Annotated in this window: 51 protein-coding genes (1 of these 51 running past the window's edge); 23 read left to right on the top strand and 28 right to left on the bottom strand. The window is 63.3% G+C overall.

Going from position 1 to position 57,671, the window contains the following annotated elements; translation table 11 throughout:
* The first annotated feature begins 595 nt into the window (after window positions 1-595).
* From ACXJ7R_RS00005 to ACXJ7R_RS00040, 8 genes are all read left to right on the top strand, one after another.
* The gene (locus ACXJ7R_RS00005; protein WP_457150009.1) at window positions 596-1,726 is read left to right on the top strand and encodes a nucleotidyltransferase family protein; all 1,131 of its coding nucleotides are present in this window, start codon (window positions 596-598) and stop codon (window positions 1,724-1,726) included.
* 90 nt (window positions 1,727-1,816) lie between these two features.
* Window positions 1,817-2,839, top strand: coding sequence for a glycosyltransferase family 2 protein (locus ACXJ7R_RS00010; protein WP_457150010.1), 1,023 nt, complete (start codon window positions 1,817-1,819; stop codon window positions 2,837-2,839).
* A 290-nt stretch (window positions 2,840-3,129) separates the two neighbouring features.
* Window positions 3,130-3,534: a hypothetical protein gene (locus tag ACXJ7R_RS00015; RefSeq protein WP_457150011.1), complete on the top strand. Its 405-nt coding sequence runs from the start codon at window positions 3,130-3,132 to the stop codon at window positions 3,532-3,534.
* Window positions 3,535-3,685: 151 nt separating this feature from the next.
* Window positions 3,686-4,549 (top strand): endo-1,3-1,4-beta-glycanase ExoK, encoded by an 864-nt coding sequence (gene exoK, locus ACXJ7R_RS00020; protein WP_457150012.1) that lies wholly within the window; start codon window positions 3,686-3,688, stop codon window positions 4,547-4,549.
* Between the two features lie 67 nt (window positions 4,550-4,616).
* The gene (locus ACXJ7R_RS00025) at window positions 4,617-5,948 is read left to right on the top strand and encodes a UDP-glucose dehydrogenase family protein (protein ID WP_457150013.1); all 1,332 of its coding nucleotides are present in this window, start codon (window positions 4,617-4,619) and stop codon (window positions 5,946-5,948) included.
* A gap of 67 nt (window positions 5,949-6,015) precedes the next feature.
* Complete coding sequence (locus ACXJ7R_RS00030; protein ID WP_457150014.1) at window positions 6,016-7,458, top strand: GMC oxidoreductase; 1,443 nt, start codon at window positions 6,016-6,018, stop codon at window positions 7,456-7,458.
* 14 nt (window positions 7,459-7,472) lie between these two features.
* A complete protein-coding gene (locus ACXJ7R_RS00035; RefSeq protein ID WP_095082836.1) occupies window positions 7,473-7,922 on the top strand; it encodes a hypothetical protein in 450 nt (149 codons plus the stop codon).
* 66 nt (window positions 7,923-7,988) lie between these two features.
* Window positions 7,989-9,068: a glycosyltransferase gene (locus ACXJ7R_RS00040; RefSeq protein WP_457150015.1), complete on the top strand. Its 1,080-nt coding sequence runs from the start codon at window positions 7,989-7,991 to the stop codon at window positions 9,066-9,068.
* Between the two features lie 64 nt (window positions 9,069-9,132).
* Here ACXJ7R_RS00040 and ACXJ7R_RS00045 read toward each other — a convergent pair whose 3' ends face one another.
* A complete protein-coding gene (locus ACXJ7R_RS00045; protein ID WP_457150016.1) occupies window positions 9,133-10,155 on the bottom strand; it encodes a phosphoribosyltransferase in 1,023 nt (340 codons plus the stop codon).
* A gap of 53 nt (window positions 10,156-10,208) precedes the next feature.
* Window positions 10,209-11,705 (bottom strand): lipopolysaccharide biosynthesis protein, encoded by a 1,497-nt coding sequence (locus tag ACXJ7R_RS00050; protein ID WP_457150017.1) that lies wholly within the window; start codon window positions 11,703-11,705, stop codon window positions 10,209-10,211.
* A gap of 185 nt (window positions 11,706-11,890) precedes the next feature.
* Between ACXJ7R_RS00050 and ACXJ7R_RS00055 the strand changes: the two genes are divergently transcribed.
* The 6 genes from ACXJ7R_RS00055 to ACXJ7R_RS00080 all read left to right on the top strand — a co-directional run bounded on the left by ACXJ7R_RS00055 (window position 11,891) and on the right by ACXJ7R_RS00080 (window position 19,583).
* Complete coding sequence (locus ACXJ7R_RS00055) at window positions 11,891-13,081, top strand: glycosyltransferase (protein ID WP_457150018.1); 1,191 nt, start codon at window positions 11,891-11,893, stop codon at window positions 13,079-13,081.
* Between the two features lie 25 nt (window positions 13,082-13,106).
* Window positions 13,107-14,102, top strand: coding sequence for a glycosyltransferase family 2 protein (locus ACXJ7R_RS00060; protein ID WP_457150019.1), 996 nt, complete (start codon window positions 13,107-13,109; stop codon window positions 14,100-14,102).
* Window positions 14,102-15,043, top strand: a complete 942-nt coding sequence (locus ACXJ7R_RS00065; RefSeq protein ID WP_457150020.1) for a glycosyltransferase — start codon at window positions 14,102-14,104, stop codon at window positions 15,041-15,043. The genes ACXJ7R_RS00060 and ACXJ7R_RS00065 overlap by 1 nt, the downstream gene beginning before the upstream one ends.
* Window positions 15,033-15,983 carry a glycosyltransferase family 2 protein gene (locus ACXJ7R_RS00070; RefSeq protein ID WP_457150021.1) on the top strand — a complete coding sequence of 317 codons (951 nt, stop codon included), beginning with the start codon at window positions 15,033-15,035 and terminating at the stop codon, window positions 15,981-15,983. The genes ACXJ7R_RS00065 and ACXJ7R_RS00070 overlap by 11 nt, the downstream gene beginning before the upstream one ends.
* 74 nt (window positions 15,984-16,057) lie before the next feature.
* Complete coding sequence (locus tag ACXJ7R_RS00075; protein ID WP_457150022.1) at window positions 16,058-16,954, top strand: UTP--glucose-1-phosphate uridylyltransferase; 897 nt, start codon at window positions 16,058-16,060, stop codon at window positions 16,952-16,954.
* 235 nt (window positions 16,955-17,189) lie between these two features.
* Entirely contained in the window at window positions 17,190-19,583 is a 2,394-nt protein-coding gene (locus tag ACXJ7R_RS00080; protein WP_457150023.1) for a polysaccharide biosynthesis tyrosine autokinase, read from the top strand.
* Window positions 19,584-19,812: 229 nt separating this feature from the next.
* Here the strand turns inward: ACXJ7R_RS00080 and ACXJ7R_RS00085 are convergent, their stop codons facing one another.
* Both ACXJ7R_RS00085 and ACXJ7R_RS00090 read right to left on the bottom strand, forming a co-directional pair.
* Window positions 19,813-20,898 (bottom strand): acyltransferase family protein, encoded by a 1,086-nt coding sequence (locus tag ACXJ7R_RS00085; RefSeq protein WP_457150024.1) that lies wholly within the window; start codon window positions 20,896-20,898, stop codon window positions 19,813-19,815.
* Between the two features lie 92 nt (window positions 20,899-20,990).
* Window positions 20,991-22,898, bottom strand: a complete 1,908-nt coding sequence (locus ACXJ7R_RS00090; RefSeq protein ID WP_457150025.1) for a propionyl-CoA synthetase — start codon at window positions 22,896-22,898, stop codon at window positions 20,991-20,993.
* Window positions 22,899-23,012: 114 nt separating this feature from the next.
* Between ACXJ7R_RS00090 and ACXJ7R_RS00095 the strand changes: the two genes are divergently transcribed.
* Window positions 23,013-23,810: a DUF2259 domain-containing protein gene (locus ACXJ7R_RS00095; RefSeq protein WP_457150026.1), complete on the top strand. Its 798-nt coding sequence runs from the start codon at window positions 23,013-23,015 to the stop codon at window positions 23,808-23,810.
* A gap of 299 nt (window positions 23,811-24,109) precedes the next feature.
* Here the strand turns inward: ACXJ7R_RS00095 and dhaK are convergent, their stop codons facing one another.
* The 14 genes from dhaK to ACXJ7R_RS00165 all read right to left on the bottom strand — a co-directional run bounded on the left by dhaK (window position 24,110) and on the right by ACXJ7R_RS00165 (window position 36,895).
* Window positions 24,110-25,096 carry a dihydroxyacetone kinase subunit DhaK gene (gene dhaK / locus ACXJ7R_RS00100; protein WP_457150027.1) on the bottom strand — a complete coding sequence of 329 codons (987 nt, stop codon included), beginning with the start codon at window positions 25,094-25,096 and terminating at the stop codon, window positions 24,110-24,112.
* Window positions 25,097-25,141: 45 nt separating this feature from the next.
* Window positions 25,142-25,564 (bottom strand): hypothetical protein, encoded by a 423-nt coding sequence (locus ACXJ7R_RS00105; protein WP_457150028.1) that lies wholly within the window; start codon window positions 25,562-25,564, stop codon window positions 25,142-25,144.
* A complete protein-coding gene (gene ptsP, locus ACXJ7R_RS00110; RefSeq protein ID WP_457150029.1) occupies window positions 25,561-27,177 on the bottom strand; it encodes a phosphoenolpyruvate--protein phosphotransferase in 1,617 nt (538 codons plus the stop codon). The genes ACXJ7R_RS00105 and ptsP overlap by 4 nt, the downstream gene beginning before the upstream one ends.
* Window positions 27,161-27,463: an HPr family phosphocarrier protein gene (locus ACXJ7R_RS00115; RefSeq protein WP_184873274.1), complete on the bottom strand. Its 303-nt coding sequence runs from the start codon at window positions 27,461-27,463 to the stop codon at window positions 27,161-27,163. Before ACXJ7R_RS00115 ends, ptsP begins: the two co-directional genes overlap by 17 nt.
* Window positions 27,464-27,484: 21 nt before the next feature.
* The gene (gene dhaM, locus ACXJ7R_RS00120; RefSeq protein WP_184873275.1) at window positions 27,485-27,874 is read right to left on the bottom strand and encodes a dihydroxyacetone kinase phosphoryl donor subunit DhaM; all 390 of its coding nucleotides are present in this window, start codon (window positions 27,872-27,874) and stop codon (window positions 27,485-27,487) included.
* The gene (gene dhaL / locus ACXJ7R_RS00125) at window positions 27,871-28,473 is read right to left on the bottom strand and encodes a dihydroxyacetone kinase subunit DhaL (protein ID WP_457150030.1); all 603 of its coding nucleotides are present in this window, start codon (window positions 28,471-28,473) and stop codon (window positions 27,871-27,873) included. Before dhaL ends, dhaM begins: the two co-directional genes overlap by 4 nt.
* Before the next feature lie 72 nt (window positions 28,474-28,545).
* Window positions 28,546-30,189, bottom strand: coding sequence for a dihydroxyacetone kinase subunit DhaK (locus tag ACXJ7R_RS00130; protein WP_457150031.1), 1,644 nt, complete (start codon window positions 30,187-30,189; stop codon window positions 28,546-28,548).
* 80 nt (window positions 30,190-30,269) lie between these two features.
* Window positions 30,270-31,283 (bottom strand): ABC transporter ATP-binding protein, encoded by a 1,014-nt coding sequence (locus ACXJ7R_RS00135; protein WP_457150032.1) that lies wholly within the window; start codon window positions 31,281-31,283, stop codon window positions 30,270-30,272.
* Window positions 31,276-32,388 carry an ABC transporter ATP-binding protein gene (locus ACXJ7R_RS00140; RefSeq protein ID WP_457150033.1) on the bottom strand — a complete coding sequence of 371 codons (1,113 nt, stop codon included), beginning with the start codon at window positions 32,386-32,388 and terminating at the stop codon, window positions 31,276-31,278. The genes ACXJ7R_RS00135 and ACXJ7R_RS00140 overlap by 8 nt, the downstream gene beginning before the upstream one ends.
* Window positions 32,389-32,390: 2 nt before the next feature.
* Entirely contained in the window at window positions 32,391-32,597 is a 207-nt protein-coding gene (locus ACXJ7R_RS00145) for a hypothetical protein (RefSeq protein ID WP_457150034.1), read from the bottom strand.
* On the bottom strand, window positions 32,594-33,544 hold the full coding sequence (locus ACXJ7R_RS00150) for a carbohydrate ABC transporter permease (RefSeq protein ID WP_095082780.1): 951 nt from the start codon (window positions 33,542-33,544) through the stop codon (window positions 32,594-32,596). Before ACXJ7R_RS00150 ends, ACXJ7R_RS00145 begins: the two co-directional genes overlap by 4 nt.
* Entirely contained in the window at window positions 33,541-34,488 is a 948-nt protein-coding gene (locus ACXJ7R_RS00155) for a carbohydrate ABC transporter permease (protein WP_184873362.1), read from the bottom strand. Before ACXJ7R_RS00155 ends, ACXJ7R_RS00150 begins: the two co-directional genes overlap by 4 nt.
* A gap of 109 nt (window positions 34,489-34,597) precedes the next feature.
* Entirely contained in the window at window positions 34,598-35,929 is a 1,332-nt protein-coding gene (locus ACXJ7R_RS00160) for an ABC transporter substrate-binding protein (protein ID WP_457150035.1), read from the bottom strand.
* A 276-nt stretch (window positions 35,930-36,205) separates the two neighbouring features.
* Window positions 36,206-36,895 (bottom strand): PIG-L deacetylase family protein, encoded by a 690-nt coding sequence (locus ACXJ7R_RS00165; RefSeq protein ID WP_457150036.1) that lies wholly within the window; start codon window positions 36,893-36,895, stop codon window positions 36,206-36,208.
* Window positions 36,896-36,923: 28 nt separating this feature from the next.
* On the opposite strand from ACXJ7R_RS00165, the gene ACXJ7R_RS00170 reads away from it, so the two are divergent.
* From ACXJ7R_RS00170 to nhaA, 5 genes are all read left to right on the top strand, one after another.
* Complete coding sequence (locus ACXJ7R_RS00170; protein WP_457150037.1) at window positions 36,924-37,814, top strand: DMT family transporter; 891 nt, start codon at window positions 36,924-36,926, stop codon at window positions 37,812-37,814.
* Between the two features lie 47 nt (window positions 37,815-37,861).
* A complete protein-coding gene (gene hrpB, locus ACXJ7R_RS00175) occupies window positions 37,862-40,435 on the top strand; it encodes an ATP-dependent helicase HrpB (RefSeq protein ID WP_457150038.1) in 2,574 nt (857 codons plus the stop codon).
* Window positions 40,436-40,559: 124 nt separating this feature from the next.
* On the top strand, window positions 40,560-41,885 hold the full coding sequence (locus ACXJ7R_RS00180) for an ActS/PrrB/RegB family redox-sensitive histidine kinase (protein WP_457150039.1): 1,326 nt from the start codon (window positions 40,560-40,562) through the stop codon (window positions 41,883-41,885).
* An 85-nt stretch (window positions 41,886-41,970) separates the two neighbouring features.
* The gene (locus ACXJ7R_RS00185; protein WP_095082767.1) at window positions 41,971-42,534 is read left to right on the top strand and encodes an ActR/PrrA/RegA family redox response regulator transcription factor; all 564 of its coding nucleotides are present in this window, start codon (window positions 41,971-41,973) and stop codon (window positions 42,532-42,534) included.
* Window positions 42,535-42,848: 314 nt separating this feature from the next.
* Window positions 42,849-44,045 carry a Na+/H+ antiporter NhaA gene (gene nhaA, locus ACXJ7R_RS00190; protein ID WP_457150040.1) on the top strand — a complete coding sequence of 399 codons (1,197 nt, stop codon included), beginning with the start codon at window positions 42,849-42,851 and terminating at the stop codon, window positions 44,043-44,045.
* A 31-nt stretch (window positions 44,046-44,076) separates the two neighbouring features.
* Here the strand turns inward: nhaA and ACXJ7R_RS00195 are convergent, their stop codons facing one another.
* Window positions 44,077-44,577, bottom strand: a complete 501-nt coding sequence (locus ACXJ7R_RS00195; RefSeq protein WP_457150041.1) for an MmcB family DNA repair protein — start codon at window positions 44,575-44,577, stop codon at window positions 44,077-44,079.
* Window positions 44,578-45,477: 900 nt separating this feature from the next.
* Between ACXJ7R_RS00195 and ACXJ7R_RS00200 the strand changes: the two genes are divergently transcribed.
* Entirely contained in the window at window positions 45,478-46,044 is a 567-nt protein-coding gene (locus ACXJ7R_RS00200) for an NADPH-dependent FMN reductase (RefSeq protein WP_095082764.1), read from the top strand.
* Window positions 46,045-46,257: 213 nt separating this feature from the next.
* On the opposite strand, the gene ACXJ7R_RS00205 is transcribed toward ACXJ7R_RS00200, so the two are convergent.
* The 3 genes from ACXJ7R_RS00205 to cueR form a co-directional block, all read right to left on the bottom strand.
* Entirely contained in the window at window positions 46,258-46,578 is a 321-nt protein-coding gene (locus tag ACXJ7R_RS00205; RefSeq protein WP_457150042.1) for a hypothetical protein, read from the bottom strand.
* Between the two features lie 54 nt (window positions 46,579-46,632).
* Entirely contained in the window at window positions 46,633-47,010 is a 378-nt protein-coding gene (locus ACXJ7R_RS00210; RefSeq protein ID WP_457150043.1) for a hypothetical protein, read from the bottom strand.
* 99 nt (window positions 47,011-47,109) lie between these two features.
* Window positions 47,110-47,532, bottom strand: a complete 423-nt coding sequence (cueR, locus tag ACXJ7R_RS00215) for a Cu(I)-responsive transcriptional regulator (protein ID WP_457150044.1) — start codon at window positions 47,530-47,532, stop codon at window positions 47,110-47,112.
* Between the two features lie 224 nt (window positions 47,533-47,756).
* Here cueR and ACXJ7R_RS00220 point away from each other — a divergent pair, with 224 nt between their 5' ends.
* Window positions 47,757-48,374, top strand: coding sequence for a L,D-transpeptidase (locus ACXJ7R_RS00220; protein ID WP_095082750.1), 618 nt, complete (start codon window positions 47,757-47,759; stop codon window positions 48,372-48,374).
* A 196-nt stretch (window positions 48,375-48,570) separates the two neighbouring features.
* On the opposite strand, the gene ACXJ7R_RS00225 is transcribed toward ACXJ7R_RS00220, so the two are convergent.
* From ACXJ7R_RS00225 to ACXJ7R_RS00250, 6 genes are all read right to left on the bottom strand, one after another.
* The gene (locus ACXJ7R_RS00225) at window positions 48,571-49,140 is read right to left on the bottom strand and encodes a NifU family protein (protein ID WP_095084295.1); all 570 of its coding nucleotides are present in this window, start codon (window positions 49,138-49,140) and stop codon (window positions 48,571-48,573) included.
* A 192-nt stretch (window positions 49,141-49,332) separates the two neighbouring features.
* Entirely contained in the window at window positions 49,333-49,824 is a 492-nt protein-coding gene (locus tag ACXJ7R_RS00230) for a universal stress protein (RefSeq protein ID WP_457150045.1), read from the bottom strand.
* A gap of 104 nt (window positions 49,825-49,928) precedes the next feature.
* Window positions 49,929-50,996 carry a tryptophan--tRNA ligase gene (gene trpS / locus ACXJ7R_RS00235; RefSeq protein WP_457150046.1) on the bottom strand — a complete coding sequence of 356 codons (1,068 nt, stop codon included), beginning with the start codon at window positions 50,994-50,996 and terminating at the stop codon, window positions 49,929-49,931.
* Between the two features lie 119 nt (window positions 50,997-51,115).
* Window positions 51,116-52,723: a murein biosynthesis integral membrane protein MurJ gene (gene murJ / locus ACXJ7R_RS00240; protein WP_457150047.1), complete on the bottom strand. Its 1,608-nt coding sequence runs from the start codon at window positions 52,721-52,723 to the stop codon at window positions 51,116-51,118.
* 46 nt (window positions 52,724-52,769) lie between these two features.
* Entirely contained in the window at window positions 52,770-55,571 is a 2,802-nt protein-coding gene (locus ACXJ7R_RS00245; protein ID WP_457150048.1) for a [protein-PII] uridylyltransferase, read from the bottom strand.
* 33 nt (window positions 55,572-55,604) lie between these two features.
* Window positions 55,605-56,456: a glycosyltransferase family 25 protein gene (locus tag ACXJ7R_RS00250; protein ID WP_457150049.1), complete on the bottom strand. Its 852-nt coding sequence runs from the start codon at window positions 56,454-56,456 to the stop codon at window positions 55,605-55,607.
* A 201-nt stretch (window positions 56,457-56,657) separates the two neighbouring features.
* Here ACXJ7R_RS00250 and ACXJ7R_RS00255 point away from each other — a divergent pair, with 201 nt between their 5' ends.
* On the top strand, window positions 56,658-57,671 hold the start of the coding sequence (locus ACXJ7R_RS00255) for a heavy metal translocating P-type ATPase (RefSeq protein ID WP_457150050.1). It continues 1,350 nt past the right edge of the window; the window shows 1,014 of its 2,364 coding nt (coding positions 1-1,014); the start codon lies at window positions 56,658-56,660; its stop codon lies beyond the right edge, outside the window.

The following is a 57,671-nucleotide window of genomic DNA, read 5'->3' on the forward strand; positions in this document are numbered from 1 at the left end:
CTGGGTGATGGTTTCGATCGAACCATGCACCGTCAGGCTTGGCGTCTCGTATTCTTGCTTTTCAACATTCTGTTCCATTTTACTCTCCAATATGGACTGGAAACGGCTTGTCGAGTGCCGTCAGCACTTGCATGCTGCAGCGCAATAGCTGCATGGCAGCATTTATGAGTCAAGCCTGATTTACCAGGCATTAATCAATTACGGGTTGCGCGACCACCTTATGTGTGGGTCATGCCCAAAATATGACATCTTCTAGACCGATTCCCTATGTTTGGCGACCATGTCAATGCCGATTCTTTAAGCATTTGATTTTGCTTGAATAAAACATTTGCCAAGTGCCTTTATTTTAGGCATCCCTAATAGGGTGAACTGAGCCGGCAAATCCATGGTGAGGCAAGCTGAAAACGCCTTGTTAGGGGCGGTATTTCAACAGCGGTTTTGACCGGCTTTTCAGCAGTGCCGGTAAACGCCAAGGTTGCAAAATTCTGCGATGCAAAAGGAAAGGCTTTACGCCATCAAGGTTTTTGGTGATGCTTGCTTCGCAGTTGCAGCATACGCGCCGCGCAAATCGCTTTTTGGGGAGACTGTGCGCTAGATGGCCTTGCCGGATGGTTCCTATGAACGACTGCGCGCCGCCGATTGTGCCGACGAGGTTGCCTATGTGCGGGCCTGCCTGCGGTTGTATTTCGCCGGGGCAGGAGCCACTACTGGCGACGTATCGATGCCTGGCCCTGGCGGTGCCAATGTTGCCGACATCGCTAGGCTGAACAAGGTCGCGACCTTTGTCCTCAAGGCCTTGTCACGCGCGCCTGTCAGTGACAGACAGCCCGAGCTTTTCCATTGGCTGGACAGCTACCGCAGGAGGACGGTCTCGATGAACGCGTCCTGCATCATGGATTCCATGGCGATCCATGACGTGCTGCGCGAAAGCCGGATCGATTTCGTCTTTCTGAAGGGTCCGTTCCAGCAGCAGCTTCTCTACGACGACCACTTCATGAAGCCCTCGGGCGATGTCGACATTCTGGTCTCGCCGGTCGGCTATTTCAAGGCGCGGGATGCGCTGCGCTCGATCGGCTATGAGGTCGCCGGCAAGTCGCGCTCCGTCTGGTGGGTTCGCTTCCTCGGCGAACAGCATATGACGCGCGGCGACGGACCGAGGCCTTCCACCGTCGATCTCCACTACCGCCTCCAGCAGCCCGGCTCGCCCAGCCCGCGCGACGCGGACGGGTTTCTGCGGCGAAAGCGACAGGTCGAAATCGCCGGCTCGACGGTGCCGTTCACCTCGCCCGCCGACACGCTGCTTTTGTCCTGCATCAGCGTCGCCAAGGCACTGTTCAACCGGGAACCCTGCGCGGGCTATGTCTGTGACGTGCGCGCCAGCGCCGGCCGCCTCGACGAGGCTGACCAACGGCTTGTGCTCGATGCCGCGGTAGCGCAGGGGCTGGACGATACGCTGCTGCTTGGTATACGCGCAGCCGATGTACTGCTCGGCGGTGCCGGCACGCTGCTGTCGGAGCGTGCGACGCGCATCCTGTCACGCATCGGCAACGAGGACCTGCTCAACATGGTCATGGCGCCGTGGCTGTCGTCGCTTCGGTGGCCGCAGCGGCGAACGGTGCTGTGGGAACTGTGCGGTCGCGCGCCGGTCCGCTATCTGGCGGAAGCTGGTTGGGCGGCGTCCGCCGACATCAGCCGCCGCATCTTTGAACGGCCGGGCGGTCGTTGAATGAACACAGATTTGGCGCTGGTGGCAATCGGGCATCGAACGGGTACGGGGCGAACACAAATCGATATCACCTGTACGAGAGGCTAATCCATGTCGATGACGAAATCCCAGGTCTGCGTGATCATCGCGGCCAAGAACGCGGCGGCGACAATCGCCGTCGCCATCGCGTCCGCGTTGCGCGAACCGGAAGTGGCGGAGGTCGTCGTCGTCGACGACGCCTCCACGGACGACACCGCGGCAGTCGCGCGATCCGCCGACGACGGCAGCGGCCGGCTTGCGGTGATGCGCCTCGATGTCAATCGCGGCCCCTCCTACGCTCGCAACGCCGCGATCGCCAGTTCGAGATCGCCGTTCATCAGCATTCTCGACGCCGACGATTTTTTCCTCGAAGGCCGGTTTCGCAACCTGTTTGCCGTCGCCGACTGGGATTTCGCGGCGGACAACATCATGCTCATCAGGGATGATGCGACCGGCGACGCGACGAAAATCGTCGCCCCGCAATTTGCAGCGGACCCGGAATTCCTCGATCTCGAACGCTTCGTCGAAGGAAATATTTCCAGGCGCCGCGTGCAAAGGGGCGAACTGGGCTTCCTCAAGCCGGTGATCAGCCGCGCCTTCCTCGATCGCCATGGGTTGCGTTATGACGAGAGCCTGCGGCTCGGCGAGGACTATGAACTCTATGCCCGCGCGGTCGCCTGCGGGGCGCGCTTCAAGGTCATCCGCTCGTGTGGCTACGGCGCCATCGTCCGCGCCGATTCGCTCAGCGGCCGCCACAAGACGCAGGACCTGAAGCGTCTGGCCGATGCCGATCTGGCGCTGCTGGCGATCGACAGTCTGCCGGAAGGCTCGAAAGCGGTGCTGAGGCGGCACGAGCGGCACGTGCGCGACAAGTACCGGCTGCGCAATTTCCTCGACGTCAAGGCCGAGCACGGGCTGGCATCGGCAGCGGCCTACGCATTTGCCAGCCAATCCAACCTCGTCCCCATCGTCCAGGGCGTGGCGTCCGACAAGCTCGAGGCGCTGTTTCGCCGCGTCGGCCTCGTGTCCAGGCACAAGCACGTGCCGCCATTGCGTTTTTTGATGGCCGGCACCAGCACCGGCAAGGAGCGGTGAAACTGTCCGTTTCGTCCGGGTTGACCCGCCGGCGACAAGCTCATCGCGCAAACCATTTCGGTCGGATTTATGAGTTTACGAACTGGGTGGTTGCCTCGCGGCCCAGACGATGGCAGTCTATGTTGCGGTGCAGCAAATTGGACGACCAGCCGAACTGGCCCCCGATCGGATTGGTCTGATGTCTCTCCCTCGCAGGAGCAGGACAGAGCAGAATGAGTTTTTTGAGCCCCGGCTGCGGGGATCGGCCAGAAGCCCGGCCYGTAGGCCGGCGATGACAGGAATCTGAGTTCATGGCTTCGATATTCGGTTTCAGATCCAGGGATCCGGCCCGTGACCGGCAGACCGATGGTTCACGCCTTGATCGCCTGGCAAAGCTGTTTGAGCAGATCGCGGTCGAGATCGAGGCTGAGAGAGCCGGGTTGGAGAATCGCTATCGGACGAAGGCGACCAACGCCGCTTTCCTGGTCGAAGCGATGGAGAACGGCTCCACCTCAGACCGCCGGTCGTCCGAAGTCAGCGCACTGACGAAGTCGATCCTGAATTGCGAACGCCGCATCGCGGAGCTGTCGCGCCAGAACGGCATGATGAAAGAACTCCGTCATTCGCTGGATGCGGTCTTCGACGAGAATGCGGCGTCCGATTCGGCCACCGCAGCCGCCGAGTACACCAGGCCGGCGGGCGCTGGCAGAGGTTGAAAGTGAAGGTTCGCAATTGCTGCAACAGATTTGATGCGAGGCAGGACAAGGTCAGGGGAGGGTCAAGCAGGAGGTCAAGGTTGGCCCGTTCAGGAAGTGGTTCGAACGTCGACTTTGGGTTGGGGATGCACAGCACAAAGGTGAGTTTGGTATGAATTCGAATCCGAAGACTACGTCCACCATCGCAACCGGCGGAACGCCGTTCACAAGCCAGGCCAGGCAAGCCGGCCTCAAGCGGCTGAGTGCGATCAGCGCGTTGCTGCTCGTCGCTCTTGGGAGTTTGGTGACGGCTCCTGCCCACGCCCAGGACATTCAGTCGTCGCCTTCATTCGTCGATGATTTCACCAGCTTCGATCGTGCACGCTGGTATGTTTCCGACGGTTGGTCGAACGGCAGTCATCAAAACTGCACCTGGTCGAAAGGCCTGGTCGCGCTGTCCGACGGCGTGCTGTCGCTCGGCTTCGAAAAGCAGAAGCTGAAGGACCGCGACTACGCTTGCGGCGAGATCCAGACCAAGCAGCGCTTCGGCTACGGCACCTATGAGGCGCGGATAAAGACCGACACCGGCTCCGGTCTCAATGCGGCTTTCTTCTCCTATATCGGTCCGTCCGACAAGCAGCCCTGGGATGAGATCGACTTCGAGGTCCTGACCAAGGACACCTCCAAGGTGCAGGTCAACGCCTACATCGCCGGCAAGGGCAACAATGAGAAGCTGGTCGACGTGGCGGGCGGCACCGACAAGGCCTTCAACGACTATGCCTTCGTCTGGCAGAAAGATAGCTTGCGCTGGTATGTCAACGGCCAGCTGGTCAACACGATCACCGATCCGGCGAAATTGCCGACGCATGCCCAGAAGATATTCTTCAGCCTTTGGGGCAGCGACAAGATGACCGGTTGGATGGGAGCGTTCGCCGATCCAGGCCGCAAGCTCAYGCTGCAGATCGATCGCGTGGCGTTCACGGCCTTGGGCGAGCCCTGTCAGTTTCCAGAATCGCTGGCATGCAGCATAAAGTAGTTGGGAAAGTCGATTTGAACTGGCCGGGCCGAGAGCGGTCCGCTGCCTTGCATGGGAATGAAATCGAATGAATTTGACGGTCTTTGGAATTGGCTATGTCGGTCTCGTGCAGGCAGCGGTGCTTGCCGAAGTCGGGCACCAGGTGGTGTGCGTCGACATCGACGCCAACAAGGTCGAGCGGCTCAACCAGGGGTTCGTTCCGATTTTCGAGCCGGGGCTCGAAAGCCTCGTCAAGGAGAACCATGCCGCTGGCCGCATCAAGTTCACCACCGACGCAGCGGCCGCGGTCAGGCACGGCGAAATCCAGATGATCGCGGTCGGCACGCCGCCAGGCGAGKACGGTTCGGCCGATCTCAAATATGTGCTGGCGGTCGCCGAGACCATCGGCCGTGAGATGGACACCCCCAAGATCATCGTTGGCAAGTCGACCGTGCCGGTCGGCACCTGCGAAAAGGTGAAGGCCAGGGTCGCCGAGACGCTGAAGAAAAGAGGGCGCGAGGACCTGTCCTTCGACGTCGCTTCGAATCCGGAATTCCTCAAGGAAGGTTCCGCGGTTGCCGATTGCATGAAGCCCGACCGCATCATCGTCGGCACCGACAGCGAGGGCACCGAAGCGGTGATGCGCGAGCTCTACGCTCCCTTCAACCGCAACCACGAGAAGATGATCGTGATGGACGTGCGCAGCGCCGAATTCACCAAATACGCCGCCAATTGCATGCTGGCGACCAAGATCAGCTTCATGAACGAGATGGCCAACCTGGCCGAGCAGCTCGGCGCCGACATCGAGGAGGTCCGCAAGGGCATCGGCAGCGACCCGCGCATCGGCTATCACTTCATCTATCCGGGGCTTGGTTATGGCGGCTCGTGCTTCCCCAAGGATGTGCGCGCGCTGATCAAGACCGCCGAAGGCGTCAAGTTCGACGCCAAGCTGCTGCGCGCTGTCGAGGAACGCAACAACGAGCAGAAATCCGTCCTGTTCGACAAGGTGAATCGTTATTTCAAGGGCAATCTCAAGGGCAAGACCTTTGCGCTGTGGGGGCTGGCCTTCAAGCCCAACACCGACGACATGCGCGAGGCGCCCGCCCGCACGCTGATGGAGGCGCTGTGGAACGCCGGCGCCAAAGTGCAGGCCTATGACCCCGAGGCGATGCAGGAATGCCAGCACATCTACGGGCTGCGCGACGACCTGTTGTTGTGCGGCACCAAGGAAGCCGCGCTGCGCGGCGCCGATGCGCTTCTGATCGCCACCGAATGGAAGAGTTTCCGCGCGCCGTCCTTCGACGCGATGAAGGATGCGCTGACCACGCCGATCATTTTCGATGGTCGCAACCTGTATGACCCCAAGGTCATCGCCCGCCACGGCATCGAATACCACTCGATCGGCAGAATGGCGGCATGAGGCCGGGAGCGAACAGCCGGAAGCGGTATTCGGCGGGTGCGCCCGGCGCGGCAAGGAGTTGTGGCTGATGGTGCTGGACGTAAAGCCCGAGCAAATCACCAGCGATCATTTCGATCTCGTCGCGATCGGTTCCGGCTTCGGCTCGGCCTTCTTCCTGCATGAGTTCGCCAAGCGCCGAAAGGCACGCGTCCTGGTGCTCGAATGGGGCCGGCACAACACCCATGAATGGCAGCTCCAGCAGAATGCCAACACCGACATCGACGACGAGACGACCTACAAGACCAATTCCGACAAGCCGTGGAATTACACCATCGGACTGGGGGGTGGAACGAACTGCTGGTTCGCGCAGACGCCAAGGTTCCATCCCAATGACTTCAGGCTGAAAAGCACCTACGGCATCGGCAATGACTGGCCGATCAGCTATGACCACGTCGAACCGTTCTACTGCGACGCCGAAGACATCATGTCGATCTCCGGCGATCCCGACATGGCGGCGATGCTGCCGCGCTCGAAGCCGTTCCCGCAACCGCCGCATCGCATGTCGACGCCGGACCGGATGATGAAGGCGGCGCAGCCCGGCCAGCATTTCGTCATGCCGACGGCGCGGGCGCGGGTGCCGACCGCGCAGCGCACCTCGTGCTGTGCCAACCTGCGCTGCTGGCTGTGTCCGGTCGACGCCAAATTCACCGTCAACAACGGCTTGATGCATGTCTTCGAGCATCCCGACATTTCGGTTTGCCTCGGTGCGGAGGTACGGCGGCTCGATCATGTCGGCGGCACGGTCCGCTCGGTCACGTTCATGCATGACGGCAAGGAATACCAGGTCAGCGGCGACCTTTTCATTCTCGGCGCCAATGCCATCCAGAGCGCGGCGATCATGTTGCGCTCCGGCCTGGGCGGCGAATTCGTCGGCCGCGGCCTGCACGAATCCTACGGCTGGAATTTCGAGGTCTATCTCGACGGTGTCGACAATTTCGACGGCAGCACCATCACCACCGGTCTGAACTTCGGCCTCTATGACGGTCCGCACAGATCGGAGCATGCGGCGGCACTTGTCTATTTCGAGAACCGCTGGCAGCACGGAATGCGTGCCGAAAAGGGGCGGCTGCGCCAGGCGCTGCCGCTCGTCGTGGTCACCGAAAACCTGCTCGACCACGAAAATTTCGTCACCCTCGACGAAGACGACAACGCCTTCGTCAACTTCAAGGCGCCGTCGGACTACGCGGTCAAGGGCATGGCCCGCGCGCTGGAGAAATTGCCTGACCTTCTGGCTCCGCTGCCGGTCGAAAAGCTATTCGATCGCGGCATCCGGCCAACCGAATCGCACGTCCAGGGCACGCTGAGGATGGGAACCGGCCCGGCCGATTCGGTCATCGACAGCGACATGATCCATCACCAGCTGAGAAACCTGGTTGTCGTCGGCACCAGCACCTATCCGAGCTGTTCCTGCGCCAACCCGAGCCTGACCGCCGCGGCCCTCTCCCTGAGGGCGGCGAGCCGCATGGCGTGAGAGGAGGGCATCGGATGATCGAAGTTTCCAGACGCTCGGCCTTGGCCATCGTGGCCGGTGGGGTGGTGTCGACGGGCGTTGCCTTTGCCGCCGTCAGCTCGTTTTCCGATGAGGACCTGGTGCGCGTTACCCTCGAAAAATACCTCGGCAGGCTCAACATCCGTATCGAACATCTGCAGCAGTTCGTGCTGGAGTTCCGCAACCGGAACCCGTGGATATTTCCCAGCGACAAGCTTAGCGACGCCGTCACGCTGGTCGAGGAGCTCAAATTGGGCGCCGTCCGCCGCCTGCTGCCCCAGGAGAAGCGGGAAGATCTGATCCAATTCGATCGCTGGGTCATCGCCGAATTCCATATGCTGACGGACTACGCATGGCGCAGTTCGCCCAATGACCCGATCCGGTTTACCGGCTGGCAATCCTGTACCAATCCGTTCGCGAATCTGGAGCCGCCGAAACTCGCCTGACGTCGAAAGCGAGGCGCCCCCGGTTGCCTCGGAACGAAATACGATATGCGACAAGGAGCCCGATCCATGAAAGTCCTTTTTGCAGGTGGCAGCGGCTATCCACCCGAGTTCAGCGGCGGCGTTCAGTCGAGCACGCACCATCTGGCCGAACAGTTGATCGAACATGGCCATGAAGCCGCTGTGCTCGCCGCCCTGTTCGGCGATGGTGTCTTCGGCTTGAAGGCGCGCGCCAAGATGAAGCTGTTGCGGCAACCGGCGGTCATCGACAGCTATCCCGGCTATCCGGTGGTGCGGGCCTGGTTTCCCTGGGAAGCGGCGGCCTTTGCCGTCGACAGGCTGAAGCCGGATGTGGCCGTGGTCCAGTGTCACAAATCGGTTCCGATCGGCAAGGCGCTGCAGGCCGAGGGCGTGCCTTTGGTTGTCTATCTCCGCAATGTTGAATTCCATGAACTGGGCGGCGACCTGCGCGAACTGCGTTCCGCGCTATACATCGCGAATTCCGAGTTCACCGCGCGCACCTACAAGAACGAGTTCGACATCAACGCGACGGTGATCCCGCCGACCATCAATCCGGCGCATTACAGCACGCCGACGACGGGCCAGTTTGTCACGCTGATCAATCCCTATGAGGAAAAGGGTTTCGAGCTTGCGGTGCGCATCGCCGGCGCCTGCCCCGAGATACCGTTCCTGTTCGTCGAAAGCTGGAAGCTGGAAGACGATCATCGGGCGCGGATCGAACAGACGATCGCGCCTTTGGGCAATGTCGTGTTGGAGAGCCGCACCAGCGACATGAAGACGGTCTACGGCCGCACCAAGATCCTGCTTGCTCCCAGCAAATGGGAAGAGGCATGGGGCCGCGTCGCGTCGGAAGCCCATTGCAGCGGAATCCCGGTTGTCGGCTCGCGGCGTGGCGGCCTGCCCGAGGCGATCGGCTCAGGTGGCGTGGTGCTCGACTACGATGCACCGCTCGCCGACTGGGTCGCGGCCGTCAGGCGGCTGTGGAACGACAGCCAGGAATATGACCGGGTCTCGGGCCTCGCGCGCAGCTTCGCCGGGCGGCCCGAACTGGAACCCGATCGCCAGTTCATCACCTTCTTCTCGATCGTGGACAGAGCGATACAGCAGCGCGCGCGGCAAGCCGCCTAACCCAGGCTCGCGGCGTCAGCCGCGTAGCAACCAACTCGCGGCAAGCCTCGTAGCGTCGTGCGGATCAGGCGGGGCGTTTGACCCGGCTCTTCAGCGTCTCGTAACCGCGCGCACCGAGCAGGGCGCGGGCCAAGGTCTTGGCCGCGCTTTTGCGGCCCTCTTGCGAGTTGATCTGCCGCAGCCTTGCCGGCAGGTTGCGGGCCGCCTGGCCAAGTGCCGGCAGCGACAGCGCGTCGGGAAAACTCACCATATGCGTTTCAACGCACAGCACCGGCTTGCCGGACAGTTCGGTGATCCTCAGCGCCTGCTCGTGCTCGCTTTCGATGAACAGGATGGCATCGGATTTGCGGTAGAAATCGGCCTTGAAACTGCCATGCGCGCCAAGCCGCTGCCGTTCCGCCTTGCTCGGCAGATCGAGCATGATCAGCCGGTCGTATTTGATCTCGTGTTTGGCGAGCCATGCCTCGGTCAGCGCGCGATATTTCTCCAGCCGGCTGGTGACCAGCCAGCCGATCTTGTGTGTCGCAACATGGAGAGGCCGCGCCTCGCTGAGGAATTTCTCATAGGCCGGCCCATCGTCGTTTTCGGCTTCGGTCGGATCGAGGCACAGCACGCCGTCAATGTCGACGCAGCACTGCGCCAGGAATTTGTGATGCATGAAATTCCACTGGAACATGCGCGGATGCGGCACGACCTCGAAGACGACATCGGTCTCCTGATGCTGCGGCTGCAGGCCGAACACCGCGGCAAAGGTGAAATCGGCCTCGATGCCGGCAGTCTCGATGCGCGAGCGTGCATCGCGCATGGCGTTGCCGCCGGCGACGCTGTCGTCGATCACCAGCACCTTGCGCATTTCGGAGACCTTGCGGTCGAGTGCCGCCCGGCGCTTTGTGATGCCCGACGTGTAGATCCGCCCGGCCAGGAAGCTGTCCAGATCGGTCATCGGAATGTTCGCCGCCAGGCTCACCAGCGTTGCCGCGAGCACACCGCTTCTGGGAACGCCGACGACCAGGTCGATGTCGCGCGGCAGCCGGTGCAGGCCCCTGACAATGGCGTCGTTCATGTCGGAAATCGATCGGTAGTGCATAGGGTCAGACCTGGTCCTGGAGTGAATGTCCGTACCTGTCGAGGTCGCGCAAACTATTGCGCCTCGCGTGGTGCTGCTGCGGGCAACCTTGCCGGCAGCATCTTCAAGGCCTCGCGCAGGGCTTCGCGGCCGGATGCGAATGCCAACGCGACGACGATGGTGATCAGATAGGCGAGAACGGCGCCGCTGGCCAAGCCAATGACATGCTGCTGCGGCAGCAGCGGCTTGATGAACCAGATGGCGGCCAGCGCCAGATGGGCGCCAAGCACGAACGGCGTTGCCGCGCGCAGCACGTGGTGCGCCTGCAACGGACCGCTCTTGCCGACATAGAGCCACAGGAATGGGGTCCTCAGATACTCGCTGATCGCATAGGCAATCGCCACGCCCAGCGCGCCATAGGGCAGGCCTAGCGCGAAGGCCAGAACCGACGTCACAGCGGTTATGATGCCCCAGCGCATGAAATCGCCGGAGCGGCCCTGGCTGACGAAAAGCCATCCCGCTGGATTGTTAAGCGGCTGCAGCAGCCCGGCAAAGCCGAGCGCCAGGAAAATGTCGGCGCTCGCGCGCCATTGCTCGCCGAGCACGAAGGGGATCAGCACGTCCGACATCGCGGTGGCGAAGGCGACGCCGGGAAGCGCCACCAGCAGGATCAGCGGCATGACGCGCAGATAGGCACTGCGGTAGCGGTCCGGCTCGTCCTTCAGCCTGGACAGCGCCGGAACCATCACCTTCGACAACGGATTGGTGATCTGGCTCAGCGGAAACAAAAGCAGCTTGTAGGCGCGGTCATAAAGGCCAAGCTGGGCTTCGCCCCAGTATTTGCCGATCAGCACATTGTCGAGGTTGCGGGCAAAGAAATTGGCGAAGTTGAAGCCGGTGATGCCGGCGCCGAAATGGATCAATTCGCTGATTCCGGCGACCTTGCGCGGCAGGCCGGGACGCCAGCGCGAGCTTGCCCAGTAGCAGAGCGTCGGCAGCACGGCACCGGTCAGCGTACCGGCAAACAGTGCCCAATAGGAGCGGTCGATGAACGTCCAGGCGATCGATACGGCGAGCCCCACGACGGCGCTGGCGACGTCGATGACGGCCAGCCGGCCGAACTGCATGCGGCGCGTCAAAAGCGCCAGGTGCTGGGCGCCCAGCCCATAGGCCATGATCTGCAGCCCGAACGCCGCCACCAGGCCGGCCACGCGCGGCTCGCCGTAGAAAGCGGCGACCAGAGGGGCGGCACCTGCGAGCACGCAGGCCAGAATCGCGCTGACGGCCACATTGATCCAGAAGAGGTAGTTCACTTCCTCATGCCGGATGCCGCTCTTCTGGATTGTCGCCTGGGTCAGGCCGAAATCCTGGAACAGCGCGATGAAGGCCAGCACCGGCGCGCACATCGCCACGACGCCGAAATCCTGCGGCGACAAAAGCCGCGACAGCACGATGACGGATATGATCTGTGTCGCGACCCGCACCGATTGCGCCATGGCCGTGACAACCGCGCCGCGCCCGACGGATTTGCGCAGGGAGCCTTCCGGCGGATCGAATGCATTGGCTTCCAAATTCAGGATTCCTGACTTTTGTGCGGATTTCCGACCCCGAAAAATCCACCACCGCCGCCAACGACAAACTACGGCAATAATTTTGCAGTGCAACAGAAAAGGTGGATCGTCGCGCCAAAAATGTTGCGATGCAGCAAGAGCTGTACTAGGCTCTCCTTGGGTGGGCCAACAGCGGTCGAGTTTTCATGCTGCATGTCTTGTACCTTGTGCACGACGTCTCCGATCCGGCCGTGCGCCGGAGGATCATAATGCTCAGGGCAGGTGGGGCCGAGGTCACCTTGGCCGGCTTCCGTCGCACCACAAATCCGATTGCGGATATCGAGGGATTGCGGCCGATCGACCTTGGCGCGACGCGTGACGGGCGATTCGGCCAGCGGCTCGCGGCGGTCGCCAAGGCGGCGTTCTCGATCGGCTCCAGGCTTGGCGACACGCCCAGGCCCAATCTCATCATCGCGCGCAATCTGGAAATGCTGGCGCTTGCCCGTCGCGCCAGATCCGCCTTCGGTGCATCGGTTCCGATCGTATACGAGTGCCTCGACATTCATCGCCTTGTGCTTCGCAAAGATGTCCTGGGCAAGGCGTTGCGCGCCGTCGAACGCTTCCTGGCCAGGGACGTGAAGCTGCTGGTGACCAGTTCGCCTGCCTTCATCGCCAATTACTTCAAGCCGTTCGGACAGGTTGCGGCGCCGATCGAACTGGTCGAGAACAAGTATTTCGAGGCAGCCGCGATTCTGCCCGGCAGCCCTGAGACGCACGGCAGCCCTGACGAGGTTGCGAGTCCCGTCGGACCGCCGTGGCGGATCGGCTGGTTCGGCGCGCTGCGCTGCCGCCGCTCGCTCGAACTGCTGGCCGATTTCTCCCGCCGGATGGAGGGACGCTTCGAGATCGTGCTGCGCGGCCGTCCGGCTCTGTCCGAATTCCCGGATTTTCACGCCTTCGTCGAATCAGAGCCGTGGCTCTCGTTTGGCGGGCCCTATCGCAACCCGGAGGACATGGCATCGATCTATGGCGACGTCCATTTTTCCTGGGCGATCGATTTCTTCGAAGCGGGACAGAACTCCGAATGGCTCCTGCCCAACCGCCTCTACGAAGGCTGCCGCTTTGGCGCGGTGCCGATCTCGATGGGCGACACCGAAACCGGGCGGTTCCTCAGCAAACAGGATATCGGCATTCTCTTGCCGGAGGCTTCGCCCGAGGCGCTCGAAGCGACGCTTGGCAAAATGGATGAGCATCGTTTCGCCGGGTTGAAGGCGCATGTTCTTGCCCGCAACCCGAGGACCTGGAGCTACGACCGCAGCGATTGCCGGGCGCTTGTCGAGCGGCTGCGCGGCCTGACCGCCGTATCGGGTTCGTTTGCAGCCGAGGCGTTGGCATAGGATGGCTGAACATGGACAGAGGCTGATGACGCAGACTAAAAAAACTTCATCCAGCCTGATCGTTATTCCGTGCCTGAACGAAGCGGCCCATATCGGTGTGCTGCTCGATCAACTGCGCCCCGCCGCGGCAAGGCTTGGCGCCAGGATCATCGTCGCCGACGGCGGCAGCACCGACGGCACGCTGGCTATCGTCAAGGACGTCGCAAGCAAGGATCCGCGCGTTATCCTGCTTCACAACGAACGGCGCATCCAGAGCGCGGCGATAAACCTCGCCGTCGGTACCTTCGGCGAAGGAGCCGACTATCTCATCCGCATCGATGCGCATGGCGGCTATCCCGACGACTATTGCGACCGGCTGGTCGAGGAGGCATTGGCCACCGGAGCGGATTCGGTTGTCGTTTCGATGCTGACCAGCGGCAGCAGCACCGTGCAGAAGGCTGCCGCGGCGGCGCAGAATTCCAAGCTCGGCACCGGCGGCTCCAAGCACCGGCACCGCTCCGCCGGAGAGTGGGTCGATCACGGCCATCACGCGCTGATCAGGATATCGGCGTTCGGTTCTGTCGGCGGCTATGACGAGACGTTCAGCCACAACGAGGATGCCGAGCTCGACTACAGGCTGAGACAGGCCGGCTACAAGATCTGGATGAGCGGCAAGACGCATATGATCTACTACCCGCGCACCTCGCTCAGCGGCCTCTATTTCCAGTATCTCGGCTATGGTCGCGGCCGCGCCAAGAATGTGCTGAAGCACCGCGTCATCCCGAAGGTCCGGCAGATGGTGCCGCTCCTGGTGTTTCCGGTCGTGCTGCTGGCGGCGCTCTCATTCGTGCACTGGCTGGCGGCGGTGCCACTGCTTCTGTGGGCCTCGGTGTGCCAGGGTTACGGCCTGTGGACGGCCATCCGCCAGCGCAATGCCGACATCGCGCTGGCCGGCGTCTCGGCGATGGTCATGCACCTTGGCTGGTCGATCGGCTTTTGGCTGCAGCTTCTCGGCCTCGGGTCGCGGCGCGGGGTGGCGTGATGGCCAAGAAGCTCAGCATCGACATCGGCGTCTGCACGTTCCGGCGGCCGGAGCTGGCCGACACCCTGCGCTCGCTCGACGCCATGGAGATGCCGGCCGGGTTCGATATCAGCATCATCGTCGCCGACAATGACGACACGCCGACCGCCCGCGACCTGGTGACGGCGCTGTCGCGGGAATTGACCGTACCGATCCGCTATCAGCATTGCCCGGCGCGCAACATTTCGATCGCCCGCAACGCTTGCCTCGACGCCAGCACGGCGGATTTCGTCGCTTTCATAGATGATGACGAGACGGCCACGCCGCGCTGGCTCGCCGAACTGGTCGCGGTGGCGCAAGCGAGCGGTGCAGCCACCGTGCTCGGCCCGGTCCGGGCGCGCTATCGTCCGGATGCGCCGGATTGGATGCGGCGCGGCGATTTCCATTCGACCTTGCCCGTCTGGGTTCGCGGCGAGATCCGGACCGGCTACACCTGCAACGTTCTGCTCCGCATGGGATCGGACAGCCTGTGTGGCCGCCGCTTCAGCTTGGCACGCGGCCAGACCGGCGGTGAGGACACCGAATTCTTCGACCAGATGCACAAAGCGGGCGGCCGCATCGCCTTTTCGCCCGACGCCTGGGTCGACGAGGTGGTGCCGCGCTCGAGGGCGGCGTTCGACTGGCTCGGCCGCCGGCGCTTCCGCGTCGGACAGACGCACGGGCATCTTCTGGGACGCAACGCGCGCGGCATCGGCCTGGCCAAGCAGGTCGGCCTGGCGTCGGCAAAGGCCATCTATTGCTTCGCCTCTGCGCTTCCGGTCGTCATCAGCCCGGTTCGAAGGAACCGCAGCGTGCTGCGCGGCATTATGCATGTCGGTGTCGTCAGCGGCCTTGTCGGCATCCGCGAAATCCGCCTCTACGGCCAGCCTTCGCCGCAGGAAGGGGGCAAGCGTGCAGCCTGACGTCAGCTTTGTCATCGCCGCCTACAACGCCGAAGCGACCCTCGACCGGGCGATCGCGAGCGCTATCGCGCAGAAAGACGTCAGCGTCGAAATCATCGTCGTCGACGACAAGTCGCGCGACGCGACGCTCGACGTCGCGCGGGCCTATCCGCAAGATATCGTTCGTGTCGTCGCCCTGGCCAGTAATCGCGGTCCCGGCGGCGCCAGGAATGCCGGCCTCGACGTCGCCAGCGGCAGATGGATCGCGGTTCTCGATTCCGACGACGCCGTTTTTCCCGACCGCATCGCGGCCATGATCGCTCGTGCGGAAAAGGCGGGCGCCGAGATCGCCGTCGACAATTTGCAGGTCATTCGCGAGGACGGTGTAGTCGAGGACGCGATGTTTCCAACACGCTATCTGGAGGATTTGAGCGAAATCTCGCTGGCCAGCTACATCGCCGGCAACGTCGTTTTCGAATCGAAGTTCAATCTCGGCTACCTCAAGCCGATCTTCCAGCGCGCGTTCCTGGACGAAAACGAGCTTCGCTATGATGAAAAACTGAGCATCGGCGAAGATTACATCCTGCTCGCCAACGCCTTGGCCAAGGGCGGCAAATGCGTGGTCGAGCCGGCGATCGGCTATGCCTATCATATCCGCAGCGGCTCCATCTCCCGCGTGCTCGAGCTTCACCACGTCGAAGCGATGCGCAAGGCAGATGCCGTGTTCGCTCAAACCCATTCGATGGACGAGGCCGCGCAACGCGCGTTCGCCCGGCGCAGCCGCAGCCTGCGCAAGGCCGCATCGTTCCTGTCTATGGTTCAGCACATTAAGGCGCGGTCCCCGCTCAAGGCGATCCGGACTGCGCTCAGCGACCCGGCGGCGGTCAGGCATATGGGCATGCCGATCGCCGTGCGGTTGCGAAGAGTAGCGGCGCAGTTTGCCGTTGGGGTGGGGAGGTGAAGATGCAGGCACATGAAGGGATTTTTCGTGGCTTGTGAATGGACTGAAGTCGATCTCCTCAGAAGGAATTTGCGATGAAGAAAATCAGGAAGGCCGTGATACCGGTGGCAGGACTTGGAACAAGGTTCCTGCCGGCGACCAAGTCGATGCCGAAGGAAATGCTCCCCGTCGTCGACAGGCCTGTCGTGCAATATGCGGTGGACGAGGCCTTCGAGGCGGGCATCGAGCACATTGTGTTCGTCACCGGCCGCAACAAGGCGGTGATCGAGGACTATTTCGACCTGCATCCGGAATTGATCGGAACCCTGGAGCAGACCGGCAAGAAGACCCAGCTGGAGGCGCTCGAAAGCATGCTGCCGGTGGCCGGCGCCACCTCCTTCATCCGCCAGCAGTCGCCGCAAGGCCTCGGCCATGCCGTCTGGTGCGCGCGCGAAGTCATCGGCAACGAGCCCTTCGCCTTGCTGTTGCCGGACATGGTGTCGTTCGGTGGCCGCGGATGCCTGGCCGAGATCGTCGATCTCTATGCTGAAACCGGCGGCAACGTCATCGCTGTCGAGCGCTGCGATCCGACCGAGACCAACAAATACGGCATCGTCGGCCGTGGCGCCGATATCGGCGGCGGCTTCGAGGTGACGGCGATGGTCGAAAAGCCGGCGCCGGCCAACGCGCCGTCGAACTTCTACATCAACGGCCGCTACATCCTGCAGCCCGAGATTTTCGCGCTTCTGGGCAATCAGCAGCGCGGCGCCGGCAACGAGATCCAGTTGACGGACGCCATGGTCCGGCTGTCGCGGGACCAGGCGTTCTTCGGCCAGCCTTTCAAGGGTCGCATGTTCGACTGCGGTTCGAAGGAAGGGTTCATCCAGGCCAACATCGCCTTCGCGCTGTCGCGCGACGACATGAAGGGCCCGATTTTCGAGATGCTTCAGGAGTTCGTCCGGTCGCATGAACGCCAGGAAGAAGCCGCATAATGCCCATGTTTCGGGAGCATTTACAGATGGCTGGCGACGCGGGGCGATAGCTCCCGCGCCGCCTGGCACGAAGTTTGCGTTTTATTGCGCAATGCTCCCGATCTTCGCGGCTGTGCAAGCCCCGGCATGATCCCGAAAAATGACCACCGGTTTTCGGAAAAGATCATGCTCAAACGCTGAGATGGATCTCCATCCCGATCATCGGGATGGAACAGGCTCTGGAATTGGACCGAAGATGAATTATGCCAACTTTCCTCTCGACAAGAGGATGCCATTGCCGAATTCGGACGCAGGAGACGGCGAAGACTTCATCGACATCGAGCGGCTGCTTGGCATGGCCGCACGGCAAGCCAAGGTGGTTGCCGTGTGCGCCGTCATCGGTCTCTTTCTGGGCCTGCTCTATCTGCAGACCACGCCGCCCCAATATCAGTCGGTCTCAAGCGTGCTGATCGACGAGGGCTTGAACAAGATCGTCGATGACATTTCGGCGGCGTCGACAACCATGCAGACCGATTCCGCCATCCTGAGCCAGATCGAGATCCTGACCTCGACGCGGCTTGCCGCCGTGGTCGTCGACAAGCTGAAGCTCGACCAGAACGATGCCTTCCTGAATCCGCCCGTATCGGCTCTGGCAAGGGGCGTCGGGCTGATCCGGGGCCTGATCCAGTATGTTCGCCCGAGCCCCGTCATGCCGGGCGTCGGTGACATCAGCAAGCTCGACCCCGCCGCCCGCGATGCGCTGATCGCCACGTCCCGTCGCGACTACGCGATCCTCAAGCTGCAGAACGAGGTGCGGGCGGAGCGCACGGGGCGAAGCTACGTCATCGCCCTCGGCTATCAGTCGACGGATCCGGCCCTGGCCCATGCGATCACCAAAGCCTATGCCGATGCCTATCTTGCCGATCAGCTCGATGCCAGCTTCGACGCCACCGAGCGGGCGGCGGTCTGGCTGCAGGGCCGGTTGACGGAATTGCGCGAGAGCTCGCAGGCGGCATCGCTCGCGGTCGAGAAATTCAGGGCCGAACATGGCCTGGCCGCCAACAGCGATGGCCAGTTGATGAGCGACAAGCAACTGTCCGATCTCAACGCCCAGCTCATCGTCGCGCAGGCTGACACCGCACGCGCCAGTGCCCGCTACCAGCAGTACAAGGCGATTGTCGAAAGCGGCTCCGACAACGCTTTCAAGGATGCCGCCATATCAAGCGACCAGCCGAGCAGCTCGGTCATCGCGGCGCTCAAGACCCGTTACCTCACAGTCTCCAAGCGGCTGCAGGACGTCGAGGCGAATTTTGGCGCCCAGCATCCGCAGGCGTTGGCGCTTGCCAAGGAGAAGGCCGACATATCGACTCAGATCTTCGGCGAACTGAAGCAGCTGACCGAAAGCTATCGCAACGAATATGAAGTGGCGCTGGCGCGCGAGACCGCGCTCAGGGCCAATGTCGCGGCCGCGCAAGGCAAGAGTTCCGTCGACAACCAGACGCAGGTCAAGCTGCGGGAACTCGATCAGCAGGCGACGGCGCTCACCACGCTCTATCAGACATTCCTCGGCCGCTACGAGGAAGCCGCGCAGCAGCAATCCTTCCCGGTCGGCAAGATCCGCATCATCTCGGACGCCTCGATGCCGCTCACCGCGTCAAGCCCACGCACGATCATCGTGATTGGACTTTCGCTGGTGCTTGGCACGCTGATGGGCGCCGGCTTCGGCGGCCTGAATGAATTCAACGAACGTTTCTTCAGGACCGGCGAGGAGGTGCGCGACCGTGTCGGGCTGAAATTCCTCGGCTATCTGCCGACGATCGGCGGCAAGCTGAGCAAGGAAGAAAAGCCCGGCGATACCCAGGTGGATGACAAGACCGCCAGATCGCTGTCGTCCGCCGAAAGGCGGGCGCGCATGCGGGTGAGCATCGATTCGCCTGCGTCGATGTTCTCCGAAACGCTGCGCAGCGCCAAGATCGCCTTCGACGTCGTGATGGAAGGGCAAGGCAGCCGCGTTATCGGCATCGTCTCGGTGCTTCCCGGCGAGGGTAAGTCGACGGTCGCGGCAAATCTCGCCGGATTGCTTGCCGCCAACGGCGCCAAGACGCTGCTCATCGACGGCGACCTGCGCAACCCCGGCCTCAGCCGTGGTCTCGGCATGGAAGCCGAGCAAGGTTTGATGGAAGCCGTGGTCAACGGCCAGGCGTGGCAGTCCGTTGGCAAGATCGACCGGCAGACGAAGCTGGCCATCATCCCGGCCGTGTCGCGCGGTCACTTCTCGCACACCAGCGAACTTCTCTCCTCGGCCGGGATGCGGCGCTTCATCGACAACGCCAAGGAGACCTTCGAATACATCGTCGTCGATCTGCCGCCGCTCGGACCGGTGGTCGATGCCAAGGCATTCGCGCCGCTGGTCGACGGGTTTGTGCTCGTCACCGAATGGGGGCGCACGCCCCGCGCGATGGTGAGGTCGATGCTGGAATCCGAACCCTATGTTGCCAACAAGATCATCGGGGCGGTGCTGAACAAGGTCGATCTGAAGAAGCTGGCCAAATACGGATCGTTCGGCGGCTCCGAGAAATTCTTCGACAAATACTCGACCTACTATCTGGAAAAGTCGGAAGTGCGCAGCAAGGCAAAGGCAACGGTCTGACATTGTTCGAGTAGGCCCTCTTAAAGCCATTGCGTTGAAACAGGGTCGGTCGACGCGCCCTGAATCCTTGCTTTTTGCATACCCCGAACGCTGCGCGCTTTGAGTGATGCATTAGGAGCGGATCAGCCTACTTCGCGGGTCCGGCGATTCCTGTGGCAGTTGGCCGTCCGCCTCTGGAAGGCCGCAGTGCCGAGCCGGGCCTAGGAGACCCGCGGATGATCAGTCGCGACTACGCGGCCTTGAGCCGATAGCGGAAAACGGTGTGGTCGAGCAGCAGCCGGATGCGTGGTTCGGCCTCGGTCGCCACCAGCCAGCTTGCCGCGATCATCGTCGCGCCGACGATCACCATCGAGAAGAGATGCGGCAGACCCGCGCGGACCAGGACGCCGAGCAGGGCCGCGCCGACGACGTCATGGAGGAGGTAGAGCGGATAGGTCATCAGGCCGATCCGGCGCCAGCCGCTCCAGGAGAGGTCGAGCCGAAGCGACCATGCCATCAGTGCGACCCCACCGAGGAAGATGAGGATCGGCGGCGCGAACGGCATCTCTCGCCCGACCTTCAGGATGTGAACGTCGACCGAACTGGCGATCTGCAGCACGCCGCCGCCCAGGAACAGGGCGCAGAAGGCAAGGCGAGCCGTCGTCACCGCATTGAAGCGCATCAGCCACAACATGACGCCAGTCGCGAAGAAAACGCCGTGATGCACCAGCAAAAGGTCGAGCRTGCGTGTCTCGGCAAGGTCGGCCCAGCCGAGCGGGTAATAGAGGCACCAGAAAAGCGTGCTGACCATGCCGATGGCAATCGCCACCCATTCCATCTGATGGAAGCGGCCAAGCCGCAGCAAGGTCCAGACTATGGCATAGAAGGCGATCTCGATGCCGAGTGTCCAGTAGACGCTGTCCACCCAGGGTGCGTAGGGAACGAACAGGCCGGTGCGAACCAGCCTGTCGACGGCATCGGTCGGCCAGCTCAGGCCGACGATCAAAAGCACGACCGCGGTGACGGGTGCGCAGATCCAGACCGCCGGCGCCAGTCGTTTCACCCTTGCTTCGAAAAATCGCAGCGGCGTCGATCTCTCGGCGCTGAAGGCGATGACGAAGCCGCTGATGACGAAGAAGATCTGCACGCCGACCCAGCCTGATTCGACCCAGGCGCCTATCGCCGGCTGCGCGGGAAGGCCGCCCGTGGCGCGTGCTGAAACACCGTCCGGAAACGCCCACACCCAGAAGCCGTAGTGATAGACCATGACCATGACGGCAGCGAGGAACCGCAGGATGTCGACGCCGCCAAATGTGATTTTCTTCTGCTGAGCCATACCGCCTCGCCGGATGGCCCCCCGATCAAGGGTGTAAGGTGGATTGCTGCATTGCACAACAAAAGATTGCCGCGCCGACCCCGCCRATTTTCCTAAACCACGATCCCTCGCTCCTTCAGGGCGGCGGTAATTTCGTCGAGAATCAGCGGATCGTCGATGGTTGCCGGCATCGTCCATTCTTCCTTGTCGGCGATCTTCTGCATGGTGCCGCGCAGGATCTTGCCCGAACGTGTCTTGGGCAGCCGCTTGATCGTCACCACCGTCTTGAAGGCGGCGACCGGGCCGATGCGTTCGCGCACCAGGCCGACCACTTCGCTTTCGATGGCGCCGGTTTCGCGCGAAACGCCGGCATTCAGAACCACGAAGCCAAGCGGCACCTRGCCCTTCATGGTATCGGCGATGCCGATGACGGCGCATTCGGCGACGTCGGGATGGGCGGAAAGCACTTCCTCCATGGCGCCAGTCGACAACCGGTGGCCGGCGACATTGATGATGTCGTCTGTGCGGGCCATGACATAGAGATAGCCATCCTCGTCGACCATGCCGGCATCCGCCGTCTTGTAGAAGCCGGGGAACTCGTCGAGATAGGCCTGGCGGAACCGTTGATCGGCGTGCCACAACGTTGGCAGGCAGCCGGCCGGCAGCGGCAGCTTGACCACCACATTGCCCAGCGTGCCGCGCGGCACTTCGTGGCCGGCATCGTCGAGCACCCGAATGTCGTAGCCGGGCATCGGCACGCCGGGCGAGCCGTACTTCACCGACAGGAGGCCGAGGCCGGCGGGGTTGATCGTCATCGGCGAGCCGGTCTCGGTCTGCCACCAATGGTCGACCACCGGCACGTTGAGCTTCTGCTCCGCCCATTTGATGGTTTCGGGGTCGGCGCGCTCGCCGGCAAGGAACAGCGTGCGGAATTTCGACAGGTCGTATTTCGGAATGAATTCGCCCTTCGGATCCTGTCCCTTGATGGCCCGAAAAGCGGTCGGCGCGGTGAACAGCGCGACCACGCCATGCTCCGCTATCACCCGCCAGTAGGTGCCGGCATCGGGCGTGCCGATCGGCTTGCCTTCGAACAGCACGCTGGTGCAGCCATGCAGCAGCGGCCCATAGACGATATAGGAATGGCCGACCACCCAGCCGACGTCCGACGCTGCCCAGAACACCTCGCCCGGCTTGACGCCGAACTCGTTTTCCATCGTCCATTTCAGCGCGACCATGTGGCCGCCATTGTCGCGCACGATGCCCTTGGGCTGGCCGGTCGTGCCCGATGTGTAGATGATGTAGAGCGGGTCGGTGGCAAGCACCGGAACGCAGTCGACATTGGCGCCGGCTGCCCGTTCGCGGGCGACGGCATCGGCATAGTCGATGTCGAAATGCTCCTTCAATTCGCAAGGCAACTGGTCGCGCTGCAGGATCAGGCAGCCGTCCGGCTTGTGGCGGGAAATCTCGATCGCTCTGTCGAGCAGCGGCTTGTAGGCAACGACGCGGCCCGGCTCCAGCCCGCAGGAGGCCGAGATGATCAGCTTCGGTTTGGCGTCATCGATGCGGGTGGCAAGCTCATGCGAGGCAAAGCCGCCGAAGACAACCGAATGCACGGCGCCAATGCGGGCACAGGCCAGCATGGCGAAGGCAGCCTCCGGCACCATCGGCATGTAGATGATGACGCGGTCGCCCTTGCCGATGCCGCGGTTCTTCAGCACCGAGGTCAGCGCGACCACCTCGCGCTTCAGTTCGGCATAGGTGAATTTCTTGATCGTTCCGGTGATGGCGCTGTCATGGATCAGCGCGATCTGCTCGGCGCGTCCGCCCGCGACGTGGCGGTCGACGGCATTGTAGCAGGTGTTGCAGGTCGCGCCTGTAAACCAGCGGCCGTAGACGCCGGCCGTGGCATCGAACACCTTGTCATAGGGCGAATACCAGTCGATGGCATCGGCCGCCTCGGCCCAGAACCTTTCCGGATCGCGTTTCCAGCCGTCATAGACCTCGTGATAGCGTGAAGTCATCCGACACCTCCCCAGGAATGTTTTTCTTCCCACCAAATAGCGCGCTCTAACCTTGGCCGCAAATGTGCGCCATTGTGCGGCCGGCATCGATCTGGCGCTTGGGGGCAAGCTGCGATGAAATTGCGATATCGGATTGGAGCGGCCGTGCTGGCGGCGCTGTCATTGACGGCCGCGTCCGCCGCCTGGGCTGGCGATGCCTCGGCACGGCGCATCATCGGCTTTTCGCCCGACGGCAACTATTTCGCCTTCGAGCAATATGGAACGCTCGACGCCGGCGCTTCGAACTCCGGCTATTCGCAGATCGACATCATCGACACCCGTGCCGACGCCTTCGTTGGCGGCAAGCCGATCCTCGTCGTCGACGAGTCCGAGGAGGCGACACTGACCCTTGAGCAGGCAAGGGCACAGGCCGCCGCGAAGGCGGCGCCCATCCTTGCCAAATATGCCGTCGCATCGCGCGGCGAGCAGACGGCTTCCGACAAGTTCACCTTTCCCGATGAGATGGTTGCCTACAACGACATTTCCCGCCTCGAGCAGGTGTCGCAGAAATGGCTTTCGCCGCTCTATGACCAACTCGACATTTCGACCATCCAGCTCGACCAGATCCTGGCCAGCAGCACCACAGACTGTTCAGCGAGTTTCGACGCCACACAGCAAGGCGACATATCGGGCAAGGCGCTCGGCTTCCGGCTGACGCTGCAAGGGCAGGACGGCAAGCCCTTCAAGGTCCTGCATGAAGACAAGACCGTGCCGGGGTCGAGGAATTGCCCGACCTCCTACAGCCTCTCGGAATCCTACGAATTCACCCCGGCCGGCAAGCCCGCCGTCATTGTGGTGCTGGTGCAGCGCTTCAGCCAGGGCTTCGAGGGCCGCGACCGCCGCTTCATTGCGGTGACCGGCCAACCGCGCTGACAAAGTCGATTGCTCTAGATCGGCAAAGCCACAAGCATGAGGCCGATGCCACCGAAGATCAAAATGGCTGTCGCCAGGGCTTTTCTGTGACGTTCGAAGCTCGTCGGAGCCCGCTCCCAATTGTAACGCATACGCTATCTCCCGAAGGCCCGAGGAGTCTTTACCTTACTTAGGGGAAGAAAAGCAACGGTCTGGCCCGGACGGGTCGGGCGCTCCCGCATCGCGAAGAAGACTATTTCTGGGACGATACCTGCTGGAAGCCGGCGGCGGGCGTGTTCCCGCCGCCGGCTTCCAGAAGATTACATGCCCCAGCGCAGCGCCGCCGTATGCACCGGCGCATCCCAGAACGCGGCCGTTTCCGCGTCGAGCATGGTCAGCGTGATCGAGCAGCCGGCCATGTCCAGTGAGGTCACATAGGAGCCGACCAGCGAACGGGTCACCGTCACGCCATGCTTCTCGAAAATCCGCCGCGCGCTGTTGTACATGAGGTAGAGCTCCATCAGCGGCGTGCCGCCAAAACCGTTGACGAACAGCAGCGCCGGGCCCTTGGCTCCGTCGCCGAGATCGCCGACGATCGCGGCACAAATTTCCTCGGCAATGGCATCGGCGCTTTTCAATGTGTCTCGTCGCCGTCCGGGCTCGCCGTGGATGCCGACGCCGAACTCCATCTCGCCGTCGCCGATGTCGAAAGTCGGCTTGCCGGCGGCCGGCACGGTGCAACTGGTCAGCGCCACGCCCATCGAGCGGGTAGCAGCGTTGACGCGTTCGCCCAACGCCTTCAGCGGCGCCAGCGCCAGGCCATGCTCGGCCGCCGCGCCGACGATCTTTTCCACCACCAGCGTGCCGGCGACGCCGCGCCGGCCGGTCGTGTAGGACGAATTCTCGACGGCGACATCGTCATTGGTGACGATTTGCACGACGCCTTCCGACATTTCAGCCGCCATCTCGAAGTTCATCACATCGCCCTCATAATTCTTGACGATGAACAGGCAGCCGGCGCCGGTGTCGACGGCTTCCGCCGCCGCCAGCATCTGGTCCGGCGTCGGCGAGGTGAACACCTGGCCGGGGCAGGCGGCGTCGAGCATGCCGTGACCGACAAAGCCGCCATGCAGCGGCTCGTGGCCGGAGCCGCCGCCGGAGATCAGCGCTACTTTGCCCGGCCGCAAGGTCTTGCGGCGGACGAATTTATGTTCCTCGCCAAGCACCAGGATGTCGGCATGGGCGGCAACGAAGCCGTCGAGGCTTTCGGTCAGCACCGTGTCCAGCGAATTCATAAATTTCTTCACGGCCGTCTCCTCCCGAAATGGGCCTTGTTGAACCGCTCTGACGGATCAACCACCCTTGCCGGTGATGCTGGTGATCTTCTGGATAAAATCATTCACTGCCCGATCGAGTGCAGCGTTCTGCTTGTCGTCGCCGAAATCGGGCACGATGAGCGAAACATGCCGCGTCTTGCGCATGCCTGCCGCGACAGACATTTTTCCCGGATGCGCCTGGTGGTAGGCGGCAAGAAACTGATCGCGCTCGGCCGGGCTGAAATGGCAGACCGAAAAGATCGAAGGCAAATGCTTTGACGGAATCGGGATCGAATAGGCCGGGCTGGAGATCTGCGTGACGAAGCTGCGGTGCTTGCCAAGCGCATCGGCAAGCCGCTGGCGCATGCCGGACGGTCGCTGGTCGATGACATGCGACAGGATCGTCTTATAAGCGCGGATCGCCTCTTCGGAACCGGCTTCAGGTATCTTGTCGATCATGCCGGCCGCGCCTGGATAGAAACGTCCGCGATCGCCGCCTTGGCCATGGCGAGTTGCGCCGGAGCGACGGACAGATCGCGCAGGCCGGCCTCGAGCAGCGATGGGATCGCGGTGGGGTCACCGCCGGCATCGCCGCACAGGCTGACCGGGATTTCTTCGCGCAGGCCAAACGCGGTGACCGCGGCGACCAGCCGCAGCACGGCTGGATGACGGACCGAGTTGAGGTGCGCCACCAGAGCGTTGTCGCGGGCGGCTGCCATGACATATTGGGTGAGGTCGTTGGAGCCGATCGAGAAAAAGGCGGCCTCGGTAAAGGCCTCAGGCGCGATCGCCACCGACGGCACCTCGACCATGATGCCGAGCGGTGGCATCTTTTGCGCGATGCCGCGCGCGGCGAGCTCTGCCTGCTCTTCGGCGAACATCGCCGCTGCCTGTCTGTATTCCTCCACAATGGCGATCATCGGGAACATCACTTTCAGACTGCCATGGACGGCGGCGCGCAGCAGTGCCCGGATTTGTACACGAAACACTTCCGGCCGCGCCAGCGACAGCCTGATGCCGCGCAGGCCGAGGAACGGATTGCCTTCCTCGACGGTAAAGCCGGGCACTGGCTTGTCGCCGCCGGCATCGACGGTGCGGATCGTCACCGGCTTGTCGCCGGCCCAGTCCAGCACCTTGCGATAGGCGCGATACTGCGTTTCCTCATCGGGCAACGTCTTGCCGAACAGGAATTCGGTGCGCATCAGGCCGACACCGTCGCAGGTGGCGATGTCGATGCCGTCGACGTCGGACGGGTCGGCGATGTTGACCTGCACCCGCACCGCTATGCCGGTCCTGGTCACCGCCGGCCGCGCCAGAAAAATCCCGGCCCGGTCGCGGCGCGCCGAGAACAACGACGACGATTGGCGAAAGGCGTCGATCTCGGCCTTGGAAGGTGACAGCACGATGCCGCCATGTTCGGCATCGAGCAGTGCTATGCCGGCAAGATTGGCGGGCGCGTTGCCAAGATCCACCACCCCAAGCCCCACGACCATGGGCACGCCACGCGAGCGCGCCAGCATGGCGACGTGGCTCGCCGTGCTGCCCGCCTTCAGCGCGATGCCGCCACCGCCGCTCCAGTCGGTTTCGAGAAAACGCGTCGGCGCGATGTCCGCGCCGTAGAGGATGGCGCCGGACGGTGCTTGAACCCCGCCATCCTCGGTCAGCGCGCGCAGCACCTGGTCCCTGATGTCGCGTATGTCGGCCGCACGGGCGCGGAAATAATCTTGATCCGAGGTCTCGTAGCCAGCGATTTCCACATCCAGCGCCTGTCGCCATGCCGCATCGGCGGGGTGTCCAGAGGCAATCGCAGCAAAAGCCGGGCCGCTCAACGCGTCGTCCTCCAGCATCGCGATCTGAAATTCGAGGATGTCGGCGGCGTCACCGTCAGCGATTTTGATCAATCCAGCGAGACGGCTCGTCGCGACATCGATTGCGGTCTCGAGCGCAGCCTTCTCGTCGGCAGCATTTTCCTTGCAGGCGTAGGCAATTGCAATCTGGTCGAGGTCGAACAGCGGTCCCTCGGCATACCCGGCCGAGGCCGAAATGCCTTGCAGCCTAAGCGGTTCGGACATGGTCCGCGCCTTCGTCGAAATCGCGCCGCACCAGTTCGACCAGTGCGTCGACGGCATCATTGGCGCCATCGCCGCTGGCGCGAATGTGCAGTACCGTGCCCTTCGGCGCCTTGGTGGCCATCACCTTGACGATGCTCTTGGCGTCGAACCATGGCCCATTGGCGGCCAGTGCTATTTCCACCTCGGCGGCGAAGGTCTTGGCCAGCTTGGTGAACTTCACCGAAGGACGCGCATGCAGACCCACCTCGTGGGTGATCAGGACGGTCGCTTCGGCGGATGCGGACATGTCTTTAAAGTTCCCGTTCGTTCACGACGGCGACAATTCGTGCGCCGTCGCCACCACTTCCCGCAGCGAGGCGCCGCCGGACGCCTCGGTCGCCGCCATCACCGCGCCTTCGACGATCGGCGCGTTGCAGACGATGATCTTCTGCGCACGCGGCTCGCCGATCATCTCCACCGCCATTTCGCTGTTGGTCTCGGCACCGCCGAGATCGACCAGGATGGCGACGCCGGCTTCCGACCAGGCCCTGTCGATGGCGCTCATGATTGCCTCGACATTGGTGCCGAGCCCGCCATGGCCGTTTCCGCCGCACCATGCAAGCGGCACTTCGTCGCCCACCATCTGCCGCACCATGTCGGCCGTGCCCTCGGCGACGAGCGGCGAATGCGAAACGATGACGATGCCGACATTGCTCATGCGCTTTCCTCGACGGTTTTCGCCACTGTCCGCACCAGAAGCGCGGTTGAGCGCGCACCGGCATCCATATGGCCGATCGAACGGTCGCCAAGGAACGAGGCGCGGCCACGCTGGGCCTTCATCGGCACGGTTGCTTCGGCGGCCGCGTCGGCGCTGTCGGCGATCTCCGCCGCCGTCTTTCCCTGAAGCAGCGCCTCATGCACAGGCTGCAGCACGTCGAGCATCGTCTTCTGCCCGACCTGCGATTTGCCCCGCGCCGCCACGGCTTCGATGGCCTTGCCGAAAGCCAAGGTCAGACTGGCGCGGTCGGGCGCGGCAGAAATTTCCTTGCCGAGCGCCATGAACAAGGTGCCGAACAGCGGACCCGAAGCGCCGCCGACCGTCATCACCAGCTTGGTGCCGATCGCCTTCAGTGCCTCGGGCAGCGGTTTGGCGGCAAACGCCTCGGCCTCGCTGCGTACGGCCTCGAAACCGCGCTTCATGTTCAGCCCGTGGTCGCCGTCGCCGATCGCCTGGTCCAGCGCCGTCAACTCCTCGGCGTGAGCGGCAATCGTATCCGCGGCCGCCACGATCAGCCTGGAAAGGTTCAACGCCGCCATGTCAGCCAAATTCCTGGTTCCCACCCTGCCGGCAGTAGCGAAAGAATTTTCATTCGACAACTGTAGCATGCGTCAGGCCGCTGCAAGCAGCGCGGCCGCGGCCGCAAAGGCCTCGGCCACCGCATGGGCGCCGGGGTCGACCACGCCCTGCAGCTTGCTGCCGACATAGGCGGACCGCCCGGCTTTCGCCCGGTCCATGGCGGACGTGGCCTCGGCACCGCGTCGAGCCGCTGTTGCCGCTTCCCCCAGGCCGCCGGCGTCGAGCGCTTTCAGGGCAGGCTCGAGGGCATCGATCATGGTGCGGTCGCCGACCTCCGCGCCGCCATAGAAAGTCATCCGTTCGAGACCGGCAAGCAGCGCCTTGGCCACGCTGGCGCCGCCGTCCAGGGCCTGCGCCGCCGCGGTGAAGAAGATCGACAGCAGCACCCCGCTGGAGCCGCCCATGGACGCGCTCAGAATGTCGCCCACCGCGCCAAGGGTGGCCGCAGGATCGGCAAGCGGCAGCGTATCAAGCCGCTCGAGCACGCTGCGCGCGCCTGTCGCCACCGTCGAACCGGTGTCGCCGTCTCCCGCCTTGGCGTCCAGCCCGTTCAAAGTGCCTTCGAGCGCGATCAGCTTTTCGCAGATGCTGACGACAAGGCGCCGGGTGCGGGCATCCTGGCTGGGTTTGCGCGCCGCGCCTTCAGCAGCTGGTTTCGCGATGGGCACGACAGAGGGCGATACAACAGGCTTTGCCGGCATCCAGGCGTGCGGACCAACCGGCGCCAGCAGGGCTTTCTCGCGTACGGCGTCGAGCCGGATCAGCGACAGCGAGAGGCCGTTCATGTTGAGCGCCGTCATCAACGGTCCTGGGCCGATCGTGAGCTTGATGGATTTGGCCAGCGGCGAAGCAAGCACCGCATTGGCGACCAGCGACATTTCGAGCGGCGGTACCGAACCGAGATTGTTGATCAGCAGGGCATGGCTGGCCGCAGGATCGAGCCGTGCCGCAAGCCGCTCCGCCATGATCGCGACCAGTCTGTCCGCGCTTTGCACGGCGATMCGCTCCACGCCCGGCTCGCCATGGATGCCGAGGCCGAGCTCGCCGTCGTTCTCGCCAAATCTGTCTTCGTGCGGCTGGCCTGGTATCGAGCAGGACGACAGTGACATGCCGAGCGACACGATGTCCTTCGCCGCGGCTCGCGCGGCCGCCGCGATATCAGCCAGATCGTGGCCGGCTTCCGACAGATGGCCTGATATCTTGTGCACGAACAGGGTGCCGGCAACGCCGCGCGGCTGGGCAATGTCGGGGAGCGCGATATCGTCGGCGACGATCACCATCTCGACGCGAAAGCCTTCGGCGCGCGCCTTCTCGGCCGCCAGACCGAAATTGAGGCGGTCGCCGGTATAGTTCTTGACGATCAGCAGGCAGCCGGCCGGGCCGGTCACGGCGCGAATGGCCGCCAGCACCGCTTCGACGCTTGGCGAGGCAAAGATCTCGCCCGAGACCGCCGCCGTCAGCATGCCCTTGCCGACGAAGCCGGCATGTGACGGCTCGTGCCCGGCGCCGCCGCCGGAGACGACGCTGACGTTGGTCTTGTCCCAGTCGGCGCGCAGGACGACCTTGATCTCGGGATAGCCATCGAGACGCGCGAGGTCGCCTGCGCCAATGGTCCGCAAGAGGCCGTCCAGCGCCTCGGTGACGATCGTTTCCCTGCGATTGAAAAAGTGCTTCATCGAATTCGTCCAGTCACTTGTCTGCAGTCATCAATCAGAAGCCGGTGTTGACCCCTTGGCAGGGAAACACCGAAAACCGTTCATATCAGCCTTTGTCCGTCGGCACCAAAATAGAGCGGCGACCGGTAGCGGATCACCACCCTGTCGCCTTGCCCCAGATCCGTTTCGGGATCGGTCAGCGTCACCAGCTTCCTGGCCCCCACCGTCACATGCAGGTGGTTCTGGTCGCCAAGATGCTCGACCCAGTCGACGACGCCGTCGGCATGGCCATTCGCGGCCTTCTCGATCGACAGATGTTCGGTGCGTGCACCGATCGTCTTGGTGCCGGCCGGTGCGCCGCCATCGGGCAGCAGCCCGGTTGGCAATAGATTGATCGCCGGCTGGCCGAGCCTGGCCGCGACATGCAGGTTTGCCGGCTCCGAATAGATCGTACGGGGCGAGCCGATCTGCACCAGCACGCCATCGGCAAGGATGCCGATGCGGTCGGCCATCGTCATAGCCTCGATCTGGTCATGCGTGACATAGAGCATGGTGGCGCCGAGTTCGGCCTGGATGCGTTTAAGTTCGAGCCTGAGATCCGCCCGCAACTTGGCATCGAGCGACGACAGCGGCTCGTCCATCAGATAGATGGAAGGCTTGCGCACCAGCGCACGGCCGATGGCGACGCGCTGCATTTCGCCACCCGACAGCTTGGTCGAGCGGTTGGCGAGCTTGTGGTGGATGCGCACCATTTTCGCCACCTCCTCGACCCGGCGGCGGATCTGTTCTTCCGGCATTCTTCGTGCCGGCGAGCGCAGCGGGAAGGCAAGGTTGTCGAAAACCGACAGATGCGGATAGAGCGAGTATTGCTGGAACACGAAGGCGGTGTCGCGCTCGGCCGGCGACAGCGTCGTGGCATTGTGGCCGCCGATTTCGATGGTGCCGGCATCCGGCCGCTCCAGCCCGGCGATCAGCCGCAGCGTCGTCGTCTTGCCGGCGCCGGTCGGCCCGAGCAGCACGACGAACTCACCATCGGCGATGGAGAGGTCGAGACCGTTGACGGCGACATGGTCGCCAAAACTCTTGCTCACATTCTTGATGTGCACGTCAGCCATGCTGTGCCCTCCGCTCCGAGGCGGCATCGTGGATCGCGGTTCTCACCGCGCGGCCCGATCCTTTCTCGAACAGTGACAGCCGCGCGCTGCTCAGCGTCAGGCCGACATGGTCGCCGGTCGAGAGCCGGATTTCGGCCGGCACCCGGGCCTTGATGATGCCGTCCGCCGTCTCCACCGCGACGATCTGTGTGGTGCCGAGATATTCGGTGCCGTAGATTGCGCCACGCAGCTTGGAGTTGTCGTCGAAGCGGATATGTTCCGGACGGATGCCCAGCGCCATGTCGGCCGGGGCGATATCCTCGCGCACTTCCGGCACCGCGACCTTCGCGCCCTGGACGATGATTTCCTTCACGCCCTTTGCCAGTCCACCGCCGAAGCCCAGGAAATTCATCGGCGGCGAGCCGATGAAATCGGCGACGAACATGGTCGCCGGCCGGTCGTAGATCTCGCGCGGCGTGCCGAACTGTTCGATGACGCCATGGTTCATCACCGCGATCTTGTCGGCCATCGACATCGCTTCCATCTGGTCGTGCGTGACATAGACGGTGGTGGCGTGGATGCGGTTGTGCAGTTCGCGCAACTCATGGACCATCAAATCGCGGAACTCGGTATCAAGGGTCCCGAGCGGCTCGTCCATCAGGAAGCACTTTGGCCGCCGCACGATGGCGCGGCCGAGCGCCACCCGCTGGCGGTCGCCACCGGCGAGGCCTGAGACGGATTTGTTGAGCAGATGGTCGATGCGCAGAAGCTTGGCCGTCTCTTCGACGCGCTGGCGAATCTCGGCTGACGGCATGCCTTGCGCCAGCAGCGGGAAGCCGATGTTCTTGCGCACGTTCATGTGCGGGTAGAGCGCGAACAGCTGGAAGACGAAGGCGATGTCGCGCTCGCGCGCCCGCAGCATGGTGACGTCGTCTCCGCCAAGCAGGATCTGGCCGCCGGTCGGCAGTTCGAGTCCGGCGATCATGCGCAAGGTCGTCGTCTTGCCGCAGCCCGACGGTCCGAGCATGACGAAGAACTCGCCATCTTCGACGACGAAGTTGGAATCCTGCACGGCGACGAAATCGCCGAAGGCCTTTCTCAGGTGCTGAACGCGAATTTCGGCCATGGCTATTCCGGGAACTTCGAGACGATGATGAACATCACGGTGCCGGCGAGCATGGTGATGAAGGAATAGGTGTAGAGCGACAGCGCGAAGGGCTGGAACAGCATCAGGAAGCCGAGGGCGATCAACACCGTGGCGATGTTTTCCATCAGCCCGCGCCTGGCCCAGACCGGCCAGCGCGATTTGCGTTTCTGAGGGCTGGTCAGGCTCATTTGCGCACCGCGCCGAAGGTGATGCCGCGCAGCAATTGCTTGCGAAGCAGGATGGTGAAGACGAGGATCGGTACCAGGAAGATCGTCGTGCCGGCCGCCACCGCCGGCCAGTCCTGGCCGCCTTCGCCGATGATGGTCGGGATGAAGGGCGGCGCGGTTTGCGCCGTGCCCGAGGTCAAAAGCGCAGCGAAGGCATATTCGTTCCAGGCGAAGATCAGGCAGAAGATGGCGGTGGCGGCAATGCCGGTCGTCGCTTGCGGCAGCACGGTGCGCCAGAAGGCCTGCAGCCGCGTATAGCCGTCGATCATCGCCGCCTCCTCGTATTCGCGCGGGATCTCGTCGATGAAGCCTTTCAAGAGCCACACCGCCAGCGAGACATTGACCGCCGTATAGAGCAGGATCATGCCGAGCGCGGTGTCGGACAGGCCAAGCTCGCGGTACATCAGGTAGATGGGAATAGCGACGGCGATCGGCGGCATCATGCGCGTCGACAGGATGAAGAACAGGAGGTCGTCGGCGAGCGGCACCTTGAAGCGCGAGAAACCATAGGCCGACAGCGTGCCAAGGAAGACGGCGCAGAAGGTCGAGCCAAAGGCGATGATCAGCGAATTGACGAAGCGCGGCAGGAAGTTGGACGGGCCGGCGATCACCATGTTGCGCTTGCGCGTGGTCTCGTCGCAAAAGCCGGTCGCCGGTCCGAGCGAGTTGATGTATTCCGGCGTTTGCCGGGTGCGCGTCGTGAACAGGTTGCAGTAGCCCTCGAGGCTCGGCTGGAACAGCAGCTTCGGCGGGTAGGCGATCGAATCCGGCGGCGTCTTGAAGCTGGTGGCGAAGATCCACAGCAGCGGCACGATCGAGATCAGCGCGTAGGCGATGATGATCGCGCCGGCGATCCGCTTGGAATTTGCCGAAGGTGCGACGACCGAGTGGGCAGTGGTCAGGCTCATCTCTGCTTCACCTTGTTGAGCGCCTTGACGTAGATGTTGGCCAGACCGAACACCGCGACGAACAGGATGATGGCGAAGGCCGAGGAATAGCCCGTCCGCCAGCTTTCGAACGCCTGGCGTTTCAGCGTGATCGAGGCGACCTCGGTGGTCGAGCCCGGCCCGCCGCCGGTGAGCAGATTGACCATGTCGAACATCTTGAAGTTCTCGATGCCGCGAAACAGCACCGCCAGCATGATGAAGGGCAGCGCCATCGGCAGCGTGATCGACCAGAACTGCCGCCAGTTGGAGGCGCGGTCGACCTCGGCCGCCTCATAGATGTATTCGGGGATCGACCGCAGCCCGGCGAGGCAGATCAGCATCACGTAGGGCGTCCACATCCAGGTGTCGACGATGATGATCGACCATGGCGCCAGCGACACGTTGGAGAGCATCTGGATATTTGTTGGCGGGATGCCGGTGACGAAGGAAATGGCATAGGCGAAAAGGCCGATCTGCGGCTCGTAGAGGAAGCGCCAGAAATTGCCGACCACCGCCGGCGACAGCATCATCGGAACCAGGATGAGCGTCGTCCAGAACGCGTGGCCACGGAACTTTCTGTCGATCAGCCAGGCCAGCGTGAAGCCGATCAGCGTCTGCAGCAGGATGGTCCAGAACACGAAATGCGCCGTCGTCTGCATGGCGATCCAGATGTCCTTGTCGGCGAGGATGCGCTGGTAATTGGCAAAGCCGAGGTTCTTCACCACCTCGTTCGGGCGGTTGGCGCGGAAGTTGGTGAACGACAGATAGATCGCCCAGAACAGCGGGAAGATGTTGATGGCGAGCAGCAACAGGATCGTCGGCGAGATGAACAGCCAGGCGAGGCCCTTGTCGCTGATGCCCCGGACCTTGCGGGCCAACGGTTCCGGGGTCGCCCGGGCAACGTTCTCCGCAGTCCGATTGAGCATGGTCAGTCCTGCTTCGGTCACTTGGGTCGTCTCTGTCATGGAATTTATCTGAACTGCGTCCCGTGCCAAGGTGGCACGGGACGCCTGGGCCTAGCTCGGGAGGAGCCTGTTACATCTTGCCGTCGTCCTGGAAGACCTGCGTCCAGTCCTTGACCAGGCCGTCGAGGGCATCCTTGGCCGAACCCTGGCCGGCAACGACATAGTCATGGAAGCGCTTCTGCGACGCCTGCAGCAGCGGCGCGTAGCTGGGCTCAGCCCAGAAGTCCTTCACGATCGCCATCGAGTCGAGGAAGGTCTGCGCATAGGGTTGGCTGGCCGGGAACTTCGGGTCCTTGACCACCGCGTTGAGGCAGGAATAACCGCCGAGCGACCACCATTTGGCCTGCACATCCTTGTTGGCGAACCACTTGATGTATTTCAGTGCCGATTCCTGCTTGTCGGAATAGGACACCACGGAGATGCCCTGGCCGCCGAGCTGCGCGAACTGGTCGCCGTCAGGCCCCTTGGGGTTGACGAAKTTACCGATCTTGTCGCCGCCGACATTCTCGTCCTTCTGCAGGCCCGGCCATGTGAAGGCGAAGTTCATGTGCATCGCTACCTGGCCGGATTTGAAGGCATCGACGCCTTCGCCCATGTAGCTGTTCGAGGCGCCCGGAGGGGTGCAGCAATCATAGAGCGCCTTGTAGAACTCCAGCCCCTTAACCGACTTGTCGGAATTCACGAAGCCTTCCATTTCGTAGGGCTTCTTCGGGTTCTCGTACTGGAAGCCGTAGCTGTAAAGCACGTCCATGGCGCCCATGGTGATGCCTTCCGAGCCGCGCTCGGTGTAGATCGAGGCGCCATAGACGGTCTTGCCGTCGACCTGCCGCTTCTGGAAGAACTCGGCGATCTGCTTCAGCTGGTCGAAGGTGGTCGGCGGGCCGAGGTCCCAGCCGTACTTCTCCTTGAATTCCTTCTGCAGCTCCGGCTTGGAGAACCAGTCCTTGCGATAGGTCCAGCCGACGACGTCGCCCATGGCCGGCAGCGCCCAGTAGTTGGGCGTGTTCTTCGGCCATTCCGAATAGCCGACGACGGTTGCCGGCACGAAGTCGTCCATGCTGATCTTCTCCTTGTCGAAGAAGTCGTTCAGCTTGACGTAGTGGCCGTTCTCGGCGGCGCCGCCGATCCACTGGCTGTCGCCGATGATCAGGTCGCACAGCTTGCCGTGCGAGTTCAGCTCGTTGAGGAAACGGTCGGCATAGTTGGTCCACGGCACGAATTCGAATTTCATGCCGATGCCGGTTTCCTTGGTAAAATCCTTGGACAGTTCGACAAGTGCGTTCGCCGGGTCCCAGGCGGCCCAGCACAGCGTCAGGTCTTCAGCGTGCGCGACATTCGAGACGGCTGTCGACGCTGTAATCGCCGAGGCCAGTCCAAACGCCAGTTTCAAGCTCGATTTCATGCCTTCCTCCCATTTGCGAAACGCGTCCGGATGACGGTTTCAAGAGCTCCAAACCCCTCTCCTCAGGGGCCCAAACATGGCGGCGCGGCAGCGCTGCAGATGTTTAGTAATTTGTTTAGTGATGCAATTTTTACTAAACAACGCAAGCGAATTCGTTGCTGCGCCGCAGCATGCTTGCGGCGGTGCCTGAAAACGTTGGGAAAAGCGTGTATCGCGGATCCGATTGTGGAAGCCGCGCAGGCCGGGCCCGGCCAGACTCGAAGGTCGTCCCGGCTCTCAGTCGACCCGTTTGGTGCTCACCATGACCGGCCGGATCGCCGGTGCCGGCGGCAGCAGCGCCCGGATGTCGGGGAAGGGAAACACAGGCTCGAAGCGGAAGGCTTCGGCCAGTGAACCCTGCGCACCGTTGCACTGGCCTGAACGAAAAAGGTTTTGCGTTCGCGCGCCGTCGACGAAGCGCTCCGGATCCTGCGACTGATGCATGCGGATCGCCTCGGCCTTGACGTCGGCATGCGCGGAAATATCGACATAGTGCGTCGGCGAAAAACCGGTGCCGCCGAGCGTGTCGGCATGCAGCACCGGCACAGCGAAAGAAGCCGCGATGCGCACGCCGTCCGACAGCGCGCGGTGGTCGCCATGATAGTCGTTCGGCGCATGGGTGATCGCCAGGTCCGGGCCGATCTCGCCGATCAGCGCATTCAGAGCCTCGATCAGCGCCGCATCGGCGACCAGCGCGCCATCCGGGAAGTCAAGAAAGCGCGGCGTGGCCCCAAGCAGGCTTGCCGCTTGGCTCGCCTCCTTGCGCCGCGCCCGGGCAAGCGCGCCGGGATCGCCCATGCCGCCCTTGGCCCCATCGGTGGCTATGGCAAAAGTGAGTTCTGCGCCTTGCGCAGCATAGGCGGCCATCGTACCGAACATGAAGATCTCGATGTCGTCCGGATGCGCACCGAGCGCCAATATCTTCAACCCACTCTCTCCCCGGAAATCAAAAAACGTGACGAACGGAATCCTGCTCGCCCTGATCGCCTATGCAAGCTATTCGGGCAGCGATGCCGTTGTCAAAAGCCTCGGCGGACAGTTCACGGTCTTCGAGATCGGATTTTTCACGACGCTGTTTGCCGGCTTCTTTCTTTTCTTCACGCGGCCGGTGGGCGAGCGCTGGCGTGACTTCTGGCGCACCAGGCGGCCCTGGGCGGTGCAGGCGCGCGCCTGGGCGGGCATCGCATCCGGCGTGCTCAGCGTCTACGCTTTCACTACCATCCCGCTGGCGGAAGTCTATGCGCTGGTCTTTCTGGCGCCGCTCTGCGTCACCATCCTGTCCACCGTCATCCTCAAGGAGAAGGTCGGCCCGTGGCGCTGGCTGGCGGTGGTCGCCGGTTTTGCCGGTGTCATGCTGGTGGTGCGGCCGGGGTTTCGCGAGCTCAATCTCGGCCACCTTGCCGCCTTCGGCGTTGCCTTCCTCGCCGCCGCCAGCGTCATCCTGATGCGCTCGCTGGCACAGCAGGAAAAGCGCACGACCATGCTGGGTGTCCTGATCGGCTACGGCCTATTGTTCAACGGCGTGGGAGCCGCCGCTACCTCATTCACCGTTCCGCACGGCAAGCAGCTGGTGTGGCTGGTGATGGCGGGTGCCTTCACCGCTTGCGGGCAGCTGCTGCAGCTGCTGGCTGTCAAATATGCGCCCGCCAACCGGATCGCGCCGACGCATTATTCGCAGATCGTCTGGGCGGTCATCCTCGGTGCGTTGTTCTTCCAGGAATACCCCGACTGGCTGTCGCTGGTAGGCCTCGCTGTCGTCGGCGGGTCCGGCCTGCTGACCATGGTGCGCGAGGAAGCGCGGCTCGGCACGGTGCGCTGGAACCCGTTTTCGCGCACCCGGCTTTGAACCTGTCCCGGTTGCACGGCGACCGCGACCGCTGATATGCGGACGCGATGACGACAAAACCCTTGCCGGAGCTTCCCGTATCCGCCGTGCTGCCGGCGCTGAGTGAAGCGCTGGCCGAACGCAACAGCGCCGTGCTGGTGGCGCCGCCCGGCGCCGGCAAGACGACGCTGGTGCCGCTGGCGCTGCTCGGTGCGTCCTGGCTGGGGGCCGGCAAGATCGTTCTGCTCGAACCGCGCCGGCTCGCGGCCCGCGCCGCCGCCCGCCGCATGGCCGAATTGCTCGGCGAGGAGCCCGGCGCCACCGTCGGCTACGCCATGCGCATGGAGAACCGCACCTCGGCCAAGACCAGGATACTGGTCGTCACCGAAGGCGTGCTGGCGCGTATGGTCCTCGATGACCCCGAACTGCCCGGAGTCTCGGCGGTGATCTTCGACGAATTCCACGAGCGTTCGCTCGATGGCGATTTCGGTCTGGCGCTGGCGCTCGACGTGCAAGGCGCGCTGCGGCCGGATCTGCGGGTGCTGGTGATGTCGGCGACGCTCGACGGCGCCCGCGTCGCGAAGCTGCTGTCCGACGCATCGGTGATCGAGAGCGAGGGGCGCGCCTTCCCCGTCGACATCCGCTACGACGAGCGTCCGGCCGGCATCACCATCGAGGACGCCATGGCCAAGGCGATCCGTTCCGCGCTTGCCAACGAAATTGGCAGCGTGCTCGCCTTCCTCCCCGGCCAACGCGAGATCGAGCGCACCGCCGAGCGGCTTGCCGGCAAGGTTGGCGCCGACACCGATATCGTGCCGCTCTACGGCATGCTCGACGGCAAGGCGCAGGACGCTGCGATCAAGCCGGCGCCTGCCGGCCGCCGCAAGGTGGTGCTGGCCACCTCTATCGCCGAAACCTCCATCACCATCGACGGCGTGCGCGTCGTCATCGATTCCGGCCTGTCGCGGCTGCCACGCTACGAGCCGGCCAGCGGCCTCACCCGGCTGGAAACCGTGCGCGTCAGCAAGGCGYCCGCCGACCAGCGCGCCGGCCGTGCCGGGCGCACGCAGCCAGGCGTCGCCATGCGGCTGTGGCGGGCCGAGCAGACCGCGGCGCTCCCCGCCTTCACGCCATCGGAAATCCTCGAGGCCGACCTTTCCAGCCTGTTGCTCGACTGCGCCGCCTTCGGCGTCGCCGATCCCATCAGCCTCGCCTTCCTCGATCCGCCGCCCGCTCCAGCGCTCAACGAGGCAAGGCTGCTGCTGCGCGCGCTCGATGCCGTCGACGAGACCGGGCGCCTGACGGAAGCGGGCATGGCGATGCGCAAGCTCGCACTGCCGGTTCGGCTCGCGCATATGGTCGCCGAGGCCGCCAGGAGCGGCCATGCCGACGAGGCGGCCATGCTTGCCGTGCTGCTGACGGAACGCGGACTTGGTGGCGACGGCGCCGATCTGGAGCGACGGTTGATGCGCTTTCGCTCCGAGCGATCGCCGCGTGCAACGGCGGCGCGCCAGCTTGCCGAGCGGCTGGCGAGACAGGCCTCTTCACCCTCCCCCTTGTGGGGAGGGTCGATCCGCGAAGCGGAGCGGGGTGGGGGTGGGCCGAGCGCGGCACCCCCACCCCGTCTCCCGCGCCTTACTGCGCAAGGCGCGCTCGCCGACCCTCCCCACAAGGGGGAGGGTGGTGCCGGTACGCTTCTGATCCACGCTTGGCCCGATCGCGTCGCCAAGGCGCGCGGCGAGCGCGGCCGTTTCGTGTTGGCCAACGGTTCCGGCGCCATGCTCGACGCTGCCGACGCGCTGGCGGGCGAACCGTTTCTTGTCGTCGCCGACCTGCAGGGCAAGGCGCAGAATGCGCGCATCACGGCGGCGGCGGCAATCGGAGAGGGCGACGTCCGCGCAGCACTTGCCGACAGGATCGAAACACGCAGGCAAACCAGCTTCGACCGTGACAAGCGCGCCGTGCGTGTGCGCGAGACCATGCGCCTTGGCGCCATCACGCTTTCCGAGCGCATGCTGCCGCCGCCAACCGGCGCTGACGCCGATCGCGCCATCCTTGACGCCTTGCGCGAGCATGGGCTGTCGCTGCTGACCTGGGGCAAGGAGGCGCAAACGCTGCGCCAGCGACTCTCCTGGCTGCATCGTGGCCTCGGAGCGCCGTGGCCGGACATGTCGGATGCCCCCCTCATCGAGAGCCTCGACGACTGGCTGCTGCCGTTCCTGTCCGGCGCGGCCTCCTTTGCCGCCATCGATCCCGGCGTCGTCGCGGCGGGGCTGGCCACTCTCGTGCCGCATGACTTGCAGCGCAGGATCGAAGCGCTGGCTCCAACCCATTTCGACGCCCCGTCCGGCAGCCATGTACCGATCCGCTATGACGGCGAATGGCCCGTGCTGGCTGTGCGCGTGCAGGAGCTGTTCGGCCTCGACCGCCATCCTGCCATCGCCAATGGCACGGTGCCGCTGACGCTCGAGCTCCTGTCGCCGGCGCACCGGCCGATCCAGACGACGCGCGACCTGCCCGGCTTCTGGCGCGGCTCCTGGGCCGATGTGCGCGCCGACATGCGCGGCCGCTATCCCAAGCATGTCTGGCCGGAAAATCCGCTGCTCGCGGCCGCTACCGCCCGCGCCAAGCCCAGAGCATGATCCCAAAAGGTGGGAGCCGGTTTTTGGAAAAGATCATGCTCAAACAAGAAGTAGAGCACCAATCCGGCTCCTCGGATTGGTGCGGTACCTAGCGTTCACCGTCCCGCGGCTGTAATCCATCACCATGATCAACGTTTTGCGTTCGCCCGATTTCCAGCAGAGCCAGAGACTGCGCCTCAACACGCTGATCAGGCTGCGCTGGCTTGCCATCGTCGGTCAGAGCGTGACGGTGCTCGTCGTCGCCTATGGCCTGAAGTTTCCGCTGCCGGTCAGCCTCTGCTTCGCCCTGATCGCCTGTTCGGCCTGGATGAACCTGTTTCTCGCCTTTCGCTTTCCGGCGGCGCACCGGCTGACCCCGCTCGCTGCCTTTGGCATCCTCATCTTCGACAGCCTGCAGCTTGCCGGCCTGCTTTACATGACAGGTGGCCTTACCAACCCGTTCTCGCTGCTGATGACCGTGCCCGTCGTCATTTCGGCCACCTCGCTGCCCCTGCGCCTGACCGCAATCCTCGGCGGACTGGTGATGACGGCGGCGACCTTGCTGGTCTTCGTCCATCTGCCGCTGCCCTGGCATGAAGGCGCGCCGTTGGAGATGCCCTTCATCTACGTCGCCGGCATCTGGATGGCGGTGCTGTCCTCGATCGCCTTCACCGCCATATATGCTTTCCGGGTGGCTGCCGAAGCGCGGCTTCTGGCCAATGCGCTTGCCGCCACCGAACTGGTGCTGCAGCGCGAGCAGCACCTGTCGGCGCTCGACGGGCTGGCGGCGGCCGCCGCGCACGAGCTTGGCACGCCGCTCGCCACCATCACCCTTGTCGTCAAGGAGATGGAAAAGGCGCTCGGCAACGATCCCAAATACGGCGAGGACGTCAAGCTGCTGCGCTCACAGAGCGAGCGCTGCCGCGAGATCCTCAAGCGCCTGACCAGTCTGTCGTCCGAGGGCGAGGCGCATCTTTCCCGGCTGCCACTGACCTCGCTGGTCGAGGAGGTCACCGCCCCGCACCGCGACTTCGGCATCTCGATCAAGCTTCGGCCCGGCGAGCGCATCGGGCCAGAGCCGGTCGGGCGCCGCAATCCGGGCGTCATCTACGGCCTTGGCAATCTGGTCGAGAACGCCGTCGATTTCGCCCGCAAGAGCGTCACCGTGAGCTGGAGCTGGGACGACACCACTGTGGCCTTCTCGATCATCGACGACGGGCCGGGCTTTCCGGCCGAGATCATCGACCGTATAGGCGAGCCCTACATGTCGACGCGCCAGGGCACGGAAGCCGGCGGTGGCCTGGGGCTGGGCCTGTTCATCGCCAAGACGCTGCTCGAACGCTCCGGTGCGACACTTGATTTCCGCAATTCGAGCGGCCTGGGCGAGGGCGCCGTGGTACAGATATCGTGGCCGCGTGGCGTGTTCCTCAATCCGGAAATCACCTCGGCCAGCATGTTCGACACCGCCTGAGAGCCTTGCAAGGGCTCGAAAAATTGGACAATCAGGCTCAGGAACTATATCTGCGTGGAATTAAGGCAGCAGGAATTTTGAGACCATGACAGGCGACGAAAACATTGGCGCAATGGTGGAAGGCGAGGATACCTCGCTGCTCATCGTCGATGACGACAAGCCGTTCCTCACGCGACTGGCTCGCGCCATGGAAACCAGGGGCTTCGTGGTCGAGACGGCCGAGAGCGTCGAGGAGGCGGTCGGCAAGGCGCGCGCCAACCCGCCGGCCTATGCCGTGGTCGACATGCGGCTCGGCGACGGCAACGGTCTCGACGTGGTTGCCGCCATCCGTGAGAAACGCGACGATTCCCGCACCATCATTCTGACCGGCTACGGCAACATCGCCACCGCGGTGACCGCGGTGAAGCTCGGCGCCGTCGATTATCTCTCCAAGCCTGCCGACGCCGACGACATCTTCGCCGCGCTCACCCGCACGGCGGGGGAGCGGGCAGCGCCTCCGGAAAACCCGATGTCGGCCGATCGCGTCCGCTGGGAGCATATCCAGCGCGTCTATGAGATGTGCGAGCGCAACGTCTCCGAGACCGCGCGCCGGCTCAACATGCATCGCCGCACCTTGCAGCGGATCCTGGCCAAGCGCGCACCGCGTTAAGATTGCCGCAATACGCGGGGCAAATGGCTTCGGATCAATGACGGTTTCCAACTCGTGGCCGAGACCACCAATTGTCGAAGCAAGCCCCGCCCCTCGTTGCCCTTCCGGGCATTTCTCCCCGTATAGTGACGGGGAGAAAGGGGCCGGCCGCAAAGCCGGTGCCTTTCTTGCAACGCTGATAAATTGGCGAATCCATTGATGACAGCGTCCCTCTCCCCGTCACTATACGGGGAGAGGATGCCGGCAGGCAGGTGAGGGGCGGCGCCAGCGCTCCGAAGATGACGCCGGCCAATAGGCGGCACGACGGAGGCGACATGCAGGACTTGAAGCAGCGGCCGGTTTCCGTCTTCCGCGAATTTCTCGATAGCGAGGCGGCCGGCGGCATCGTCCTGATGGCGGCGGCCGCACTGGCCCTGATCGTTGCCAACTCGCCGCTCTCCGAAACCTATTTCTCCGCTCTCCACGCCTATCTCGGCCCGCTCAGCATCTCGCACTGGGTCAATGACGGGCTGATGGCGGTGTTCTTCCTGCTTGTCGGGCTGGAGATCAAGCGCGAGGTGCTGGACGGCCAGCTCTCGACCTGGCCACGCCGCGTCCTGCCCGGCATCGCCGCAGCCGGCGGCATGGTGGTTCCAGCACTCGTCTACGTCGTGATCAACCGCAACAACGCGGCGGCCCTGTCCGGCTGGGCGATCCCGACCGCCACCGACATCGCCTTCGCGCTCGGCGTCCTGTCGCTGCTTGGCAGCCGTGTGCCGGCCTCGCTGAAAGTCTTCCTCACCGCGCTTGCCATCATCGATGATCTCGGCGCCGTCATCATCATCGCCATCTTCTACACCAGCGGGCTGTCGCTCGCTTATCTTGGTGCCGCCTTCGCCGTCATCGCCGTGCTCGTCGTGCTCAACCGCATGCGGGTGATGACGCTGCTGCCCTATCTCGTGCTCGGCGCCGTTCTGTGGGTGCTGGTGCTGAAATCCGGCGTCCATGCCACGCTTGCGGGCGTGGCGCTGGCGTTGACCATTCCGCTCGAACGCTCCGCCGGGATTCGTCACGATCTCGACCATTCGCCGCTGCACCGGCTCGAGCACGGCCTGCACAGGATCGTGCCCTTTGTCGTCATCCCGATCTTCGGCTTTGCCAATGCCGGCGTTTCGCTCGCCGGCCTGAGTTTTGGCGCGCTGGTCGAGCCGCTGACGCTCGGCGTCGCCGCCGGTCTTGTCGTCGGCAAGCTGGTCGGCGTCTTCGGCTCCTCGGCACTTGCCATCCGCTTCGGTCTTGCAGACCTGCCGGCTCATGCCGGCTGGGTGCATTTGATCGGCATCTCGCTGCTGTGCGGCATCGGCTTCACCATGAGCCTGTTCATCGGCCTGCTTGCCTTCGCCAGCGACGCGGCGCTCCAGGACGCGGTCAAGGTTGGCATCCTCGCCGGCTCCTTCATCGCCGCCATCCTCGGCGCCGCCGTGTTGTTGATGGCGCCGGCTTCTAGTGGGGTGGACGAGAGCGAAGAGTAGGGCTGGCCCCGCAGTTGCCGGGTTCTGCGAACTACTCGCTCTCCCCCTCCAGCACCGGGACCGATACACCGGCAAGCTCGGCCGCCAGCAGCCGCGAGGCGCCGGCTCGCGCGATCCGCAGCATCAGCGCCTTGCGCGTTGCCGCCGCCATGCGGTGCTCCGGCGCATCGCGCAGGATTTCGGCGCCGTAGCCGTCGGAGAGGATGAAGCCGCACTCCTCGGGAAAGATCTCCGAGGGCACGCCGGGATGGGTGGCGAAGAAGAAGCGGTCGGAGTGCAGCCGGTAGTCCGGCCATTTGCGGTCGACCCGGAAATCCTCGATCGAGGACTTGATCTCGATGATCCAGATGTCGCCCTGCCGCGTCAACGCGACGAGGTCGGCACGGCGGCCGGTGGCCAGCGACAGTTCGGGCAGCACATGCGCGCCCATCTCCATCAAAAGCCGCTGCACGCCGCGCCGCACCAGCATGGCGCGTTCAGACTGGCGGCCGTCGATAAGCGGGTTTTGCAGAATCGGCGAAATGATTGGCATGGGCGGCACCATGCCAGATTTTGTTCACGGTTTGAACCTGTTTTATGGGGGCGATTATATATTTGACAGACCCGGTGCTTCGACCCGATGGCATGAGGTCCTAGGCTGACAATTAGCCATCGCTAATATATTGTTATCCTGAAATGCGAGGGGATGTCATGCGACAGCCACGAGGTTGGATCGCGCTGGCGTGGCTGGTCTTATCTGGCGACGCGGACGCCCATGATTGGTACACCGGCAAAAAAGACCCGGTTATGCAATCTGATTGCTGCGGCAACAAAGATTGCCAYCCGATAGACCCTCGCGASGTCAGGGAGACGAAAGACGGCTATTACGTCAGGYYGCCTCGCCCCGCATAYATGAATGAGCCACAAGAGCCGGAGTGGTTTATCCCTAGAGMGCGTGCMCAAGCCTCCCCCGATGACCGYTACCATCTCTGYGAGCATTTAATGACGTTCTATCGAACGATCATTCCYCATATGAAGTTCGAGGCCTACCAGAGATACAKATGGCGGTGTTTCTTCGTGCCCAAGGGCACGAGTTCAATCGAGAAAGGCCGATAGAAGGTCTTCAGGTGCTTCGTTGGTAGAGGCGCTACAATGAATGTCGGCCTAGCCAATTCGCCCRGCCCTATGGGAGTGGCCGGTACGGTCGGGGTGCTTGGTGTTGGGGTAGGCCGCACCGGCCACTGCGGGATCAGGCTTTTGGGATCGTCCCCCGCACTGCCCAAGCTATAGGCACATTAGCGATATCTCAACTAAGACTGAAGTCCCAGACACGCCCTGCCCAGCCGTAGGGCCGTCGCTGCCCACGATACGCGTGCATTGATCGGCCTTGGGGTGTACCCTTCAGGACTGCGCTGCCAGCCGCATACTGGCCTTTTCCCGAGGAGGCATTCCCATGACCGCGTACAAAGTCGGTTATCTCATTGGCAGCCTCGCCAAAGGCTCAATCAACCGGAAGCTGGCCAAGGCGCTCGTGAACTTGGCGCCGGCCGAACTCTCGATGGCCGAAATCCCGTTCAAGGACCTGCCGCTGTACAGCTACGACTACGACGCTGATTTCCCTCCGCCGGCAAAGGCATTCAAGGAAGCGCTCGCCGGGATCGAAGCCGTGTTGTTCGTCACGCCCGAATACAACCGCTCAATCCCAGGTGGGCTCAAGAACGCGATCGACTGGGCGAGCCGACCCTACGGCCATAACTCGTTCACCCGAAAGCCATCGGCGGTCATCGGCACCTCGCCGGGTTCGATCGGCACCGCGCTGGCGCAGCAAAGCCTTCGCGGCGTTCTTGGCTTCTGCAACTCCCCGCAGATGAACTCGATCGAGGCTTACATCCAGTTCAAACCCGGCCTGATCACCGATGAAGGCGAGGTCACCGACGCCGGGACCGAGGAGTTCCTGCGCGACTACATGCTGCAATTCCACGGCTTCATCACTCGGGTCTATACCGCCCTGGCCACATAGGTCACAGGACACCGCGCGGCTGGAGGCCCCAGGCTGGGAATACATAGATTGGAGAATGCCCTCCTTTCCATGCCGATACCGGTCCGGTAGCTTATCTGGATGGACGTTCTGGATTGGTTGGCCCGCTGGTATGAAGCACAACCGCTAAGCAAGGGGGCGTCCAATTAGCGAGACGCCGATCTTATGATCTAACCCGGATGCACCCAAAAGAAGTCAGGCATCGGTCCTTGAAAGCCTGAACTTGTGGAGCTTATCGTCGGTTCCATGGGGACGGGTGACGCGACATCGAACAGCAACGAAGGCGAACAGCTGTGGGCCTTCGACCTTGACGCTCTGCGCGAGGCCTTCGGAAAGTCTGTTCAGGAACATAAGATCACAGCGGACGATTGGGCGGAACACGCCAATCAGTTCCTCGAAAAACAAAGAGATCGTCCGCGCGAACCGACTTGATACGCCGGATGGCCGGAGCGATCTTGGGAATGCCCAGCCGCCCGTCTCCATCAAAAGCCGTTGCACGCCGCGCCGCACCAGCATGGCGCGCTCGGACGACTGACAGGCCGACTCTGTGGGCCAATTGAGAAGCAGGCTTCAATCATCCAGCCAGTATGCTCGAAAACAGCCGAATTGGGGCGCGATCCCACGCCGCCGTTTGGCGTCGAATTCCATCTCGGACAGTGCCTGGGGTGAGTTGTTCCCGGTGACATCTGGCACGATGGTGTATCCTTCCGCGACCAACTGCAGGCACATTTCCTGGTAGTGCCTTTTGAAGCCGTTCTTGATCTTGTTCCGCGGATACCGCCGCCCGTGCATGCATTCCTGGCTCAGGATGTCGGAATACCGCAGGGCGCTGGCCATTCTTACTTTTTCTTCGAAGATCGGCTTGTAAGGCTGTTTGTCCTTGGACCAGCATCGTCCTGCCGACGCGACCAGCGCCGCGGCCACCAGGCCTGCCAGGAACTTCCCCACTCAGGTCCCTTCCGACCAAGCAGATGTGCATTAGCCCCGGTTAATATTACGGCAAATCCTACTGGTTTCCAAATGATGCTCCCGTTGGACGCGTGGCGCCTATGCGGCCGTCGAAGCATCCTTGCCGCTGGGCAGCGCAGCCCCGGCCATATCGTCCAGGATCGGGCAGTCCGGCCGGTCGTCGCCATGGCAGGCGTGGATCAGCGTCTGCAGGGTCGAACGCATCGACTGCAATTCGCGCACCTTTTCCTCGATCGCCCTGACATGGGCGGCGGCGATCTCGCGCACGTCGTGGCTGGCACGGCTCCGATCCTTGTAGAGCGCCATCAACTGGCGGCAATCGTCGATGGAAAAGCCGAGGTTGCGCGCGCGGCGCAGAAAGGCCAGCCGGTGGATGTCGTCACCGGAATAGTCGCGGTAGCCGTTGGCGGCGCGTGCAGGGGCGATCAGGCCGATCTCTTCATAGTAGCGGATGGTTTTGGCCGGCAGGCCTGAATGGTGGGCGGCGTCACCGACATTCATGACGATTTTCCTTGATTTTTAAGGGGCTTACGGACGGGGCCATTGATTTTGCTTCACAATCCTGTGAGGCCTGTTGCCGAAATGCCATAGTAATGCGCCTACCAGCACGTAAGCCCCTGCATATAGGCATCGGGTGCTTGGCAAGCAAAGAAAATGCCAGCATGAATGATCGTGAAGCGGCCGACTCGTGCTGCTGACGTTGGGGCGGGGCACCGGATCATCTTATGCGCATGAAGTCGTTTGCAATCGTCGCCGCATTGGCGCTTTCCACTGCTATCGCCGGTTGCAGCAGCATCGGCATGCGGATTTTCTCCAATGACTACGGTGCGGTCACCGACGCCGGTTACCAGCTGCCGCGCATCCCGATCGAGAAGGTGCCGATGAGGTATCATCGGCAGGAGGTGGACTACGACACCAAGGAAAAGCCGGGCACCATCATCGTCGATACGCAGAACAAGTTCCTCTACTTCGTCGAGGGTGATGGCCTGGCGATGCGCTACGGCATCGGCGTGGGTCGCGAAGGCTTCGAATGGCACGGCACCGCCCACATCGCGCTGAAGCGCGAATGGCCGACCTGGACGCCGCCTTCTCAGATGATCCACCGCCAGCCGGAACTGGCCAAGTTTGCCGGCGGCATGGAGCCTGGCCTGAAGAACCCGCTCGGCGCCCGCGCCATGTATCTGTTCAACAAGGGCGGCGACATGGGCTATCGCCTGCATGGCAGCCCGGAGTGGAATTCGATCGGCAAGGCAATGTCGTCAGGCTGCATCCGCCTGATGAACCAGGACATTATCGACCTTTACGACCGCACCTCGGTGGGCGCCAAGGTCATTGTTCTTTAGGCCATGATCCCGAAAACCGGTACCGGTTTTCGGCAAAATTATGGTCAGATACAGACGCCATTCATGCGCGGACCGTCTAGGCAACAACGGACGTCCCAAACAGAAAACCGGGCAATTCGGTCCGGTTTTTTGTTTTTTGCGCCTGTTTTTTGCGTTTTATCGAATCTGTTTTGCCGGCAAAGCGTCCGGCGGACAATCAGGAAACCTGCTCGACCTGCTGCACTTCCGGCACGAAGTGGCGCAGAAGATTCTGGATGCCGTGCTTGAGCGTCGCCGTCGAAGACGGGCAGCCGGCGCAGGCGCCCTTCATGTGCAGGAACACTGTGCCGTTCTCAAAGCCGCGGAAGGTGATGTCGCCGCCGTCCTGGGCGACCGCCGGGCGCACCCGCGTGTCGAGCAGTTCCTTGATGGTGATGACGAGTTCCTCGTCGGCCTTGTCGTAGAACTCACCCGTCAGGCTGGTCTCGGCGGCGGGGCCGGCTTTGACCATGACCGGCGCGCCGGACATGAAATGCTCCATGATGGCGCCGAGAATCGCCGGCTTCAGATGCTGCCAGTCGGGGCCGTCCTTGGTCACGGTGATGAAATCGTAGCCGAAGAAAACACCGGTAACGCCGGGGATCTCGAACAGCCGGCCAGCCAGCGGCGACGCGGTGGCGGCGCTGTCGGCATCGCGGAAATCGGCGGTGCCTTCCAGAAGCACTTCCTTGCCGGGCAAGAATTTCAGCGTCGCCGGATTTGGCGTCGATTCGGTCTGGATGAACATGGCCGTCTCCGTGCCCATTTCGGGCAACCAGTTTGGAATAGTTCTAAATAGGCTCTATTGGCTGGACATTCAAGCGAAACGCATCGCCGGAACGGCTGGCTGGCGGAATGTTTTTGCGACCGGCGATGCGCTTTGAGGTGCGATTCAGGTCTGGCCGTATGCAGGCCGGCCTCACCTGAATACCAGCACATCTCAGGCGAGGCTGTCGATCTCCTCGTCCGACAGGTTTTGCGGCACCACGGTCACCGGGATCGGGAAGGCGGCACCCTTGCCGGCCACGGCGCCAACCAGCGGTCCGGGACCTTCCTTGCCGGCGCCGGCGGCCAGCACCAGGATGGCGATGTCCTGGTCTTCCTCGATCAGCTTGTGGATCTCTTCGGTCGGCTTGCCTTCGCGCACCACCATCTCCGGCTCCATGCCGAGCTTCTGGCGCACCTTGTTGGCATAACCGTCAAGCGCGGCGCGCGCCCTGGCGTTGGCCTCCTCGCGCATGATCTTCTCGACACCCAGCCAGTGCTGGAAATCGTCCGGCTCGATCACATAGAGCAGCACCAGCATGCCGTTGGTACTTTGCGCCCGCTTCGAGGCGTAGGCGACTGCGCGCTCGCATTCCGGCGTGTCGTCGATGATCGCCAGGAACTTGCGGCGATGGCCGGCTTCGCGGCTGAGGCGTTTGGAGACCATGTCTACGTACTCGGTGTCATTGCGGCCGCAATCTGCCACTGCCGCAGACCGGCGGCAAGCCGCCGGCCTTATGCCAGTGTGGTGCAGTGCACCCGATGTTGGGATCAGCCCTGCAGCAGCCCGATGATGTCGCGCACGGTTTTCATCGTTGCCTCTGCGAGCACGCCGGCGCGCTCGCCGCCATCCCTCAGCACCGCGTCGACATAGGCGCGGTCATCGGAAATGCGGCGCATCTCGCTGGCGATCGGCGCCAGCTTCTCCACCGCAAGGTCGGCCAGCGCGGGCTTGAACACCGAAAACTGCTGGCCGGCGAACTCTTTCAGCACGTCTGCCTTCGACATATCGGCAAGACCAGCATAGATGCCGACCAGGTTTTCCGCCTCGGGCCGGCTGGCCAGACCGTCCAGCTCGCTCGGCAACGCTTCCGGGTCGGTCTTGGCCTTCCGGATCTTCTTCGAGATCGCATCGGCATCGTCGGTCAGGTTGATGCGCGACAGGTCCGACGGATCCGACTTCGACATCTTCTTCGAGCCGTCGCGCAGTGACATGATGCGCGCCGCCGGCCCGCCGATCACCGGCTCGGTCAGCGGGAAATAGCCGTTGACGGTCTCCTCGCCGACCTGCATCTCGACGCCGACGCCAAGGGCTGCGATGCGGTCGGAAAAGTCGTTGTTGAATTTCTGCGCGATGTCGCGGGTCAGCTCCAGGTGCTGTTTCTGGTCCTCGCCCACCGGAACGTGGGTGGCGCGATAGAGCAGAATGTCGGCAGCCATCAGGCTCGGATAGGCAARSAGGCCSAGCGAAGCGTTCTCGCGGTCCTTGCCGGCCTTGTCCTTGAACTGCGTCATGCGGTTCATCCAGCCGATGCGCGCCACGCAATTGAAGATCCAGGCGAGTTCTGCATGCTGCATGACCCGCGACTGGTTGAAGACGATGTGCTTCTTCGGGTCGATGCCCGAGGCCAGGAACGCCGCGGTGATCGACCGCGTCTGGTCGGCGAGGTCGTCATAGACGAGCTGTGCCGTCAGCGAATGCAGGTCGACGACGCAATAGATGCAGTCGGAGGTTTCCTGCAGGGCGACGAATTTCTTGATGGCGCCGAGATAGTTGCCGAGATGCAGATTGCCGGTCGGCTGGACGCCGGAAAAGACGAGTGGCTTGAAGGCGGTCATGGTTGTTCCCTTGGCTTGTGGAGGGCCGTTTCGCGCGCGGCGAAAGTCTTGCGACGGCGCGCTTATGGACGAACACGACGATCCGATCAAGACCGGTTTTGCCGTCGAGTTATCCGGCCCTACTCGTCCGGGGCGGTCTTTGGGGCCGGTGGCGTCGCTTTCCCCGATCCCCGCTTGACGTTGCGCCGGATCATGCCGAAATCGGCGCCGCCGGTGGCGAAGGCGGTGATGAAGTAGAGCAGCGCCCCGCCGGCGACGAGCGCCAGAAGCGTCGTCGCCTTGACGACCAGCGGCGCACCCCGGCCGAGCCTGACGGCGAACCAGTGTTCGGCAAAATAAAGTGCCGCCCCCATCACGATCGCCGACAGCACCAGCCGCGGAATGCGTTTCATCAACGGAACGTCGCGGCCCCAATGGCCACGCCTGATCAAGACGCCGAGCAGCATCAGCGCGTTGACCCAGCCGGCGACCGCCGAGGCGACGGCGATGCCGGGCGCGCCCATTTCCGGAAACAGCGTCAGCGCCGTGGTGACGTTCACCGCCACCGAGATGGCGGCGAACATCATCGGCGTGCGGGTGTCCTCGCGGGCGAAATAGCCTGGGGTGAACGCCTTGATCAGCACGAAGGCCGGCAGGCCGAGGCCGAAGATCGCCAGGATCGCCGCCACCGTCGGCGTCGAGTTGTTGGCGGCGAACGCGCCGCGCTCATAGACCAGCCGCACGATCGGCTCCGACATCACCCACAGTGCCGCGGCTGCCGGCAAGGTGAGGAACAGCGTGAACTCGACCGAGCGGTTCTGCAGATTGGCGGCTTCGATCAGGTTGCCCGACTTCAGCGCCCGCGACAGTTCGGGCAACAGCACGATCGCCACCGCGACGCCGACCACGCCGAGCGGCAACTGGTAGATGCGGTCGGCATAGGCGAGCGAGGACACCGCACTGTTCTGCGCCGAGGCGATCGCCGTGCCGATAAGCTGGTTGATCTGGGTGATGCCGCCGGTGATCGCCGCCGGCAGCGCCAGGATCAGCAGCCGCTTGACCGCGGGCGTCATTTTCGGACGGCGGAAGCCGATCGAGATGCCGGCATGGCGCACCGCCACCCAGACGATCGCCAGTTGCACCAGTCCGGCGGCCAGCACGCCCCAGGACAGCCCGTAGCCGACGGTGAGCGCGTCGGAGCCCTTGTACCAGGCATAGGCGAGCACGCCGATCAGGATGATGTTGAGGAACACCGGCGCCACCGCCGCCGCGAAATAGCGGCGCAGCGAATTCAGCATGCCCGCCATCATGGCGCCCAGCGACATGCAGATCAGGTAGGGGAACATGATCGTCGCCAGCGTCACCGTGGTGTCGAATTTTCCCGGCGTGCCGGCAAAGCCTGGCGCCACCAGGTAGCGCACGATCAGCGGCATCGACAATTCCATGACGATGGTCAGCGCCAGCAGCGCCGTGAACAAGACGCCGAACACCTCCTCCGAGAAGCGCTTTGCGCCCTCGGTGCCGTGCGTCTCGATCTCCTTGGCGAACAGCGGCACGAAGGCGGCGTTGAAGGCGCCCTCGGCGAACAGCCGGCGAAAGGTGTTGGGAAACTGGAAGGCGGCGTTGAAGGCGTCGGCGACCGGTCCAGTGCCCAGCGCTGCCGCCATCAGCATCTCGCGCCCGAAGCCGAGCGCGCGGCTCATCAGCGTGCCGGAAGCGACCGTTGCGAATTTCTTGACGAGGCTCATGCTTTTGGGAACTGCCTGCGGAATTGGGACAAAGTGATGGTCGCTGTCACTCGGCGGCGGCCTTGGCCTTGCCGCCACGCTCGGGCGCGACGCCTTCAAGCGCTGCCATCAGCCGGTTGCGGATGGTGGCGATGCGGGTCGGGTTGTCGATCTTCTGGCCGGTGAGGTCGGTGACGTAGAAGGTGTCGATGACCTTCTCGCCGAAGGTGGTGATGTGGGCCGATGCGATGTCGAGCGACAGGTCGGATAGCGTTCCGGTGATCTCCGACAGCAGGCCCGGCCGATCCAGCCCCTCGACCTCGATGACCGAAAAACGGTTCGACAGTGCGTTGCGAATTTCGGCGCGCGGCGGGATCTTGAACACCTTGGCGCCGCGCCGCGGCTTGGTCCGCTTCTCGATCATCTCCGGCAGCCAGCTCTTGCCCGACAGCACGTCCTCGATCAGCCGGCCGACGCGCTCGGCACGCCGGCGCTCGTCCTCGTCGCGGTCGAATTCCCTTGAGATCAGGATGGTGTCCAGGGCGCGGCCGTCCGACGTGGTGAAGATCTGCGCGTCGACGATGTTGCCGCCGGCTCCGGCGCAGGCCCCGGCGATGACCGAGAGCAGGCGGGGATGGTCCTGCGCCAGCACGGTGATTTCGGTCACCGCCTCGAACTGGTGGGTCTTGACCATGGTGGCGAGCTTGTTGCCCGAAGCGTCCGCTTCGCGGATGAACTCGGCATGGCGCAGCTGATCGGCGAGATCGACGGTCAAAAGGTAATTCTCGTAGTGCAGGGCGACATAGCGCTTGCGGGCCTTGTCCGACCAGTTGGCGAGCGCCTCGGCCAGACGCTCGCGCGCCGCCGCCGTCCGCTGCGCGCGCGACACTTCCGAAAAGCCGCCGGTCAAAAGCAGTTCGGTTTCGTAATAGAGCGTGCGCAGCAGCTGGCCCTTCCAGCCGTTCCATACACCGGGTCCGACGCCCCTGATGTCGCAGACGGTGAGGATCAAAAGCAGCTTCAGCCGCTCAACCGATTGCACGATCGCGGCGAAATCCTCGATGGTCTTGCGGTCGTTGAGGTCTCGGGTCTGCGCCGTCATCGACATTACGAGGTGGTTCTCGACCAGCCAGGCCACCGTTTCGGTATCGGCTGGTGACAGCCCCATATGCGGGCAGATGCGCCGGGCGATCCTGGCCCCGGCCTCGGAATGATCCTCCGGCCTGCCTTTGGCGATGTCGTGCAGCAGCACGGCGACATAGAGCGCCTCGCGGCTCTTCTTCAGGCCCGGCATCAGCGTGTGGGAGAGGGGATGGACCTTCTCGCCGTCGCCGCGCTCGATCTCGGCCAGCACGCCGATGCAGCGGATCAGATGCTCGTCCACCGTATAGTGGTGGTACATCGAGAACTGCATCATGGCGACGATCTTGCCGAAATCCGGGATCAGCTTGCCGAGCAGCCCGGCCTCGTTCATGCGCCGCAGATTGAGTTCGGCATTGCGGTCCGAGGTCAGGATGTCGAGGAACAGCCGGTTGGCCTCCTCGTCGCGCCGCAGCGACTTGTTGACCAGGCCGAGCGAGCGGGTCAGCAGCTTCAGCGCATCGGGGTGGAACTCCAGACCGTGCTTGTCGGCGAACCAGAACAACCGCAAGAGATTGACCGGATCGCGCTCGAACACCTGGTCGTCGGCGATGTTGATGCGGTGGTTGTCGACGATGAAGTCGGAGGTGCCGGCGAGCTTGCGCTTGCGCCGCGAGAAGGTGAGGAAGATGCGGTTGAAGCCCGGCACGTGCTTGGCCTGCTCTTCCTCGAGCGCGGCGCAGAAGATGCGGGTCAGGTCGCCGACATCCTTGGCGACGAGGAAGTAGTGCTTCATGAAGCGCTCGACCGCCGACAGGCCGGGATGGCTGGTGTAGCCGAGCCGCTCGGCGATCTCGCGCTGGATGTCGAAATGCAGCCGCTCCTCGGCCTTGCCGGTGAGGAAATGCATGTGGCAGCGCACCGCCCACAGGAAATCCTCGGCCTTCTGGAACTCGCGATATTCGCCCTCGGTGAAGACGCCCTTGTCGACCAGTTCCTCGCCGGTGCGCACGCGGTAGAAATACTTGCCGATCCAGAACAGCGTCTGCAGGTCGCGCAGGCCGCCCTTGCCGTCCTTGACGTTGGGCTCGACGAGATAGCGGCTTTCGCCGGCCTTGGCATGCCGGTCGTCGCGTTCGGCAAGCTTGGCCTGGACATATTCGGGGCCGGTCGTGCGCACCACCTCATGGTCGAAGCGCAGCATCAGCTCGTCATAGAGCTTGAGCTCGCCCCACAGGAAACGCGCCTCGAGGATCGAGGTCCGGATGGTGACGTCGGTGCGCGACAGGCGCAGGCATTCGTCGATGTTGCGGGTGGCGTGGCCAACCTTCAGCCCGAGATCCCACAGCATGTAGAGCATGTACTCTACGGTCTGCTCGCCCCATGGCGTCTGCTTGTAGGGCAACAGGAACAGAAGGTCGATGTCGGAGCCAGGCGCCAGCGTGCCACGGCCATAGCCGCCGACGGCGACGACGGCCATGCGCTCCGCCGAAGACGGATTCTTGACCCGGTAGACATGCGTGACGGCGAAATCGTAAAGCGCCCGGATGATCTCGTCCATGAGGTGCGATAGCCGCGCCGCACAGGCACGGCCGCCGCCGTCGTCCCTCAGCATGCGTTCGGCAATGGCGCGTCCGTCCGCCAACCGCACCTTGAGAAGCTGAAGCACGCCGCTGCGTGCGGCCTGTCCGGAGCCGTCTCCGGCCGTGGTAGCGGTCAGCGCCGTCATCTCGCGGCGCAAGGCTTCGCCGTCGATCAGTTCGTCGAGCTTCAGGGAGATTTTCGCCATAGGTACCGGTTGGCCTCGCCTTTTCGGCGGCGTCTATAGCGCCTTTTCGCGGTTGTGGGTATGGGCAGGACGGACACGTTCGCCGTGGCGATAGAACGCTATGAGCCTATTTCTCTGCTTCAGGAGGCAGAGGTCGACGATCCTGCTCAGCAATTTCCTGGCCTCAGCCCCGATTCTCATTGGCAGCGTCTTGGTCGTGCGCGACCCGGATTGGACACCGGCAAGCCACTGGTCCCGCCGTTCCTCAAGAAGCAGGCTCGGCAGTGCGGCGGTCCGCAAGAAGCGTTCCTGCGCGCACAGGGCCGGAMTCAGCTGATAGATCGCCTTGCCGGGTGAGGGGGCGAATCTTGGATTGAAGATGATCTGGTCGACGGGACTGTTGAGTTCCGCGGTGCCGTCGATGAGATCGCGCGCCGCCTGCCTCGAGAGTATGTAGCCGGCCGCGCCGACGTGAGATCCGTGCAGTCTGGACGTGGAAAAGCCGTGCCCGGCCGGAGAGCGCCGCCATGCGAGCCGGGTCTTCTTGAAGAATGTCTCCAGCTTGACGATCTCGGCATCAGCCGGGATCCAACTGGCGTCGGCAAGCATCGCGCCGGCATCTTCCGAAAAGACGACATCGTCTTCAAAAACGACGCCGTAGGCATCGTCGCCATCGGCGATCTTTGCCCAGCAGGCCTTGTGGCTGAGGAAACAGGCGATCTCGGCGTTGGTCAAATGCAACTGCGTCAGCGGATTGAGCCGCATCGGTGTTTGCGGGAGGTCGGATCGGTCCTGGGCGTCGACCGCCGCGACGCGTTCAAAGTCAATGCCGATGCGGGCAAACTCCGACGTCATATGCGCGAGCCGGTCCTGGGACCGGTCGAGGTTTATGACCAGGCACTTCATTGGAAATGGAATCGGTGCATTTGGATGCGTTTGGATTGTCAATCGGCGGCTCCATAGCACAAGAAGCCGCCGCGCATCCGACTTTCTTTGATGGTGGCCCGGCGCCGGCGACGACACACGGAAAAAGAAAATTATGCCCTTGACCTTCCAGTTACTGGAAGCACTACCTCCGCATCGAGACGAGGCATCGAGGCATTTTGAATGACGCATTCAGACCATCATCATCACGCGCATGACGGGTGCTGCACAGCGAAAGCTGCGGCCGGGGAGGCGGCCGTGGTGCGGGATCCTGTCTGCGGCATGACCGTCGACCCTGCGACAGCCAAGCACTTTGTCCGTCATCAAGGTCAGGATTTCTACTTCTGCTCTGCCGGCTGCAAGGCGAAATTCGAGGCGGAACCGCAGAAATATCTTGGCGATAGGGCCGCGCCGCAGCCGATGCCCAAGGGCACGCAATACACCTGCCCGATGCATCCCGAAATCATCCGCGACAAGCCCGGCTCCTGCCCGATATGCGGCATGGCGCTGGAGCCGATGGGCGTGCCCACCGGTGATGAAGGCCCAAATCCCGAGCTGGTCGATTTCACCAGGCGATTCTGGGTCAGTGCCGCGCTGTCGCTGCCGTTGCTGATCGTCGCCATGGCGCCGATGCTCGGCCTGACGTTCGAGGCCGTTGTCGACGACCGCACGATGGTCTGGCTGGAACTGGCATTGGCCAGCCCTGTCGTGTTGTGGGCGGCGCAGCCTTTCTTCCATCGCGGCTGGGATTCGCTCGTCAATCGCAGCCCAAACATGTGGACGCTGATCTCGCTCGGCGTCGGCGCGGCCTATCTCTACAGCGTCGTCGCGACGCTGCTTCCGGATATCTTTCCGCATCAGTTCCGCAGCCATGGCGGTGCGGTGCCGGTCTATTTCGAGGCCGCCGCCGTCATCGTCGCGCTGGTCTTCCTCGGCCAGGTGCTGGAGTTGCGCGCCCGTGAAAAGACCGGGTCGGCGATCCGCGCTTTGCTTGATCTCGCGCCGAAGACCGCGCGGCTGATCGGTTCCGACGGCTCCGAAGGCGACGTGCCGCTCGACGCGGTCAAGGTGGGCGACCGCCTGCGCATCCGTCCCGGTGACGCCGTGCCGGTCGACGGCACCGTGTTGGAGGGCCGTTCCTCCCTCGACGAATCGATGATCACAGGCGAACCGTTGCCGGTCGAAAAGGCCGAAGGC

This window comes from Mesorhizobium sp. P5_C1, from assembly GCF_054049815.1.

Bases quoted from the DNA above. Each gene is read 5' to 3' on its own strand.
- ACXJ7R_RS00005 (WP_457150009.1), top strand. From the start codon at position 596: ATGGCCTTGCCGGATGGTTCCTATGAACGACTGCGCGCCGCCGATTGT.
- ACXJ7R_RS00010 (WP_457150010.1), top strand. From the start codon at position 1,817: ATGTCGATGACGAAATCCCAGGTCTGCGTGATCATCGCGGCCAAGAAC.
- ACXJ7R_RS00015 (WP_457150011.1), top strand. From the start codon at position 3,130: ATGGCTTCGATATTCGGTTTCAGATCCAGGGATCCGGCCCGTGACCGG.
- ACXJ7R_RS00030 (WP_457150014.1), top strand. From the start codon at position 6,016: ATGGTGCTGGACGTAAAGCCCGAGCAAATCACCAGCGATCATTTCGAT.
- ACXJ7R_RS00035 (WP_095082836.1), top strand. From the start codon at position 7,473: ATGATCGAAGTTTCCAGACGCTCGGCCTTGGCCATCGTGGCCGGTGGG.
- ACXJ7R_RS00040 (WP_457150015.1), top strand. From the start codon at position 7,989: ATGAAAGTCCTTTTTGCAGGTGGCAGCGGCTATCCACCCGAGTTCAGC.
- ACXJ7R_RS00045 (WP_457150016.1), bottom strand. From the start codon at position 10,155: ATGCACTACCGATCGATTTCCGACATGAACGACGCCATTGTCAGGGGC.
- ACXJ7R_RS00055 (WP_457150018.1), top strand. From the start codon at position 11,891: ATGCTGCATGTCTTGTACCTTGTGCACGACGTCTCCGATCCGGCCGTG.
- ACXJ7R_RS00060 (WP_457150019.1), top strand. From the start codon at position 13,107: ATGACGCAGACTAAAAAAACTTCATCCAGCCTGATCGTTATTCCGTGC.
- ACXJ7R_RS00065 (WP_457150020.1), top strand. From the start codon at position 14,102: ATGGCCAAGAAGCTCAGCATCGACATCGGCGTCTGCACGTTCCGGCGG.
- ACXJ7R_RS00075 (WP_457150022.1), top strand. From the start codon at position 16,058: ATGAAGAAAATCAGGAAGGCCGTGATACCGGTGGCAGGACTTGGAACA.
- ACXJ7R_RS00080 (WP_457150023.1), top strand. From the start codon at position 17,190: ATGAATTATGCCAACTTTCCTCTCGACAAGAGGATGCCATTGCCGAAT.
- ACXJ7R_RS00095 (WP_457150026.1), top strand. From the start codon at position 23,013: ATGAAATTGCGATATCGGATTGGAGCGGCCGTGCTGGCGGCGCTGTCA.
- ACXJ7R_RS00105 (WP_457150028.1), bottom strand. From the start codon at position 25,564: ATGATCGACAAGATACCTGAAGCCGGTTCCGAAGAGGCGATCCGCGCT.
- ptsP (WP_457150029.1), bottom strand. From the start codon at position 27,177: ATGTCCGAACCGCTTAGGCTGCAAGGCATTTCGGCCTCGGCCGGGTAT.
- ACXJ7R_RS00115 (WP_184873274.1), bottom strand. From the start codon at position 27,463: ATGTCCGCATCCGCCGAAGCGACCGTCCTGATCACCCACGAGGTGGGT.
- dhaM (WP_184873275.1), bottom strand. From the start codon at position 27,874: ATGAGCAATGTCGGCATCGTCATCGTTTCGCATTCGCCGCTCGTCGCC.
- dhaL (WP_457150030.1), bottom strand. From the start codon at position 28,473: ATGGCGGCGTTGAACCTTTCCAGGCTGATCGTGGCGGCCGCGGATACG.
- ACXJ7R_RS00135 (WP_457150032.1), bottom strand. From the start codon at position 31,283: ATGGCTGACGTGCACATCAAGAATGTGAGCAAGAGTTTTGGCGACCAT.
- ACXJ7R_RS00140 (WP_457150033.1), bottom strand. From the start codon at position 32,388: ATGGCCGAAATTCGCGTTCAGCACCTGAGAAAGGCCTTCGGCGATTTC.
- ACXJ7R_RS00145 (WP_457150034.1), bottom strand. From the start codon at position 32,597: ATGAGCCTGACCAGCCCTCAGAAACGCAAATCGCGCTGGCCGGTCTGG.
- ACXJ7R_RS00150 (WP_095082780.1), bottom strand. From the start codon at position 33,544: ATGAGCCTGACCACTGCCCACTCGGTCGTCGCACCTTCGGCAAATTCC.
- ACXJ7R_RS00155 (WP_184873362.1), bottom strand. From the start codon at position 34,488: ATGCTCAATCGGACTGCGGAGAACGTTGCCCGGGCGACCCCGGAACCG.
- ACXJ7R_RS00180 (WP_457150039.1), top strand. From the start codon at position 40,560: ATGATCAACGTTTTGCGTTCGCCCGATTTCCAGCAGAGCCAGAGACTG.
- ACXJ7R_RS00185 (WP_095082767.1), top strand. From the start codon at position 41,971: ATGACAGGCGACGAAAACATTGGCGCAATGGTGGAAGGCGAGGATACC.
- nhaA (WP_457150040.1), top strand. From the start codon at position 42,849: ATGCAGGACTTGAAGCAGCGGCCGGTTTCCGTCTTCCGCGAATTTCTC.
- ACXJ7R_RS00195 (WP_457150041.1), bottom strand. From the start codon at position 44,577: ATGCCAATCATTTCGCCGATTCTGCAAAACCCGCTTATCGACGGCCGC.
- ACXJ7R_RS00200 (WP_095082764.1), top strand. From the start codon at position 45,478: ATGACCGCGTACAAAGTCGGTTATCTCATTGGCAGCCTCGCCAAAGGC.
- ACXJ7R_RS00205 (WP_457150042.1), bottom strand. From the start codon at position 46,578: ATGCTGGTGCGGCGCGGCGTGCAACGGCTTTTGATGGAGACGGGCGGC.
- cueR (WP_457150044.1), bottom strand. From the start codon at position 47,532: ATGAATGTCGGTGACGCCGCCCACCATTCAGGCCTGCCGGCCAAAACC.
- ACXJ7R_RS00220 (WP_095082750.1), top strand. From the start codon at position 47,757: ATGCGCATGAAGTCGTTTGCAATCGTCGCCGCATTGGCGCTTTCCACT.
- ACXJ7R_RS00225 (WP_095084295.1), bottom strand. From the start codon at position 49,140: ATGTTCATCCAGACCGAATCGACGCCAAATCCGGCGACGCTGAAATTC.
- ACXJ7R_RS00230 (WP_457150045.1), bottom strand. From the start codon at position 49,824: ATGGTCTCCAAACGCCTCAGCCGCGAAGCCGGCCATCGCCGCAAGTTC.
- murJ (WP_457150047.1), bottom strand. From the start codon at position 52,723: ATGAGCCTCGTCAAGAAATTCGCAACGGTCGCTTCCGGCACGCTGATG.
- ACXJ7R_RS00245 (WP_457150048.1), bottom strand. From the start codon at position 55,571: ATGGCGAAAATCTCCCTGAAGCTCGACGAACTGATCGACGGCGAAGCC.